The sequence below is a fragment of the Amycolatopsis sp. NPDC024027 genome (assembly GCF_040638975.1).
In the GTDB taxonomy this organism is placed as follows: Bacteria; Actinomycetota; Actinomycetes; order Mycobacteriales; family Pseudonocardiaceae; genus Amycolatopsis.
The window spans coordinates 112397-166414 of the sequence record NZ_JBEZYY010000003.1; the positions used below are offsets into that span (position 1 = coordinate 112397).

Sequence of the window (54018 nt, forward strand, 5' to 3'; positions counted from 1 at the left end):
CTTGGCCGGGTTGAGCACGATCCAGAGCGCGGTGACCCGGAACCCGGACGTCTCCGCACCGACGACCGCGACGGCACGGGAGGCGCTGCGCAGGGTGAGCCCGGCGCGGCCGTTGACGGACTCGACGGTCAGTTCGGTGCCCGCGTGCCCGCCCATCACCTCGATGACCAGCCGGGCGACCTCCGCCGCGCCGTGTACCGGCCCCACCGGCGCGGGCACCAGGCCGCCGCCGTCGCACGTCGCGACCGCGTCGTCGCCGAGGACGGCTTCGAGCGCGGCGCCGTCCCGCCGGCGGCACGCCGCGGCGAACCGGCGCACGGTCGCGTCATGCGGGTCGAACACGGATTCCCTCCCACCGGCGGGTCAGGCCGGGGCCGGCACCGCCTTGTTCTTCTCGGGGTTGACCAGCCACAGCAGCTGATCGATGCCCTCGGCGGTGGCGCTGACCGTGAGCAGGCCGTACACGACGCCGTCCTGCAGGAGCACGGCGGCGGTCTGCCCGTTGGCCTGGGTCCACGCCACGTCGATGTCGTCCCAGAACCAGCTGGAGATCGCCTGCAGGAACTTCGCCACCCGGACGCTGCCCACGAGCGGCCGGCGGGCGACGCCCTTGCGGCCGTTGCCGTCGGACAGGTTGGTGACGTCCGGGGTGAAGAGCCGCTCCAGTTCGGCCAGGTCGCCGGACCGGGCGGCGGCGAGGAACGTGGTCAGCAGTTCCCGCTGCTCGGCCGCGGGCACCGACGCGTGCCGCTCGCTCGTGAGGTGCTTGCGAGCCCGGCTGACCAGCTGGCGCACCGCGGCTTCGGTCGACGACAGGATGCCGGCGATCTGGGCGTAGGAGTAGTCGAAGGCTTCCCGCAACACGTAGGCCGCGCGTTCGTTCGGGGTGAGCTTCTCCATCAGCAGCAGGGCCGCGAACTCCAGTGCTTCACCGCGCTCGGCGCCCAGGTACGGGTCCGCGCCGGTGTCGACCGGTTCGGGCAGCCACGGCCCGATGTAGGTCTCCCGACGTTTCCGCGCCGACTGGAGGACGTTGATGGCCAGCCGGGTGGTGGTGGTCGCCAGGAAGGCCTCCGGGCTGGCCACCGTGGACCGGTCGTAGGTCTGCCAGCGCAGCCAGACCTCCTGCACCAGGTCCTCGGCCTCGGTGACGCTGCTGAGCATGCGGTAGGCGATCCCGAACAGGCGCGGCCGCACCTGCGTGAAGGCCGCCGCGGCGGCCTCGAGATCGGCCACGTCGCCGAGTTCGGCACTCATCCCGGAATCTGCCACCCCACGACTCTACGACGTCGGCACCCGGGGCCCCGGCCGCGCGGCCGGGACCCCCGAGGCTCATTCGACGAGCTTGCCCGCGGTGGACACCTCGCGCATGAGCGAAGCGATTTCGCCCGGGATCGGGGGGAGCTCTTCGCGCGCGACCCGCCCGGGCCCGGACCAGACGAGGTTCACCCGCAGCGACTCGTCGAGGTCCGGGTGGTCCGCGCGGTTGTGGCAGCCACGCGTCTCCCGGCGCTCGAGCGCCGATTCGAGCGTCGCCCGCGCGGCCAGCACCGCGGCCTTGAGGTCGAACGCGTGCGCCAGGTCCTGGAACCCGGCGGTGTCGGGGTGGACGCCCACGGCACGCATCCGGCTCTCCAGTTCGGCCAGCTCGGCCAGACCGGCGCGCAGGCCGGTCTCGTCGCGGACCACCCCGGCGTGTTCGGTCATCGTGTCCCGCACCGCCCGTTGCAGGGCGCGCACGTTCTCCGGGCCGTCGGCGGCCAGCAGCTCGTCGACCTCGCGCCGGGCTTCCTCCGTCGCCGGCTTCGACCGCTGTTGCGCGCCCAGCTCGAGCGAGTGGCGCGCGGCGGCCTCCCCGACGATGCGGCCGTAGACCAGCAGCTCGATCAGGGAGTTGCCGCCGAGCCGGTTCGCGCCGTGCAGGCCGCTCGCCGCCTCGCCGAGGGCGTACAGGCCCTCGACGCCGGTGCCGTGGTCCTCCGGCCGGACCCAGACCCCGCCCATCGAGTAGTGCGCCGTCGGCGCGATCTCGATCGGCTCCCGGGTGATGTCCAGCATCTGCAGTTCGAGCAGCGTCTGGTAGACCCGGGGGAGCCGGCGCATGATCGTCTCCCGCGGCAGGTGCGAGACGTCGAGCCACACCCCGCCACCCGGCGTTCCCCGTCCCTCCTTGATCTCGGTGTAGGCCGCCAGCGCCACTCTGTCGCGAGTGGACAGTTCCAGCCGGTCCGGGTCGTACCGGGCCATGAACCGCTCGCCGAGCGTGTTGCGCAGCACCCCGCCTTCGCCGCGGGCCGCCTCCGAAACGAGGGTGCCCGCGGCGTTCTCCGGCGAGATCAGGCCCGACGGGTGGAACTGCACCAGCTCGGCGTCCCGGATCCGGGCGCCGGCCAGGACGGCGAGCCGGAACGAGTCGCCGGTGTTCTCGTCCCGGCGGGACGAGGTGCGGCGCCAGATACGCGTGTGCCCGCCCGCGGCGAGGATCACTGCGTCGGCGTGGATCACATACCGCGTCCCGTCCGTGAGGTCGAACCCGTAAGCGCCGAAGACGACGTTGTCCCGGACCAGGATCCGCGTGACGTAAACGGTGTCCAGGACCGGGACGCCGAGCTGCGCCGCCCGGTTGACCAGCGTCCGCTGGATTTCCAGTCCGGTGTAGTCACCGGCGAACGCGGTGCGGCGGTAGGTGTGCGCGCCGAAGAAGCGCTGGGAGATCTTCCCGTCGGCTTCCCGGGCGAAGGGCATTCCGTAGCGCTCGAGGTCCTCGATGCCGCGGGCGGCGTTCTCGGTCACGATCCGGACGGTCTCGGGGTCGGCCAGCAGGTAGCTCTCCTTGAGCGTGTCCGCCGCGTGCTGCTGCCACGAGTCTTGCGGGTCCATCGTCGCCAGCGCCGCGTTGATGCCGCCGGCGGCGAGCGTGGTGTGCGCGTCCGACTTCGCCCGCTTGCCGACCGCCAGGACGTCGACCCCGCGCTCGGCCAGCTCGATCGCGGCGCGCAGACCGCCCCCGCCCGTCCCGATGACGAGGACGGACGTGGCGATCCGGTGCTCGGTCACGGTCACTTCGCCGGCGGCGGGTTGAGCGGCAGCCAGTCGGCGAACCGGGTGTCGGCCGGCTGCGCGCCGGGGCCGGGCAGGAGCGTGTCCTTGTCCAGCAGGGCGCCGAAGTAGCGCGCGTCCGGGTCGGTGACGACCTCGCGGGGGTCGCCGCGGAAGGCGAGCCCGGTGCGGATCAGCTCGTCGAGACCGAACTGCTCGGGACCGGCCACCTCGACGGTGCCGTTCAGCGGGCTGCCGGCGGCGACCCGGCCGACCGCGGTGGCCACGTCTTCGGCGGCCATCGGCTGGATGCGCGCGTCCGACAGGCGGACGGTGTTCCCCTCGGTCGCCGCCTGGGCGATGCTGCCCACGAACTCGAAGAACTGCGTGGCGTGCACGATCGAGTACGGCCGCCCGGACTCCTTGATGAGCTTCTCCTGCGCGATCTTCGCGCGGAAGTAACCGCTCTCGGCGAGCCGCTCGGTGCCGACGACCGACAACGCGACGTAGTGGCCCACCCCGGCCTTCTCCCCGGCGGCGAGGAGGTTCCCGGTGGAGGTGCGGAAGAAGTCCAGCACGGCGTCGTCGGCGAACGAGGGCGAGTTCGAGACGTCGACCAGGACCCGGGCGCCCTCCAGCACCTCGGCCAGCCCCTCGCCGGTCAGCGTGTTCACGCCCGATTCGGGGGACGCGGGGACCGCTTCGTGGCCGTGTGCGGTCAGCTTCCGGACGAGCTTCGAGCCGATCAGCCCGCTGCCGCCGATCACGACGATCTTCATGGTGTGTCTCCTCCCGCGTCCCGGCCGCTCCGGGACGTCGTTCGCCAGCAAGGACCGGGCCGGCTCCCCGTTTGTGACAGCCCCGGCTGTCACAAACCGCGACGGCGTCCGGTCTTGGCTGGCGACACCCACCTGACGAACCGGAGCACCGCATGGACACCCGTGGCGCCCACGCCATCGACACGATCGACGATCTCCGCCGCCACCTGCAGTGGGCGATCGAACTCGAGCACGCGACGATTCCCCCGTACCTGTGCGCGCTGTACTCATTGGACGCGGCGCGCAACCCCGAAGCCACCCAGGTCGTGGGCACGGTCCTCGCCGAGGAGATGATCCACCTGGCACTGGCCGCGAACCTGCTCAACGCCGTGGGCGGCGCGCCGAAACTCGACACGCCGGAGCTGCTGCCGCCGTACCCGCACCCGCTGCCCCACGGCGACCGGTCCGTGCACGTCCACCTGGCCCCGTTCGGCCCCGAGGCGCTGGAGCTGTTCCTGCGCATCGAGCAGCCGGAGTCGGCGGACGCGCCGCCGCAGGCCGACGAGTACCGCACGATCGGGCAGTTCTACGCGGCGATCGAGCAGGGGCTGCGCACGCTGTGCGACAAGCTGGGCGACGAGCAGGTGTTCACCGGCGACCCGGCCCGCCAGATCGGCGAGTTCCACCTGCGCGGCGGCGGTGGCGAGGTGCTCCCGGTCCACGACCTGAAGTCCGCGTCGGCCGCGCTGGCGGAAATCGTCGAGCAGGGCGAAGGGGCCGCACGCACCGACGTGTGGGACGGCGACCGTGACGTCTTCCACCCCGACCGGGAGGAGGTCGCGCACTACTTCCGGTTCCAGGAGCTGAAGGTGGGCCGCCGCTACCGGACCGGCGACACCCCGCAGTCCGGCCCGACCGGCGAGGAGATCGCGGTCGACTTCGACGGTGTGCTGCCGATGCGGCCCGACCCGCGGACCGCCGACTACCCGGAAGGCAGCCCGATCCGCGTCGCGCAGGAGGAGTTCAACCAGACTTACTGTCTGCTGCTCTTCCAGCTGGAGGAGGCGTTCAACGGCAGCCCGGGCGGGATGATGGACGCGGTCGGCACGATGTTCGCGCTGCGCAAGCAGGCGCTGGCGCTGATGAAGATGCCCACCGGCGACGGGAAGACGACCGCGGGCCCGACGTTCGAGTACGTGCCACCGGAGCAGCGGAACTGAAGCACGGGCCGCCGACCGTGGCGCGGGCCGCTCCGAGGATCCCGTCGGCCGGTTCACTTGACCGACGGTCACGGCAACTGCAGGTCGGCGGCGAACTTCAGGTGGGGTTATGGATTAACTCGGTCCGAGTCGGATGCTGATCTCGTCGACGAGATGGTCCTCTCGGATGTAGAGCGTCTTCGGCCGTGGCGTGCCCGCGCACTGGGTGCTGGTGTAGCCGTGACGGCAGCGGTAGGTGGGTCGTCCGTGGTTCCAGTGCGAGTCCAGCCGCCGGTCGCAGACACCGCAGTGGATCAGCCCGCTTGGCGGTCTCGGCTTCACCGACCACGTCGGCCCAGTAACCGGCGGTCAGCAGGTCGCCTGGCCGCGCCCCGGGTTCACGCTTGGCCGGTGCCGCCCGCCGGGCACAGCTGGACTGTTCCGATATTTCCCGAATCGCACCATTGCAGGGGTTTCCCTCCGATTGTCCCCGCAGGGATTTCCCTGATGTATCTCGGATGTTCACAGTCATAACGTTGTGCATGTCGGCAAGGCAATAAATTCCGAAGGGAAATCAATTGTTCACATTGCAGAGTGCGACTCCGGCGACGTTGACCTCGGTCGACGACAGCCTGACGTTCGACTCCTCGGACCTGCCCGAAGACTGGGTGAGCGCGGCGAGTGAGGCCCACCTGTTCGTGCAGACGGCCGCCAAGGGGCTCGCGCAGCAGAACGGCCTGAACATCGGCGACCCGGCGCTCTACAAATCCCAGGGCTGGTTCGACGCGCTGGTTTCGGCGATCGCGAAGTACGCCGACTTCGTGGAGATCGTCGGGGCCAAGGACGTCCAGGTCAACAACTCGACGCACAGCGGCTCGATCAACATCTCGGCCATCATGGGCTCGATCATGAGCTTCTACCTGGGCCCCACCGCCGCCGCGGAATGGTCGACGCTGAACGACCTGCTCGGCAACGCCTCGGATCCGAAGGTCTCCGACTTCATGAACTTCTGGTGGAGTCACGTCGCCAAGAGCACCACGGACACCGGCATGAGCATCGGCCCGAACGTGCGGACCGAGGACAACCAGATCCAGTTCGCGGTCTGCTTCTACTCGATGACGCACGTCATCGACGACTGGCGGAGCCTGTTCGTTTCGTCCACGTACGAGGAGTTCGACGTCAGCGCCGGCGGCCTCACGCTCACGATGGACTACGACAACTACGTCAAGTACGCCCGGCCCGCGGTCCAGGACTACCTGGGCCTCGACATCGCGAACAAGATCCACCACGCGCCGGTGCCGAAAGCCACCTTCCTCGGTGGTTCACGGGGCTCGCACATCCTGAGCGCGCCCCACCCGGTACTGGACGGGACGCTGGCCGTCACCCGGACCGCCCACGGCGTCAACGTCGTGGACCCCCACGGGGACTCGATGCTCGGCGGCAACGGCATCGGGGACGTCACCCTCGACGGCCCCACCCTCAAGGGACTGCGGTGCGGTGTCTTCACCAAGCCGCGGCCGGTCGTGGGCAACTCCTACGTCGTGACCGGCACCTACGACGACACGACGCTGCCGTTCAAGTACACGGTGAAGTGCACGCAGACCGGACAGCAGTCGTCCTTCGCCCCGTGACGGCCCCTGGTGCGCGGACGTTCACCCGGAACCGGACGGGCGTCCCGCGCCGGCCAGGCGCGCCGCGAGCTGGGTCCGGGAGTGCACGCCCGCCTTGCGGTATGCGCGGCTGAGGTGCGCCTCGACGGTCTTCGCGCTGAGGTGCAGCCGATCGGCGATCTGCCGGTTGGTCAGGCCGCTCGTGGCGAGGTCGGCGACTTCCCCTTCCGCCGGGGTGAACCCGTGGTCACCACCCCGGCGCGGGGTGCCCCGGCCGCCCGCGACCCGGCCGATCCGGTCAGACAGAGCTGCCGCGTGGCACGCCGAGGCCAGCTCGGCGGCCCGGGCCAGCATGGTCCGCCCGCCGGGCTGGTCAGGGCCGTGGACCAGCACGGTGCCCAGCTGGGCCAGGGCCTTCGCCAGTTCCAGCCGGGCCTGGCTCTGCTCCAGCAGTTCGACCGACTCGGCCAGCAGCCGGCGGGCGTCGGCGAGGTCCGTGGCAAGGGAGGCGGCTCCGCGCAGGGCGGTGCCGACGTGCCGGGCGACGCCGAACGACCGGGCGATGCGCAGCTGCTCGGCGACCAGCGCCCCGGCCCGTTCGTGGTCGCCGAGCCGGCGGTACGCCTCGCCCGCGCGCAGCCGCCACGGCACGTCCAGCAGCTCCGGTGCGCCCCATTGCCGGTAGCACCGCGCACAGGTCAGGGCGTCGGCCAGCATCGCCCGCGGGTTGTCCTGCTCGGCTCGCAGCCGGGCGCGGGCGTCCAGCAGCCACAGGTCCAGGACCGTGCGCGGCTCGGCCCCGTCCGGGAGCACGCTCTCCCGGATCACCCGGTCGGCGTCGTCCGGCCGGCCCGCCTCGATCAGCAGGTGCGTGTTGACCGCGTCGAGCACCGGTGCCGCGAAGTTGGGTGACCGCAGGCCCGCGCTTCCCCTGGCCACGTGGTCGGCGGCCGGCCCGAGGTCACCGCGCAGGAACGCGACGCGGGCGAGGAAGCCGCGGGTGAGGGCGAGCGGGAACAACAGGCCGCGCCGGAGCGCGGTGCCGAGAGCCCGGTCGAGGTGCCGTTCGGCCTCGTCGAGCAGGTCGGCGACGACGAGGGTCTGCACCGCCGCCCAGATCGCGGTCCGGTCCGGGCTGAGGCGGCCACCGGCGAGTGCCTGCCGGGCCAGCGCGGGTGCTTCGGCCGCAGGCGGGCCGGCCAGGATCGATTCCAGTGACAGGTGGGCTTTCTCGACGGCGGGCGACCGCCCCGGCCGGCGGCGGAACGACGCGAGGTGCTCGAGCATCCGGGATCGCGACCCGATGTCGGCCCGGGCCACGCCGACCAGCTCGGCTTCCAGTTCCGCGCCCACCTCGGCAGGCACCCCGGGTGGCAGGTCACCGACGGCCATGGCCAGTAGCTCGATCGCTTCGTCCGTCGCCCCGCACGCGTTGCGCAGCCGAGCCAGGCTGTAGGCGCACATCACCCGCTGGCCAGGGGTGTCCGCCAGGGATAACGCCGTCCGCAGGTGCTCCTCGGCTTCGGCGGGAGCCAGCCGGTGGACCTCGCAGTTGCCCAGCAGCCGGTTCACCTCCGACCGCAGCTCCGGCGGCGGGGGTTCGCGCAGGGCCCGTCGCAGGTAGACGGCCGCGTTGTCCGGCGAGCCCTGTGCTTTGGCTTCGTTCGCCGCCGCCACGAGGGCGGTCACCCGGGCCGGGTCGCTGTCGGGGATGGTTTTCAGCAGGTGCGAGGCGATGTGTTCGGCCGGGCGACCGGCCTCCGCCAGGACCGCGGCCGCCCGCTCGTGCTGTGCGCTGCGTTCGACGAGCGGCAGCTGCGACAGCATCACGTCCCGGACGACGGCGTGGACGAAGGCAGGCGGGTTGTCGTGCTCGAAGATGCCGTGGCCGACCAGGCGTTCGGCCGCCGCGGCCGTCGTGGGCACCGGCAGGCCGGCCTGCCTGGCCACCCACTGCAGGTCCGTGCCGTCACCGAGCACGGCCACCGCGGACACCACCGCCCGCACCTCCGCGGGCTGACGGCGCAGGCGCGCGACCAAGTGCCGGCGCAACGCGTCGGGACCGGCGGCTGTGACGGAGGCCGCCGCCGTCGCGTCCGGCCGAAGGTCGCTGGAACCCAGGAACCGCAGTAACTCGCGCACCAGCAACGGGTTGCCGGTGGTGATGGCGTGGCACGCGGCCCGCAGCTCGACCGCCACGTCCCGGCCGAGCGCCTGCCGGGCCAGCTGACCGACGGCGGCCTCACTGAGGCCCTTCGGTTCCAGCACGCGCACGTCGCCGGCGGCCAGAACGTCGTCGACCGGACCGGGCTCCCCTTCGCCGGTCCGGCGCGCGATGACGACCAGGACCGCGACGCTGTCCAAACGCCGCGTCAGGAACCCGAGGAACCGGGACGACGGCAGGTCCAGCCACTGGGCGTCGTCGACGAGGACGACAGCGGGTGCGGACGCGGTGATGTTGACCAGCAGCCAGTGCAACCCGCTCAGGAGCGGGTACAGCGAGTGGGGTGCGTCAGCCGTGTCGAGGGACGGGGTGAAGAGGCGCGCGGCCGGCTCGGCCGCGCCGGTGAACAGCTCCGTGTCGCCGGCCGCGGCCACCACCGGTCCGAACAGTTGCCGGACGGCACCGAAGGTGAAATCCCGCTCCAGCTCGGCGCCCCGTGCGGACAGCACAACGCAGCCCGCCGCCCGCGCTGCGTCCCGCAGGTGCCGAAGCAACGACGTCTTGCCGAGCCCGGCGGCCGCCTCCACGGCGACAACCCCACTGCGGCCGGCCACCAGAGCCCGCAACGACGAGTCCAGGACCCCGATTTCGACGTCGCGCTCCAGCACCGCACCCTCCACAGCCGCCCCCACAGCGCTGGCGTTCCCCGCACCGAGAACACAGGTACGCCGGCGGCGTTCCGGGATACCGGCATCACACGAACGACGTAGCGGGATGCGAAGTCCAACGGCGAGCCTGAACCGGCACAGCTGATCACGCCGCTGGCCGCGCGGATCGCCCCGTTGGGCTGGCACGTTCAGATCCACCTGGCTCCCGACGGCATCTTCGCCAACCTCGACCGGCTGCGCGACCTGCCGACCGACCTGGTCATCGACCAGGCGGGTCGCAGCCAAAGCGCCGCCGATCCCGCTCAACCCGGCTCACCTGTATCGGTGCGACCGCACGGCGCCGGTCGGCTGACCCTGCCCGGAACCACGGCGCCGAGGGAGCTCGCCGCCGGTGGGTTCGCTCCCGGATCGGCGGCTAGTCCGGCGGCGCGGCACCGGCGTGAGCCACCAGCCCGTCCAGCAGCAGGCTGATCAACCGGGTGGCCAGTTCGCGCTGGTGCTCGTGTCCGCTGATGAGGGTGATGCCGCCGAGCGCCATCAGCACGTCGGACGGCGAGACGTCTGCGCGGAAGTCTCCTGAGGAGGTGCCGGCGGCGAGTAGTCCGGTGACGGCGCCCGTGAGCGCTTCCCGGCTGTGCAAGCGAAGCCCGTCGCGGGTCGCCAGGATCGCCGGCAGTGCGTCGGCCATGCCCTGTTTGGTGAGCATGTAGTCGACGAACCGCTCCATCCAGGTGCGCAGGGCATCGACCGGCGCGAGGTCGCCGAGAAGCTTCGATGCGGAGTCGCACAGGAGATCGGTCCTGCTCCGGTAGGTGGCCTCGATCAGGTCCTCGCGGGTGGGGAACCGGCGGTAGAGCGTGGCTATACCGACTCCCGCCTCGGCGGCGATCGCCTTCATCGAGGTGTCGGCGCCTTCGCGTGCGAACACCTGCGCGGCAACCTCCAGGAGGCGGTTGTAGTTGGCCTGGGCGTCGGCGCGAAGCGAGCGTGACATGGGTCCTCCTCCTTGCAAGTGGATGCGCATCCGCTTATGCTCGGAGGTAAGCGGATGCGGCTCCACTTACATCCTAGATGAAGACTTCCGAGAGAAGGACAAGACAATGACAGAACGCATCACCACGCCGTTCGGCGCGCAGTCGACGGCCGATGAGGTGATCGCGGGCGTCGACCTCACCGGACGTCGTGCGATCGTCACCGGCGGAGCCGGCGGCCTGGGCCGCGAGACGGCGCGAGCGCTGGCGTCGGCCGGGGCGGACGTCACCATCGCGGCACGCGACCTCGACGCGGCCACGCGGGCCGTGCAGGAGATCAGCGCGACGACCGGCAGCCCGGGCGTCCACGCGGCCCGGCTGGACCTCGCCGACCTCTCGTCGGTCGCCGGGTTCGTCGAGAACTGGACCGCTCCGCTGCACATCCTCGTCGACAACGCCGGCGTCATGGCGAGTCCCGAGCAGCGCACGCCCGAGGGCCGCGAGCTCCAGTTCGCCACGAATCACCTCGGACACTTCGCGCTCACCGTGGGCCTGCACGACGCGCTCAAGGCCGCCGGAGACGCCCGTGTCGTGGTGCTGAGCTCCGTCGGGCACGTCAACGGTCCCGTCCGCTTCGACGACCTCGATTTCACGAAAGAGCCCTACGACCCATGGCTCGCCTACGCGCAGTCCAAGACGGCCAACATCCTTTTCGCGGTCGAAGCGGCCAAGCGGTGGGCCGGCGACGGCATCACGGTGAACGCGCTCAACCCCGGCCGGATCTGGGAGACCAACCTGGGCCGCCACGTCGACGCCCCGCCGCCGACCTTCGATCCCTCGGGCAAGACCGGCGTGTCGGAGAAGAACATCGCCCAGGGGGCCGCGACCTCGGTGCTGCTCGCCGCGTCCCCGCTCGTCAAGGGCGTCACCGGCACCTACTTCGAGGACTGCCGGCAGGCTGAGCCGTTCACGCCCGGAGTCCGCCGGGGCGTCGCGGATTACGCCCTCGACCCCGCCAACGCACGCCGGCTGTGGGACCTCTCGGTCAAGCTGACCGGGGTCGGCAAGTGAGCCCGGAACTCCTGGGGACACGAGCCTTCATCACGGGCGGCGGCACCGGCATCGGCCGGGCCAGCGCCGTCGCGCTCGCCGCGCAGGGGTGCTTCGTCACGGTCGCCGGGCGAACCCAGCGCACTCTGGACGAGACCGTCACGCTCGTACGTGAGGTCGGCGGCTCGGCTGCCGCGGTCCTGTGCGACGTCACCGACGAGGCATCGGTTGCCGCCGCCGTCGCCATGGCCGCGGGCGAGGACGGCCGGCTCGACTTCGGCGTCAACAGTGCCGGCGTCTCCGGCGGGGACGACCTGCAGCCTCTGGCGGACTATTCCCAGCAACAGTTCGACCGAATGATCGACGTCGACCTGCGCGGCACGTTCCTGTCCATGAAGCACGAACTGCGCCACATGGTCGCCTTCGGCCGCGGCTCGATCGTCACCATCGCCTCGGGCGCCGGCATCGTCGGCGTCCCGGGATTCGCCGGGTACGTCGCCGCCAAACACGGCCAGGTCGGGCTGACCAAGACCGCGGCACTCGACTACGGCGCCCAGGGCATCCGGGTCAACGCCATCGCGGCCGGGCTGGTCGACACGCCCCTGGTCGCCGAGGGACGTTCGCCGGAGGTCATGGCCGCCCGGATCGCCGCCCACCCCATCGGGCGGATCGGCCGCCCGGACGAGATCGCCGACGCCGTGGTCTGGCTCTGCTCGGACCGGTCGAGCTTCGTCACCGGCACGGCCATCCCGGTGGACGGCGGATATGCCGCCCGGTGAACGCCCCCTGGAGAGCGCGAAGATCGACCATGTCGCGCTCTCCGTCGGAGATCTCGAAGCCATGGTCGCCTTCTATGCGGCCCTGGGATTCGACGAGGTGTCACGGCGGGATTTCGCCCCGGCTCCGATCCGGCTCGCGACGGTCGTGAACCAGCGAGGCGCCCGCCTGGAACTGACGGCCAATGACCGGTCCGAGCCGACGCCCGCCGCCGATCCGATCGCCGCGTCGCGACGGCGCGGCCCCTTCCACTTCGCACTCAGTGTCGAACTGCTGGCAGATGCCGTGCAGGCGGCAGTCTCGGCGGGAGCCGGCCTCGTCACCCAGCCGGCCGTGGACTCGCGCGGCGAGGCGCAGTTCGCCTACATCGCAGACCCGGAGGGCAACCTCGTCGAACTGGTCGGCCCGCTGGCAACAGGTGGGGACCCCTCGGAATAAGGCCACCTTCGCTCCTGTCTGGGTGGCGACCGGGCCAACCGGAGAACGGGAGTCACCCATGGCGCGGATTGTCGCGGCCGCCGGCCGTGCCGGCCGGGTGGTCGTCGACGGCTTCCTGTCGGAACGGGGCGAGGCGGCTCTCGAGTTGCTCCCCGACACGGCGGCAGCCCATTACCGGGCCGCGGCGGCCGACCTCGGCGCATGGGGCGGCTACCTGCCCTGCACGGGTGGGCCACGCCGTTCGGCGCGTTTCGCGGACAGTGCCGCCGCACTGGATCGCCGCTCAGGAAAGGCCTGAATGGCCAACGAGCAGGGACACGGATGATCATGGAGGACACCATGTGGTTCTGACAGAGGTAGCCCCGATTACCGGGGAACAAGGGCGACCTCGTGGCTGTCTGGCGTTCGTCCAAGGAGGAAACGATGCAGGTCCACGAGCTCGGCCATGTTGTTCTTTTCGTCAAGAGCCTTCAGCGTTCCGCTCACTTCTACCGAGATGTGCTCGGCTTCCATGCCCTGGAGACGCCGGAGCGGATGCGGGGCAAGGTGATGGCGTTCTCGACCGGGCGGACACACCACGAACTGCTGCTCATCGAGGTCGGCGACCAGGCCCCGCATCCCGGCAACGGCCCACGCGCCGGGCTTTACCACATCGGGCTGAAGGTGGGCGACAGCGACGAGGAACTCGTAGCCGCCTGGCAGGAACTGGAGCGGGCCGGTGTGGCGGTGTCGGGCATGGCCGACCACACCGTCACCCACAGCTTGTACCTCGCCGATCCGGACGGGAACGAGATCGAGATCTACATCGATGTCGCCGGCTCCGACTGGTCGGACGTGGATCAGGTGCTCGCCGCGACCCGCCCGCTGCGGCTGTAGCCCGGCCGGGAATACGGCGGCCCCGCTCCCTGTCGGGGTGGCGTGAAGACATTTCCCCGAATCGGCAGCATCGTGTTGCCGCTGAAGAGTCTCAGGAGAAAACGCATGAATGGCACCGTGCAAACACTGGATTTGTCCGATCTGAAGATTCACATCTACACACCGCCGGAGGACGGGTTCCGCGTCAACTCCACGATCTTCGAGCTGGCCGACCGGCTCATCGTCGTGGACGGGCAGATCTTCGAGCGGTTCGCTCGCGAGGTCGGCGACGTGATCGAGGGCCTGGGCAAGCCGATCGACCGGTTCGTCCTGACCCACAACCACCCCGACCACTTCTCCGGGTTCGAGCACCTCACACAGCGCTTCCCGGGTGTCCAGCTCGCGGCGCTGCCCTCGGTCCGCGACTACCTGGTCCGGCTCGGGCAGCAGGTGCTGGACGTCCGAAGGGGAATCTTCGGCGCCGAGATCGCCGCCCACGTGGTGGTTCCCGACGCCGTGATCGTGCCGGGCGAGCTGGTGATCAGCGGAGTGCGCTTCCTGTTCCAGGAGTTCACCGACGCGGAGGCCGAACACGCGCTGACGATCACGTTGCCCGAGCACGGCGTCGCACTGGTCTCCGACCTCGTCGGCGGCGCGGGGGATCACCTGTTCACCGTGCAGCCGCACTTCGAGGGATGGATCGCGGTGCTGGAGAAGATCCGCCTCGACACCGCCAAGTTCGGGCTGAAGACCCTCATCGTCGGGCACGGTGCCCCGGTGGGTCCCGAAGCGCTGCCCGCGAACATCGAATACCTGAAGGCGGCCAGGACCGCCTACGACGCGTCCGCGAAGGCCGATGACTTCGTCGCCGCGATCGGTGCCAGCCTGCCCGAGCGCACGCCCGACGCCTGGGTGAACTGGTCGAGCCAGATGCTCTACGGCCACGTCGCCCCGTGAACGGCACAGCACGTGCCTGACCGGTGGCCGCCGCGCTACGGCCACCGGCCTGTCGGTTTCAGCTCTGGTGAAGAAGGTATTCGACAGGCTCACTCTCGACCTCGCGCTGCGGATGGCCGCCACTGTGCTGGCCGAAGGCGAACGCCGTGGCAGCGCTCCGCTCACCGTCGCCGTCCTGGACGCGGGCGGACACCAGGTCGTCCTCCACCGGCAGGACGGCGCCGGGATCGCCCGTCCCCAGATCGCGATCGGCAAGGCGTGGGGGGCGCTGGGCGTCGGCTTCAGCTCGCGCGGCATCGCCGACGCGGCCACTCGCTTTCCCGCGTTCTTCGACGCGCTGGCGGTGGCCTCCGACGGTCGGGTGACCCCGGCGGCGGGCGGAGTCCTGCTGCGCACTCCCGGCCAGGGCGTGGTGGGTGCGATCGGGGTCAGCGGCGACAATTCGGACGTGGACGAAGCCTGCGCCATCGTGGCCGCGCTCGAAGCCGAGCTGGAGCCAGAGCCGTCCACGCCCGTCGTGTGATCTGAGGAATAAACGCAGCTGCTCGCTTGTCGTGAGCGAGGAGTGAAAGGGGTGAGGGTGTGGCGAACCCAGCGGTGGCACCGGGCGAGTCCGCGTACACAGTGGAGGCAGTGGGCTACCGGCCCGCCCTCTTCTCCGCGGCGTACCGGATGACGCACAATCCATCCGATGCCGAAGATCTGGTCCAGGAGACCTACCTCAAGGCACACAAGAACTGCGAGAGCTTCCAGGGCAATCATCTGAGGGCCTGGCTGAACCGCATACTCTCGAACACGTTCATCAACGCCTACCACTCGCGCCGCCGCCGGCCCGAGGTTCTGGGGCTCGAGACGCACGACGCCTGGCTCGAGGCCGGTCAGGCCGGCGTGGCCTCGGGGATCGGACAGGATCCGGCCGACGTGGTGGTTGCCGCGTTGCCCGACGACGCGCTGAAGGCCGCCCTGGTGTCCTTGCCGCCTCCGTTCCGCAGCGTTGTTCTGCTGGCCGACGTCGAAGGGTATTCCTACAAGGAGATCGCCCGGATCCTGCAGGTGCCGATCGGCACGGTGATGAGCAGGCTCAGCCGCGCCCGCCGGGCACTGCGGGAGGCGCTCGAGGCGACCCGGGGCAGAGACACCGCCTGATGTTCGTGAGTACGTCCACGATCGAAACCGTGCCGCAGGACGAGGTGACGGTGTCGACCTACCGGGACGCCGCTCTCGGGCCGATCACCATCGGCGAGGTCGCGTTCCACGAGGAGCTGCGGCTCAAGACCGACGACGTCGGCACCGGGTTCTACGTCCACCTGCCGATCACCGGCCGGTTCGAGTCCCGGCACCGCGGCGTCGACATGATCGTCAACCGCCAGTCCTCGGCGGTGTACCTGCCCGGCGGCGGGGAGTTCACCGGGCGGTGGCCGGTCGGCTATCGCGCCCTGTGCGTGCGGATCGACCTGCCCGCCGTGGAGACCGCACTGGCCCGCCTGGTCGGCGACCGCACCTCGAGCCGGGTCACCTTCGACCCCGTCATGAACACCCGGGACGGCTACGGCCGCAGCTGGGCCGACCTGCTGTTCTCCGTGAACCGGCAGCTTTCGCTCCCGGGTGGGTTGCTGTCCCAGCCGCTGGTCGCGGCGCCGCTGGCGGAGAGCATGCTCAACGGCTTCGTCCTGGCGGCGTCGCACTCCCACGCTGACGCGCTCGCCGGTCCCGTCGTCGCCGCGCGGCCGGCGTCGGTGCGCGCTGCCATCGACGTCATCGAATCGGACCCGCAAGCGCCGCTCACACTGACCTCGCTGGCGACGCAGTGCGGGGTCGGTCCGCGCACCCTGCAGAAGGGGTTCCAGCAGCACCTCGGGATGTCGCCGATGGAGTACGTCCGCGACGTCCGGCTGCGCCGGGCGCACGAGGAGCTGCGTGCCGCCGACCCGTCGGCCGAGTCGGTCGCCGACGTGGCCCGTCGCTGGGGCTTCACCCACCTCGGCCGGTTCGCCGCCGCGCATGAGGCCAAATACGGCCAGAAACCGCTGCGTACGCTTCGCGGATAACCGAATTCGCATACTGGACAGTTCCCACTGATGGGCCGCTTTTCCTGTTAGCGTTCGAATCACAGAATTCGTACGGAACCATTCAGGAAAGCGACCCATGAGCAACGAACCCCTTGCCGATGTGCGTGACATGTACCTGGCGCACACCATGTTCCGCCGGGAGATCGGCCTCGCACCGGCACTGATCCGCGGCGTCGCCGACGGAGATCTCCAGCGCGCCGCGGTGGTCGCCGATCACGTCCGGCTCGTGGACACCGTGCTGCATCACCACCACGCGAGCGAGGACGAACACCTCTGGCACCGGCTGCTCGACCGGGCCGGCGCCGAGGCCGAGCCCGTCGTGCAGGTCATGGAGGAACAGCACGAGGGCATCGACGCACTGCTGGGCGAGGTACGCGCGGAGCTGGCGTCCTGGCGTGACAGCGCCGACCCCGCACAGGGCGCCGCGCTTGCCGAATCGGTGACCCGGCTGCACGAGCGGCTCGTCGAGCACCTCTCCGTCGAGGAAGAGAAAGCGCTTCCCCTCATCGAGAAGCACATCACCGCCGCCGAATGGGGGCAGATGGTCGCCGCCGGCGCGGCCGACGTCGCCCCGGAGCAGATGCCGCTGATGTTCGGGCTGATGGCCTACGAGGCCGACCCCGGCACGGTGCGGGACATCGTCGCGTCCATGCCGCCCGAGGTCGGCGCGGTCATCGGAGACCTGGCCTCCCAAGCCTTCGCGGCGCACGCCGAGCGGGTGCACGGCACCGCCACGCCCGAGCGCATCGGAGGAGCACGGTGACCGCGCACGAGCTGAAGTTCGGTGCCCTGCTGGAGCCGCCCGCGGAGCGACCGCAGGACGTAGTCGGGCTGGGCGCGCTGATGGAAGAACTCGGCTACGACGTCGTCACGCTGTCCGACCACCCGTACTGGCCGGAGCGGCTGGACACCATCGCGCTGCTGTCGGCGATCGTGGCCCGGACGACGCGGATCACGGTGCTGCCGAACCTGCTCAACCTCCCGCTGCGCCCGCCCGCCGTGCTGGCCCGCACCGCGGCCACCCTGGACATCCTCAGCGGCGGCCGCTTCGAACTCGGTCTCGGCACCGGCGCTCAGCAGATGTGGGACGACATCGTCGCGGAAGGCGGACCGCGGCGCACGGCCGGGCAGTCGATCGAGGCGCTCGAAGAAGCCGTCCACGTCATCCGTGCCCTGTGGACGGCCACGACCGACATCGAGTTCGCGGGCAAGCACTATCAGCTGGGCGGAGTCAAGCCCGGCCCGGTGCCGCTGCACGAGATGGGCATCTGGTTCGGCGCTTACCAGCCGCGAATGCTGCGTCTGACCGGGGCGATCGCCGACGGGTGGATCCCGAGTTCGCCGTTCTTCCCGCCGGAAGCATTGCCGGCCGCCAACCAGGTCATCGACGAAGCCGCGCTGGCCGCCGGCCGTTCACCGGCGAGCATTCGCCGCGGGTACAACATCGAGGGCCGGTTCGACGCCGGTTCCGGGTTCCTGCAGGGGACACCCGAGGTGTGGGCCGAACAGCTCGCCGAGGTGGCGCTGACCCACCGGATCGACACGTTCTTCCTTTACCGCGCCGACTCGGCGGACGTCCTCCGCCGGTTCGCCGCCGAGGTCATACCCGCGGTCCGCGAACGCGTGGCCAAAGCCTGACTGGATAGACCCGCAGGTCGCAGTATCCGGAACGGTTGCTCGCTGCCAGGTGGCGGGGGGCCAGGGCTCGGCGGCAGTCGGCCTCGGGCAGGTCTTCGACCAGATCGAGGGTGCTGTTCCCGGCGTTGTCGACCAGGATGGCGATCGGGCCGAGCTCGCTGGTGGCTCGTTCGAACAGCCAGCGGACTTGCGAACGTCGGCGACCACCGGGACAACCTTTGATGGGAGCGAAGCCGGTCAATCCCAGGCGGACTCGGAAACCCCGCGCCACTTCGCGTCGGAGCCGGCGAGAGCTGTGGCGGCCTGGTCCCAGTACCGGACGGCGTCTTTACCGAGCAGGAGGCGCACGGGCGCGTCGTCGCGGCCGGCCAGGTCGGCGATGATCGTCGCGATGCGCGCGCGGGGTCGGCCGCGTTCGCTTTCGCGGTTTCGGGGTCGGTATTGCGCAGCATGCCGGCGAACACGCCGACGGTCTGCCGGTACGGCTCGCTGATCGGTGGCACGGTCATCGACGAACCGGCCCAGTCGGTCCGCATCCCGCCCGGCTCGAGGACCGTCACCTTGACGCCGAACGGCGCCGACCTCTTGGGCCAGCCACGGTGGAGAAGCCGCGGACGGCCCACTTGGCGCTCTGGTATGCGGCCAGTCCGACGGAGCCGATTCGGCCACCCAACGAGGAGACCTGGAAGAGGTGCCCGGCACCCTGCTCGCGCAGGATCGGAACCACAGCCTTGGAAACCTGGACGACACCGTAGAAGTTCGTGTCGATCTACGCGCGGAAGTCGTCGAGAGTCACGTCTTCGACGGCGGCGAGGTCGCCGTAGCCGGCGTTGTTGACCACGACGTTGAACGCCCCCGAGCCTGACGGCCATGAGCGTGGTGGTCGTCGGCGTCGAGACCGGCGGGTTTTGCGGGAACGGGGAAGGCGGTGAGTCCTTCTTCGATCAGCCGGGCCGCGCGGCGCACCTCTTGGGCCACGGCGGCGACCGCGTCCGGTAGCGGGTGACCGGGGCGCAGGTGCACTCGTAGGGCGCGGAATTGGAGCCGCCACAGGCCGAGCAGCGCCACGGCGGTGATCTGGGGTTCGGGATCGTCCGACTGCAGCCCGGCCCGGTCGGCGAGCACGTCGGCGGCGATGTCGACGAACCGGTCGGCGGTGTCATTCTGGTACGCACGCAGCGACGGGGTGTTCCGGATCAGGTCGCCGAACTTGCGGTACTGGGTCAGCGCGTGGGCCTGGTCGCCGCCGGCGGAGAGGCCCGCGACGAGGTTGTTCAACTCCTGGTCGAGGACCGACAGCATCGCGGTGACCGGCGGCTCCGCCGGGTTCGACAAATGGGCGCGCAACGCGTCGGCCATAGGTTCCAGTCGATCGAGCAGCAGCGCCTCTTTGCTGGGGAAGTAGTTGAAGACGGTCTTCTCGGACACCCCGCACGCCTCGCCGACGTCGGCCACCCGGACAGCGTCGAAGCCGCGCTCGAGGAACATGCGCGCCGCGGTGTCGGACAACTGCTGACGCATCGCGCGCTTCTTGCGCTCGCGCAACCCCTCCATGGCCGGTTGACCCGTCTTCGTTGTCGCCACCCGGCCAGGCTACTACGGCGACAAGAAAAGTTCTGCTACGGTAATTTTATAGTCGCAGAACAGCGAACCGCTCCCTTCCAGAGGAGGCCGCCATGGCCGAGATCCACATCGTTCGTGACTACCCGCACTCGCCCGTCAAGGTCTGGCGGGCGATGACCGACCCGGACCTGATCCCGTACTGGACCTCGACCGGCCAGGGCGGTCGCGCCGTCGGATTCCGGCCCGTGGTCGGCAACCGGTTCCAGCTCGTCGCCAAGCCGGTGCCCGGCTGGCGGGGGATCGTCGACTGCGAGGTGCTGGAGGTCCGCGAGCAGGAGTTGCTGCGGTACACGTGGATCGGCTCGGAGGGGGAGAAGCCCAGCTACATCCGCTATCACCTGGAGCCGACAGCCGAGGGGACTCGCTTCACCTACGACCACACCGGGTTCACCGGGATCAGCGGGTTCGTGATGGCCAAGCTGCTCGGCTCGGTCCGGACCAAGATGCTCACGGTCGGGGTGCCCGCCCTGCTGGCCGAGATGGACGAGACCGGTGCGTTGCGGCCGGGCGCGCCGCTGCGGCTCCCGGAACTCCGGTGAACCTCCCCGCTCAGGCACTCGCGATCGTCGCGGCGCTCGTGCACTTGTGGATGTTCACGATGGAAAGCGTCCGTTTCCGTCGCCCCGATGTTCATGCCAGGTTCGAGGTGCGCGTGGCGGACGTCGGCGTCGTCCGCCCGTGGGCGTTTCACCAGGGCGTCTACAACGCGCTTCTGGCTGTGCAGATGCTTGCTGGTCTGGCCGCGGTGCACGAGGGCGCGGGCGCCGCCGGCCGGGCCCTGGTCCTGGCGAGCGGTGCGTCCATGCTCGTGGCGAGCTTGGCCTTGATCGTCTTCGATCCCCGTCGAAGCCGGATCAAGGGCCTGATCGGGCAGGGCGCGCCGGCCCTGGCAACCCTTGTCGCCACTCTGCTGTGAGGGCGAGAACACCGAGACCGCGGACGAATTCCGATCAGGCGGCGAGTCGAAAGGCGCCAACGCCTGGCCGTCCACATTGGTCGAAAGCCTCGATCAGCCGCTCGCGTAGCGCTGCATCTTCCGCTGCCGGACGCCGTCGTCGGGGCGTTGACAGTCCGATCAGCCGGACGATATCGTCCGGTTAATGAGTATGGCCTACCTCGCACAACCCGGGCAACAGCAACAACTCGACTGGCTCAACGGGGGCACGCTGGCGATCCTGCTGGACGCGGCAGCCACCGACGGCCAGCTGATGATGGGCCGGTTCGACGTCAGCGAGGGCGAGGCTCCGCCCTATCACCAGCACCAGCATGAGGACGAGATCTTCCTGCTGATCAAGGGCACCGCGCTGGTGTGGTGCGACGACCAGGAGTACGAGCTGGCCGAGGGCGGTGTGGTGTTCCTGCCCAAGCGAGTCCCGCACGGGTACCGCATCACCTCGAAGAAGGCCGACCTGCTGATGATCAACACGCCGGCCGGCATCGAGGGCATGTTCCGCGAGACCGGCCGGGACAAGTCCACCCCCAGCCCGCCCGGCTTCGAGGTGACGCCCGACCCCGCGATCGCCGAGAAGTACGGCAACATCGTGCTGGGCCCGCCGCGCTGACCTCCGCCATTCCTCGCCAGCCCGAAGGGCACCATGCCCGAGTGTCTAGCCTCGGCGAACTCCTGCGCCACGACTCGCTCGATGTCGGCGGCCTCGTCGAGCAGCGCGTGATCTTCCACATCTCCGGGAACTGACCCGTCGGTCGCCGCGCTCTGTCTTCCGCGGCGGCGCCTACGTGCCGCGCCATGTCGGTGTGGTTCAAGACCCCACGGTAAGGACACACATGAGCGACGACCAGCTCCGCACGCTTGACGAGATGCTGCGCGATGGACCCCTCGATCTCGGCGGTGAGCTGCATGAACAACGGCGGCTGTTGGTGGAGATGCTCACCTCGATCCCGCTGCCGGACGACGTCGCGACGACGTCCGGCGAGCTCGGGGGCGTCCCGGTCATCACCGTGGACATCCACGGGGCCGGCGGGGGCGGAGTGGTGCTCTACCTGCACGGCGGGGCCTATTCCATGGGGACGGCGCAGGCGTCGCTGGGGCTGGCTTCCGACGTAGCGCGCCGGGCTCGCGCTCGCGCGGTCACCGTCGACTACCGGCTTGCACCCGAGCATCCCTACCCGGCCGCGCTCGACGACGCCGTCGCGGCCTACCAGGCATTGCTGGAGACGGTCGATACCGCGCAGGTGGCGCTCGTGGGCGAATCCGCCGGGGGCGGGTTGGTACTGGCCACGCTCGTGGCCCTGCGAGAGCGTGGCATCCCGCTGCCATCGGCGGCGGCGGTCTTCTCGCCGTGGGCCGACCTGACCCTTGGCGGCACGACGGTCACGACCAAGGCCGACGTGGACGTCGCCGTTACCGCCGCGGGCTTGCGGACCCGCGGAAGCGAGTACATCGGCACAAACGATCCGACGACGCCGACGATCAGCCCGGTCTTCGCCGATCTGACCGGGCTGCCGCCGCTGCTGATCCAGGCCGGATCCCACGAGATCCTGCTCGACGACGCCCTGCGCATCGCCGCCAACGCCGCCGTCGCCGATGTCGCCGTCGACCTGCAGATCACTCCCGGCGCTCCGCACGTGTTCCAGGGATTCGCCGCCATCCTGGATGCGGGCGACACCGCCCTGACCGCGGCGGGCGAGTTCCTGCGCGCGCACCTCGGCCATGGACGAGCTTCCTGATCGCAGCTGGTGAACAAGCCGCAAGCCCTCTCCTGGTACCACCCATGTCCCACATCCGCTCATAGCCGCCGAGCGGTCCTTCCGGACCGCGGCGGCGGCCTCAACCCCGCCGACTACTTGCCTATCCGGAAAGAAGTGAGTACTTTCCAGGTGGGCAAGTAGTCGACGGAGGTAGTCATGGACGAGCAGCAAGCAGCAGAAGCCCTGGCCACGGTCCGGGCGCACCAGGACCGGACCCGGCGGGCGGCACGCCTGCCGTGGTGGGTCTACGTCGCGGTCTTCGTGCTGGCCGCCGGGGGAATGGCGCTCAACGACTTCATCGGTCTCAGCGGCTCGAAACTCGTCGCCGTTCTGGTTGTGGTGGTGCTGGCCGTGGTGTTCGCGACCAGCCGTGTCAACGGGCCCGCGCCACTGGGTAGGGTGCGCGGCGTGCAGCGCCGTCAGTCGTTCGTGCCGTGGGTCTTCGGCGTCGTGGCCTTCGTCGCGGGTCTGGGCGCGTGGCTGATCTCCCGCTACGGCAGCGATGTCACCCACGACCTCGCCAACGCCGTCGGCCTGCCCGGGTATCCCAACACTGTCGGCGGGGTGCTCTACGGCGCCGCGTTCACCGGGCTGTTCGCCCTGTCGCAGCTGCTGCTCGCGGTGGCCCAGCGGCGGCAGGGCGCATGACGGCTCCACCACCGTCCGGGCTGGACCGCCTGCTGTCGGATCCGACGCGGCTGGCGATCATGTCGGTGCTGTGTGCGGCGCAGTGGTGCGATTTCGCGTTTCTGCGGGACGCGGTGTCCTTGTCGGATTCCGCGCTGTCCAAACAGCTGGCCACGCTGAAGAAGGACGGCTACGTCGAGCAGCGGCGGACGTACGCCGGGCGGGTGCCGAAGACTTCGGTCCAGGCCACCGGCGAGGGCCGGCAGCGGTTCCTCGGGCACGTCGAGGCGCTGCGGATGATCGTGGAGCGTAGCCGCAGTCCGCAGTCCGGGTAGTGGTTGCCGGCGCCGCTGACCGCGTATGTCGATTTGTCGGCCCTTCAGGGAAATGTGCATAGTTTGTGGGCCGACCACGTCGGAACCTTCGGCGGTGCCCCCCGGCCGCGACGGTCGGTACGCCAACCCCGTCGACGGTTCAGGTGTCTGGATCTGGCCGGCCGGTGCGGTTGAGGAGGCCGGCGAGGTAGATGTCGGCGTGACGGCGAGCGGTGGACTTCCAGTCCGGGACGTGGGGGAGGCCTTGTGCCAGCAACGCGCCGAACGTGACGATGTCCGCTCTGGTGACCTCGGTCCGGATCGTGCCGTTGCGCTGTCCCCGTTCGAGGATCGAGTCCAGTGTCCGGTGGGCCTCGTTCCGCAGCGCGACCGTGGCCTGGTCGCTGGTGGTGGGGCCGCCGTGCATCGGGAGCACGAGGTCCGATCCGTGCTCGATGGTCTGCTCGAGGAAAAAGCGGATCCTCTCGATCGGCGGTTTGTCGAGAGCCGCGGCTCGGCGGGCGGTCTCCAGCACGAGCTGGAAGGACCGGTGGGTCAGCGCGCCGAGCAGCGCATCGCGTGAAGGGTAGTGGCGGTAGACGGTCCCGACGCCGACCCCGGCGTCCGCCGCGATGGTGGCCATCGGGACCGCGGTCCCTTCCCGGCGGACCGCGGCGGCGGCGGCCGTCAGGACCCGGTCGCGGTTGTCGATCGCGTCTCGCCGCAGTTCCCGCCGCCTGCCGGGTCCGCCTCTTTTCTCGCTCACGGCTCCGATCATCGCAGTTCAGTGCTTCGCCGACGTCGTTGACCCGATTAGGCGGACGATATCGTCCGTTTCCACGCCGCGCATGGCCGAGTCGCGTGTCTCGTCCTGTCCTGGTTGTCCTGGCGACGGTGGAACACGTCGTCGGCTCCTGGTTGACGATCCGCCGAGCGTGAATCACGAAGCTCGGTGTGGTGCGCTTCTACCGGTGGTGACTTCGCTGCGGCTCTGCGCTCGGTGGTGTTGTTCGCGGCCGACGCACCGCGCCCTCATCGACAATCCCGACACTCTCGACATCGCCCGCGGCTCGGCCGGCCACGTCGCCTTTCGGCCATGGTCTGCACCACTGTCTCGGCGCACCACTGGCCCGGATGGAAATGCGCGTCGCCTTCCCGGCCCTGCTGAACCGCTTCCCCGAGTTCCGCGCCTTCAGCGTCGTGTTCGGGCTGAAGTCGCTGCACGTCACCTGGTGACGGGAAACTCCTGTGTCGTGGGACGTCCATCGGCTGCGAGGGCCGAAGGCGCACCTTTCTGCTCGAACTAGCGACAGCCGGTGAGCTGATCGCTTGGCTCGTCGACGACGTTGTCCTTGGTCTGGATGTGGCCCGCCGGCATGGGCTGTGCGGCCAGGGCGGCTGCGGCTTCGGTCCAGGCCGGGTCGCCGGGGTTCAGGGCGCTGCGCAGGTAGGCCCAGACGAGGGCGCGGACGGCGGCGACGCGTTCGGGGTTCTCGTCGGTGGTTTCGCCGGCGTCGTACCCGGAGATCCCGCCGAGCATGTGTCCGGCGCCCGGCAGGGTGAGCAGCGTCTTGTTGCGTCCCGGGCTGCGGTGGTAGGCGTCCGCACGCCAGTCCTGCCGGTCGCTGAACATCGGGTTGTGGTCCTCGTCGCCGACGACGACGAGGGCCTGGGTGGTCATCGTGGTGAAGCTGGTGGTCGTGAGGTCGGGGAACCGTTCGGCGGCCGTCCTCGCGAGACCGTCGCCGGCGCCGGGGCCGGCCATGATGACGCCGGCGGCGATACGGTCGTCGCGCAAATCGAGGACGGTCCCGTCGAGGGGATCGGTGACCGCCATGCCGCACAGCATGCCGACGGTGTGACCGCCCAGCGAATGGCCCACCGCCGCGATCCGGGTCCGGTCCACCCGTCCGGCCAGTCCGGGCACGATCGTCTCGATGTCGTCGAGGTGGTCGAGGACGAAGCCCAGGTCTTCCACCCGGGAACGCCAGAACAGCGGGCCGCCTGCGGTGACGTCGTCGCGCAGGCCCAGGCCGGGGAAGTCCAGGTGGGTGGGTTGCAGGACGACGAACCCGTGCGCAGCCCAGAAGTTCGCGAGGGGTCCGTACCCGTGGAACGAGGCGAGGAAGTTGGAGGCGCCGTGGCCGTGGGACAGCAGGATGACGGGCAGGGCCTCCCCGCTGACCGGTGCGGAGACCTTGATCTCCAACGGCGCGGGCCGGTCGGGGACGGTCAATGTCACGGGGCTGAAGGTGACGACCGGCTGGGCGGCGTTGACGGGCAGGCCGGCGGCTTCGGTGAAGGGGGTGTGCACGGCAGTTCTCCTGGATGTGGCGTGTTGCGGAGGCGCTCGCCCGGCTCCCGCAGCCGCTGAGCCGGCTGCGGGTCGGTCATCGGGAGAGGGAGATGTTGAACTTGGGGCTCCCCAGGACCCTGACGGTCGCGAAGAACAGCGGGGCGACGTGCTCGGTGGCCAGCGCGGTGTCGACGCCGCCCAGGTCGAAGATGTCGCCGGCGGACCAGCCAAGATCGTTGAGCAGGCCCGTGACCTCGGTCTTGGCCGCGCGGTCGTCGCCACTGACGAAGACAGTCGCGTGCGGTAGCGAGGCGAGCGGGTCGACCATGATGGTGACGTTCATGGTGTTGAGCGCCTTCACGACCCGTGCTCGCGGGAATCGCGCCTGGACCTGCCGGGCGACGCTGTCGCCGGGGTAGGCCATCGTCATCTGCGGTGTGAAGGCGGCCGAGGGGTCGAGCACGATCTTGTCGCCCAGGACCTCTTCGCCGATCTGTTCCAGAGTGCCGAGCACGGCGGTGCCGGGAATGGCGGTGATGACCACGTCGGCGGAGGCGACGGCCTCGCGCTGACCGGCTATTCCTGGCTCGCCGGCGCGGGTGCGCGACCCGTAGGTCACGTGGTGACCGGCAGCCGCCAGCCGTGACCCGAGAGCGGAGCCGACTTTGCCGGTGCCGAGGATCGCGATTTTCATGATTTTCTTTCTTTCCGGGGTGCGGGATGACGGGGCGCGTGGCCTACCAGGAGACGACGCCTGCGTCCTCGAAGAACCCGCCCGTGGGGCCGCCGTCGGGCAGGGTGGCCAGGCGGATCGCGGTCGCCGCGCCCTGCTGCGGGGTGCGGATGCCGCGGAATCCGTTGAGGTCGGTGGCGACGAAGCCCGGGCACGCGCAGTTGATGAGGATGTTCGTGCCCGCCAGTTCCTTCACGTACTGCAGGGTGACCGCGTTCAGGAACGTCTTCGACGGTGCGTAGGCGACCGCGACCGGGCCGGTGGTGGTCTCGCGGCCGGGGCCGGACTGGCGGGTCAGGGACCCGACGCTGCTGGACATGTTCACGATCCGCGGCGACGGCGAGCGGCGCAGCAGCGGCAGCATCGCGTTGGTGACCCGGACGACGCCGATGACGTTGGTCTCCACGACCGTGCGGATCACGGCCGGATCGACGTTGCTCGGCTGCTGTGGGTGGCCGCCGGTGATGCCCGCGTTGTTGACCAGCGCGTCCAGACGGCCGCCGTGGTGGGTGATCAGCTCCGCGGCTGCGGAGACACTGTCGTCGTCGGTGACGTCCAGTGGGACGCCGAAGGCGTCGACCCCGCCGGCACGCAGCCGAGCCACCGCGTCGTCCCGCCGCTTCTCGTCGCGGGCACCGACACCCACGCGGTGGCCCAGCGCTCCCAGACCGGCCGCGATCTCGTACCCGATGCCCTTGTTCGCCCCGGTGACCAGGGCGATCTTCGCTTCACTCATGCGATCGATCATGCGACCGGCGAGTCGGCAGGTCCAAGACCGTCCGGGTCAGCGGCGATACCGCAGCGGTATGAATCGTCGGTGAGTACCCTTGGCCACGTGGAAACCCGAGAGCTGCGGTACTTCGTCGCCGTCGCCGAGGAGTTGCATTTCGGCCGGGCAGCACAGCGCCTGGGCATGGCGCAGCCACCGCTGTCACGCGCGATCAGCCAACTCGAACGCCGCCTGGGCGCAGCGCTGTTGCAGCGGACCAGCCGCTCGGTGACGCTGACCGAGGCCGGCGAGGTCATGCTCCGCGAAGCACGGGTGGCCTTGGACGCAGTCGAGGCCACCGAGCATCGCACTCGGCGCGCGGCCCACGCCGCCGCCGACCATCCCAGCATCGTCTTGGCCACCAAAGCCGGTGCCTCCAGTGAGCTGCTGGCGAAACTGCTCGACGCCTATGCCGCCGAACCCGGGTCGATCCGCATCGACGTGACTCTCTGCGGCCCGGGAGAGCAGACACGGCTGCTGCGCACCGGCCGCGCGGATGTGGCGATACTGCACCAGCCGCACGACGACACGGCACACTTCGACATCGAGGAGCTCCGCACCGAAGGACAGGTCGCGATCCTCCCGGCCGGGCATGTCCTGTCCACCCGCGAGGACCTGACACTCAATGACCTGGCCGACATACCGGACCTGCCCCTACCTCGCTGGCCACGGCCCGACGGCAGCTACCCTGCCGGTCCCGGCCCCGAGGTCCGGAACCACACCCAGCTCCTGCAGCTGATCTCTCTCGGCCGGAGCTTGATGGTGGCGCCCGAATCCTGCCGCTCCCAGCTGAGCGACGACGTGGTCGCCGTACCGGTGGCGGACGCACCAACGATCACCACGGTGATCGCCTGGCCACCGCACAGCCGTTCCCGGCCGGTCGCGGACCTCGTGCGAACAGCTCTGCGACTCTGACCCGGCCCGTGCCGCAGGCGGGCGCTCCGGGTGGCACCGGACGCGGCGGGTGCTGGAAGCGGCGCGGTGAAGCCGCCGGGCGAAGTCCGCCGTTTCCGCTTCAGGTTGCGGAACAGTGACCGGATCGCTGTGTGGACGTTGTGCGGTGAGCGACCGGGATGATCACCGATCGCGGCCTCGGTATCGGCGCGGGTGACCTACCGCTGTCGAGTTACGGTCGATCCGTTCGTCATCTTCTTCGACGCACCCGAGCCGCTGAGCTGGAGGACACGTGCAGTACATGCTGCTGATCTACAACTGCGACCGCCCGGAACCCGGCGACCCGGCCTTCCCCGACGCGCTGGCCAGGGTCAACGCCTTCGCCGAGGAATGCCGGCGACGGGGCGCGTTCGTCTCCGGCCACCCGCTGATGGGCGAGCACACCGCCACCACCGTCAGCGTCCGCGACGGCAAGACGCTGATCACCGACGGCCCGTTCCCCGAGACGCACGAGCACCTCGGCGGCACCTACGTCCTGGACTGCCGCGACCTCGACGAAGCCCTCGAGCTGGCCGCGCTCTGCCCGATGGCCGCGGACGGCACGATCGAGGTCCGGCCGATCGCCGCGGTCCCGGACCTCGACCACCGCACGCCGACGGGCGCATGACGGCCGCACCCGTCCTGCGGGAGACCTACCGCGAGCACCGCGCGAAGATGCTCGCCGCCCTGGTCCGCGCGCTGGGCGACTTCGAACTCGCCGAGGATGCGCTGCAGGACGCGTGCGCGCTCGCCCTGCGCAAATGGGAGGACCGGACACCCGACGACCCGGTGGCCTGGCTGCTGACCGCGGCCCGCAACACCGCGATCGACCGGCTCCGGCGTGCCCGCCGCGGCCGGGACAAGCTCGCCCTGCTCGGCGAACAGCCGGAGGCGGTGACCATGAACTTCGACGAAGATCGCCTGCTGAGCGTCGGCGACGAGCGGCTCAGCCTCATCTTCGCCTGCTGCCATCCGGCGCTGGCCGAGGAGGCGCGGGTCGCCCTCACGCTGCAGGCCGTGGCCGGGCTGACCGCCGGGCAGATCGCCCGGACCTTCCTCGTCGCCGAGCCGGCGCTGGCCCAGCGGCTCGTGCGGGCCAAGCGCAAGATCCGCGACGCCGGGATCAGCCTCGAAGTCCCCGCCGACCGGCTCCTGCCCGAGCGGCTCTCCGGCGTCCTCGCGGTGATCTACCTGATCTTCACCCGTGGCTACACCGCCGGCGGCGACCAGCCGGAGTACCGCGAGCTGCAGCAGGAGGCGATCCGCCTCGCGAAGCTCGTCGCCACCCTCATGCCCGACGAACCGGAAGCCCTCGCCCTGGTCGCGCTGCTGCTGGTCCATCACTCGCGCTCGGCCGCCCGCTACACCCCGACCGGGGACCTGGTCCTGCTCGGTGACCAGGACCGGTCCCGCTGGGACCACGCCGAGATCGCCGAAGCCGTCCACCTGCTGGACCGGGCCCTGCGCTTCGCCGCGCCCGGACCGTACGTGCTGCAGGCGACCATCGCGGTCCTGCACGCCCAGGCGCCAAAGGCCGGCGACACGAACTGGGCCGCGATCGCCGCGGTGTACGAGCAGCTGCTCGGGTTGACGCCGTCGCCGGTGGTCGCCCTCAACCACGCCGTGGCGGTCGCCATGGCCACCACCCCGGCCGAGGGGCTGGCCTTGCTCGACCGGATCGAGGGTCTCGAGGGCTATCACCTGCTGCACGCCGCTCGCGCCGATCTCCTGCGTCGCCTCGGCCGCGCGGACGAGGCGGTTGCGGCGTACCGGCGCGCTCACGACCTCGCCACCACCCCAGCCGACCGGCGTTACCTCGCCGGCCGCCTCCACGCGCTCGAAAAACGGGAAAGAGTGGAGTGATGAGCTGTCGAGAAGCCGGGCGGCCGTTCGTCCTCCGGGGAGTCAAGCGAAGACTCGCCGAAAGGACACCACACCCATGAGCAGCACCTCCCAAGCCGCGACCTCGGTTCAGGCCGACATCGTCGTCGATGTTCCCGTCGAGCAGGCCTTCCGCGTGTTCACCGAGCGGTTCGACGAGGTCAAGCCGCGCGAGCACAACCTGCTCGCGGTCCCGATCGAGCGGACCGTGCTGGAGCCCAAGGCCGGCGGCACCGTGTACGACGTCGGCTCCGACGGCAGCCGGTGCACCTGGGCGCGGGTCCTCGCGTACGAGCCGTCGAATCGGCTGGTCCTCAGCTGGGACATCAGCCCGCGCTGGCAGCTGGAGCCCGACCCCGGCCACACCAGCGAGGTGGAGATCCGGTTCACCGCCGAAGGCGCCGACCGCACCCGGGTCGCCCTCGAACACCGGCACCTCGACCGGCACGGCGGAGGCTGGGAGAGCTTCACGAACCTCGGTTCCGGCTCGGGCTGGCCGCTGTACCTCGAGCGGTTCCGCGCCGCGGCGCAACGGGATGCCGCCGGGGCCTGAAGCGGATACCGTCCACATCGGACCTGATCCTGGCGACAGGCGGAGAGGCCACATGAGCACAGGCACCCCGGACTCACACCGCGATCGAGCGGAAGCATTGCGCGCGGCGGTGGGCGGCGACACCGGAGTCACCGAGGCGGTGCTGCGGACCGCGGTGGCGGCCCGGGCGGCGGGCGGGCCGCCGGTTGCCGAACCGTACGACGACCTGGCCCGGCAGATCGGTGAAGCCTCCTATCGGGTGACCGATGCCGAGGTCGACGCCGTCCGGCAGGCGGCGGGCAGCGACAAAGCAGCGTTCGAGGTCGTCATGTCCGCCTGTATCGGGGCGGGCCTGGCTCGCTGGGACACCGCGGTCCGGGTCATCGAGGAGGCGACCGATGCGCCTGCCTGAGGTCGAACGCGGCGAGGGTCTCCGCAGCAAGTTGCTGATCCGGGTCATCTCCGTGGCGCTGGGCGCGCGTCTCCCGGACGCGGCCCGGGTTGCCTTCTACCACAAGGGCTTCGTCGGCACGGCCCTCGGCGCGTGGACGCAGACCGCGATGCGCGGACCGAGCGAGTGGTCCGTGGCGGAGCGGGAACTGATGGCCGCGATGGTCGCCCAGTGGAACTCGTGTCCCTTTTGCGTCGGGGCGCACCGGGCCATCGCCGTGCACGGGATGGACAAGGCGGTGGCGGACGCGGCCCTCGCCGACTACCACACGGCACCCGTCTCGGATCCCCTGCGCGCCACGCTCGCGGTCCTGGAAACGATGACCTTGCGCCCTGACGAATTGGAGGGCGGGCAAGTCCGAGCGGCACTGGCCGCAGGGGTCACCCGGCGACAACTCGAAGACGCGGCCGCGGTCGCGGCCGTGTTCGACATCGTCACCCGCTACGCCAACGCGCTGGGCTTCGCCATCCCGACCGACGCCGAGTTCGACAAGGCCGCGGGCATGATGCTCAAGCGCGGCTACGCCTGACCTGAGGTTGGCCGGAGTATCACCGTGCGACCCGCTGCAGCGGGCTTTCGTCCGAGAACACGCCGGCGGTCGACCGCCCGTTGCCGGCTCTTGTTCCGCTGTGTGGACGTGCTGGCCGTCCCGGAACGGGATCCTGAGAATGCCGGTATGACGGCGTTGAACGACGAGACCGCCTACGACCGGGTGCGCGTTGCGCAGTGGCGGGCGGGGGAGGCGCGCTTGCCTGGGCTGAGCCGGCGCGACCTGTTGCGGTTGACGGCGGCCGGTGGTCTCGCGCTGGCCGCGGCCGGGACGGCACCGGGGACGGCGTCGGCCGCGGGCCCGATCGTCAAGCCGCTGCCGCCGGAGCTGTTCGACGTTTACGGCAGCAACGCCGAGACGCGCTGGGAAGCGATGAGCGGCCAGGGGTACCTGACCCCGGTCGACCGGTTCTTCGTCCGCGACCACACGTCGACGCCGGTCGTGGACGCCGCCACCTGGCGGCTGCGGCTGTTCGGCTCCGGGCTGCGCGGTGGGCCGGTCGAGTTCACCTATCGGGATTTGCGCGCACTGCCGTCCGAGACGATCACCGCGTTCATCGAATGTGCGGGCAACGGGCGGAGTTTCTTCACCAGCCAGCAGGGGCAGACGGTCAGTGGAACGGCGTGGAAGCTCGGGGCGGTCGGGGTCGCGCGCTGGCGCGGCGTGCGGCTGGCGACGGTGCTCGCTCGGGCCGGGCTGTCCCGCGACGCCGTGGACGTGCTGCCGGAGGGTCTCGATGCGGACTACGTGGCGGCCGGGGTGAACTTGGGCAAGGTGCGGCGGCCGCTGCCGGTGGGCAAGGCGCTGCAGGACGTTCTGCTGGCCTACGAGATGAACGGGCAGCCGCTGCCGGCCGACCACGGGTTCCCGGTGCGGCTGGTGGTGCCGTCCTGGGCCGGGATCTCGTCGATCAAGTGGCTGGGCCGGATCGAAGTGTCGGCGACGCCGCTGGTGTCGCCGTGGAACACGCAGTTCTACCGGCTGCTGGGGCCGGGCTACCCGGCCGAGGGCACCCTCGTCACCGAGCAGGTGGTGAAGAGCGCGTTCGAGCTCCCTTGGGGGGCGACGCTGGTGGCCGGGCAGCGGCAGGTGCTGCGCGGCCGCTCCTGGTCGGGGCACGGCCGGATCCGGCGGGTCGAGGTGAGCACGGACGGCGCGACCTGGCAGCCGGCGAGACCGATCGGCCGCGCCTTCGACCGAGGCTGGCTGCGCTGGGAGTTCCCGTGGCGCCCGCGCGAGGCGGGCGCGTACACGCTGCGGGCGCGCGCCACCGACATCACGGGCGCGAGCCAGCCGGACGTCGCGCCGTACAACACCCAGGGCTACCTGTTCGGCGCGGTCGTCCGGCACCCGGTCACGGTCGCCGGATGAAGGGGATCGTTCGCGCGCTCGCCCGGGCGTTGACCGGCATCGGCTGGGTCCTGGTGCTGCCGGCGCCGCCGTTCGAGCCGGGGCTGGCCGTGCCGGTACCGCGGCCCGGGGCCGACGTCCCGCTGGTGCCCCTTTCCCGGGAGGAGCGGGAAGCCTTCCGGAGGATCGTTTCGGGCTGAGCGGTCAGCGCCGGGGGAGCGGGGAGTCCCAGGTGTCGAGGTAGGTGATGTCCTCGATGTCCGGGCGTGCGGCGGGCCGGAAGTCGCGCTGTGTCGTGTAGGCGACGGCGAGCAGGCTGATCTGCATCACGTCGTCCGGGATGCCGAGCAGCTTGGCCACCTCGGGTTCGTGGTTCTGGAGGTGGTAGCCGCAGATGGAGCTGCCGAGGCCGCGGGCGCGCAGGGCGAGCTGGAAGCTCCAGATGGCGGGGTAGGCGGAGCCGAAGTAGGCGGATTGCGTGAAGGCGTCGGCCGGTGGGCGGCCGATCATGCAGGGGATGGCCAGGACGGGTACGCGTTCGAGGTTGCGGACGAGGTGCTGGGCGGAGGCGAGCGCGCGTTCCTCGACGAGGTGGCCGTACTTCTTCCAGGCCGCTTCGGCGGTTTCGCGGTTGCAGGCGGCGATCTTGGCTTTGGTGTCGGCGTCGCGGACGAGCAGCCAGCGGAACTGTGCGGCCAGGCTGCCCGCCGCGGGTGCCTGCTGGGCGATGCGGAGGCAGTCGTCGAGCACGTGCTGGGGCACTTCGCGGCCGAGGTCGAGTTTGCGGCGGACGGATCGGGTGGTGGTGAGTACGGTTTCGGCGTCCATACTTACAGTGTATGCGTACACTGTAAGCATGTCTTTGACTCGCGAAAAAGTCCTCGACACGGCGTTGCGGCTGGCCGACGAGCAGGGCTTGGCAGGGTTGTCGATGCGCAAGGTCGCGGCGGCGGCCGGCGTCGAGGCGATGTCGCTCTACAACCACGTCGAGAACAAGGGCGATCTGCTGGACGGGCTCACCGCCCGGGTTTTCGAAGAGGTGCCCCTGCCGGATCCCGCGTTGCCGTGGGACGGGCGGCTCCGGCAGCTGGCCGAAGGGCTGCACGCGAGCTTCACGCGGCACCCGGTCGTCGTGCGGGCGCTGGCGGCGCAGGACGCGAACCCGCGCTCGGCCCGAGCGTTGCGGGTGATCGACGCGCTCCTCGGCGCTCTGCTCGACGCGGGCCTGGACGAACAGGCCGCGGCACGCGCTTACCGGTCGTTGCTGGGGATGCTGTTCGGCTCGGTGCTCACGGGCACCGCCGCGACCGGCACCCCGGCGGTCCGGGCCGAGCCCGTGGTGGCGTACTTCCGCCGGATGGCCACGGCGGAGGAGCTGCCGAGCTTGTACCGCGTTCTGCCCGCGTTGGAGACGGGGGACTGCGTCCAGGACTTCGAATACCAGCTCGACCTGCTGATCGGCGGGCTGCGCCCGGTCTGAGACCTGGACTCGGACGGCCGCGAGCCTGCGGAAGCGGCTGCCGTGGAAGACCAGCGGCGGGTCTCGGCCGTTCGCAGGCGGTGGATTTCCAGCCAGGCACTCGCCCCGCTGATGAAGACGCTGCGGTCGGCCCGGGCTCCCACCCGACGTCCCGGAAGCGGTCGTCGTGGCGGGCCGAGAGCCGGAGGCAGGCGTCGTCCTGACCTTCGGCGAGGACGCTGAGGCCCAGCCGGGGCCCGGAGGTCGATCATCAGCGTCCTTTCCGAAGCGGCGGATGCAGGGCCTGTACGGGTGGGGCGGGCTCGGGGAAGCGTTCGACGTCGACGGCCGCGTGCTGGCCGGCGCAGCCCTGTGACAGCCGCGACGACGGGATGTCGGCGGTCAGGACGTTCGGGTTGCCGTGCGCGCACAGCGGGCCGGTGGGGTGGTCGTCGACCGGGTCGAACCACGCGCCGGTCGGCAGCTGGACCACGCCGGGGCGGAGGGCGTCGTCGAGGACCGCGCCCGCGAGGCAGGCGCCGCGGGTGTTGAACACCCGGACGACGTCGCCGGTCGTGATGCCGCGGGCTGCCGCGTCGGCCGGATTGAGGCGGATCCTCTCGCGCCCGGCCACTTTGCCTGCTTGGCTGACGTCGCCGGCGTCGAGCTGGCTGTGCAGGCGGGTGTGCGGCTGGTTCGCGATCAGCCACAACGGCCCGGCTTCGGTCGGGGGCAGCCAGACCGGGTGGCCAGGACAGTCCGGGTAGCCGAAGCCCGCGACGGTCGCCGAGGTGATTTCGATGCGGCCGCTGGGTGTTTTCAGCGGGTGGGTGTCCGGGTCGGCGCGGAAGTCCGCGAACAGCGTGTGGTGTTCGCGGCCGGGCGGGAGCCGCAGCTCGCCGTCGGCCCAGAACTCCGCGAACGAGGGAGTCGCACGCCAGCCGCCGTAGAGGTGTTCCAGCCACTGCCGGGCCGTGCGGCCTTCGGTGAACGCGTCGGAAACACCCAGCCGGGCCGCCAAAGCCGCGAAGATCGCGTAGTCGTCGCGTGCTTCGCCCGCGGGCTCGCCGATCCGGTGCATCGCGATCAGGTGGGTGTCCCGGCGGCCGGAGCCGAGGTCCTCGCGTTCCAGCGCCGTCGTGGCGGGGAGGACGATGTCGGCGTGCCGCGCCGTGGCGGTCCAGTGCGGTTCGTGGACGACGACGGTGTCCGGGCGGGTGAACGCCCGGCGCAGGCGGTTGAGGTCCTGGTGGTGGTGGAACGGGTTGCCGCCGGCCCAGTAGACGAGCCGGGTGCCGGGGTAGCGGCGGACTTCGCCGTCGTAGTCGTAGGTCTCGCCCGGGTGCAGCAGCAGGTCGGCGATCCGGGCGACCGGGATGAACTCCTCGACCGGGTTGACGCCTTGGGGCAGGGACGGGATCCGGATCTCGGGACCGGTGTCGCCGACGTCGCCCATCGAGCCGTAGCCGTGCCCGAACCCGCCGCCCGGCAGGCCGATCTGGCCCAGCATCGCCGCCAGCGCGATGCCCGCCCACACCGGCTGTTCCCCGTGTTCGGTGCGCTGCAACGACCACGTGACGGTGATCAGCGTCCGGTGCGCGGCCATCTCGCGGGCGAGCGTGACGATGTCGGTGGCCGGGATGCCGGTGATCCCGGCCGCCCACTCCGCGTCCGTCCCGGTGTCGATGAGGTACCGCTCGAATTCGGGATAGCCGACGCAGTAGCGGTCGAGGAACTCCCTGTCGTGCCGGCCTTCCACGACGAGGGTGTGGGCGAGCGCGAGCATGAGCGCGGTGTCGGTGGCGGGCCGGATCGGATACCAGCGTGCGTCCACTGTGGACGGAATGTCGTCGCGCAGCGGGCTGATGAGCGCGATGCGGGCTCGCAGCCGCGTGAGGTGCCCGGACGTCCCGTGGACCGTCACCCCGCCGGGCGTGACGAAGACGTTCTTCTCCGGCACACCGCCGAAGGCGACGATCAGTTCGGTGTGCGCGGCGATCGTCGGCCAGGTCGACGCCTGGCGCAGCACGGCGTGCGTGTCGCCGACGACGTGCGGCAGCAGCACCGACGACGTCCCGTTGCTGTAGGTGTTCCGCGAGGCCGTGAAGCCGCCGATCGTGTTGAGGAACCGGTGCAGCTGGCTTTGGGCGTGGTGGAACCGCCCGGCGCTCGCCCAGCCGTAGGAGCCACCGAAGATGGCCTGGTTGCCGTGTTCGGTCCGGACCCGGTCCAGCTCGGCGGCCAGCCGGTCGAGGACGTCGTCCCAGGGCACCTCGACGAACTCGTCGCGGCCGCGACGGTCGTCCGGACCGGGCCCCCGCTCGAGCCAGCTGCGGCGGACCGCCGGCCGGGCCACCCGGCTCGGGTGGCCCAGCGCGGCCGCCAGGTTGCCGAGCAGGGGTGACGGCGCCGGGTCGGCCGGGTGCGGCTCGACCCGCAACCGGCCTTCGGCGTCGACCTCGGCGGAGAAGGCGCCCCAGTGGGACGTGCTCGGTTTCATGCGCCGACGGTAACCGCGCCGGCGCGCTCCCGGACCGGCCGGACGAGGGTTCCGTAGTCGCGGGCGTCGGCCAGCGGCGAGCACCCGCGGATCAGCAGGGTGCCGACGCCGAGCCGGACGTAGCCGAGCAGCGAGTCCGCGACCTGCTCGGAGCTGCCGACCAGCGCGGTCGAGTTCCCGGCGGCGCCGGTCGTCTTCGCCACCGCCGTCCACAAGCGCTCGTCGACCACGTCCCCGGTCGCCGCGGCTCCCAGGCCTCGGCTTCGGTCGCCGCCGGGATCGGCCGCAAGCTGACGCCGAACGCGAGGTCCCGGCCGGCGGCGGCGCGAACTTGGTCGATGCGCTCGGCGATGCCGGCCAGGGGATCGCCCCAGAAGGCGTAGACGTCGGCGTGCTTCGCGCCGACCCGGATCGCGTCGGTGAAGTCGCCGTCGCGGGCCTGGTCGGCGTCGCCGCCGCCGGTGATGACGTGCAGCGCGACGGCCTCGTCACGCGTCTCGCCCAGGGAAGTCAGCGCTACCTGGCCGAGCTGCTCGGCAACCGGCAGCGACACGGCGAATTCTGATCACCCGGCTGTGACGGCGTGCACCGCATCGGCGACCGAGAGGAGGGTGGCGATCGGGTCGTCGCCGAGGGGGTAGACGCCGACCTGGTCGGCGCCGGCGTCCTGGTGGGCCAGCAGCGTGGTGGCGACGGTGGCCGGGTCGCCGTGGGCGACGAGCGCGTCGATGAGTCGGTCGCTCCCCGCGTGGGCGACGTCGTCGTCGGTGTACCCGAGCCGCCGGAGGTTGTTCGCGTAGTTGGTGACGGCCAGCGCCGTTCCGGGTGGCGCGGACCGGGCGATCGCGCGCGCCCGGTCGGCGTCGGGCTCGGTGAGGGCGAAATGGCCGGGAAGCAGCAGCTTGCCCGCACCGAGGATCGAGCGCGCCCGCAAGGTGTGTTCGACGGGAACCATGCACGGGATGGTTCCCGCCGTGCGGTCGCGGGCCAGGCGCAGCATCCTCGGCCCGAGCGCGGCCACCACCGTCCGGTCGGCCGGAACGCCCCCGGCGGCGAGCCGGTCCAAATAGGACACCAGTGTGTCGTACGGCGAGGCGTACTCGGTGTGGACTTCGCGGTGCCCGATGCCGACGCCGAGCAGGAACCGGCCGGGGTGCTTGGTTTCGATCCGGTGGTAGGAGGCGGCGACGGTGTCCGCGTCGGCGGTCCAGACGTTCACCACGCTCGTGCCGACCACCAACCGGGTGGTCGCGTCGAGCAGCTGCTCGACGAGGGTGAGGTCGGCCGGCGGTGAGGCGTCCAGCCAGAGCGTGCCGTAGCCGGCTCGCTCGACTTCGGCCGCGCTCTCCGGGGTGACTTCGTGCTCGCGCAGGTGGGCGCCGAGCAGGCCGAGATCGATTCTCATGCCCCCGACTTCAGCACGACGGCGCGCCGCGAACCAGGATCAGGGTGCACGCGCAGCGATAACCTGACGGCATCGTCGCAGGGAGGACCGATGGAACTACGGGCATTGCGGTACTTCGTCACGGTCGCCGACGAGCTCCACTTCGGCCGGGCCGCCGACCGGCTGCACATCGCCCAGCCCGCGGTCAGCAGGCAGATCGCCCAGCTGGAACGCGAGCTGGGGGTCCGGCTGTTCGACCGCTCACCGCGGCGGGTCCAGTTGACCGCGGCCGGGTACCGGGTGCTCGAGGCGGCGCGCGAGGCGCTGGCGGCCGTCGACCGGGTCCGGGTCGCGGCGAGCCCGCGGGCGGGTGTGATGCGCATCGGCACCGGAACGGGCCAGTTCACCGCCCGCCTGGAACGCGGGATCGACGCGTTGCGCGAGCAGGCGCCCGCCTTCGACGTGGTGCTCGTCGACCTGCCGCTGCCCGCGCGCCTGAACGCCCTGCGACAGGGTGAGCTCGACCTGGCGCTCGCGCGGGGCGTGCGGGTGGCGCCCGGGCTGCGGGTGCTGCCGACGTGGACCGAGTCGCTGTTCGCGGTCGTGTCCGCGAAGCACGCCGCCGCCGGTCGCGCGGCCGTCGGCGTGGCCGAACTGGCCGACGGTCCCTTCCGGACTTCCCAGGACCACGACCCGTCCGTGGTCACCGCGCTGCGGGAGGCCGGCGGCCCGGTTCAGCCGGGGCACCGGGCGGCCACGGCCGGAGACACGATCGTCGAGGTCGGCTCCGACCCGCGCAGCTGGACGGTGCTGCCCGCCGACCAGGTCGCGGAGCTCCGCTCGACCCGGGTGCGCGCGATCCCGCTCGACCCCCGCACGACGATCACCGGCAGCGTCGTCGTCCCGGCCGATCTCCCGTCCCGTTGCGCCACGGCCCACCGGGCGGCTTTCGGTGACTGACGCCCGGGCCTGCCTGATCGGCCCCGCCGGGCGCCTGCGACGCGAGCTGCACGGACCGGTGGATCGCCGAGGACGGTCTGGTGCCCGGCGGGATCGCCTTGCGGCACGGAACCGGTGAGGTCGTCCGGCGGGCCGGCCACATCGGCTACGGCATCCGGCCGGCCGCACGGGGACGCGACTTGGGCAGCTGGGCGCTGGGGGAGTGGCCACCGCATCGCCATCGCCTGAGGATTCAGCCGCCGAAGGCGGCGCTGAGCTCAGCGGTTCCAGTGTTCGGCGAGCAGTTCGTAGGACCGCACGCGGTCGACGTGCGCGTGGGTGAGGGTCGTGATGACGAGTTCGTCCGCGCCGGTCGCCTCGTGCAGCTGCCGCAGCCGGGCGGCGACCGTGGCGGGCGAGCCGACGAACTGGGTGTCGATGCGGTCGGCAACCAGGGTGCGGTCCTCGTCGCTCCATTTCGGCGACGACGATGTCCGCCGACACCGCGATGTAGGGCCGAGACAGTTCGTCCGACGGACGGAACGCCTGCCGGTACGCCTCGACGGCTTCGAGCACACTGGACGGGCTGACGTGGTAGTTGGCGGCGAACCGCAGCGAGTTGCGGCCGGCCACGGACGCGCTCTGCCCGCCGCTGCTGCCGAGGATCCAGACCTGCGGCCGCGCGCCTTCGCCGGGCACGGCGTGGGCTTCCAGTCCCTCGGCGGAGCGGTAGGTTCCGCGGAGGAGGGCGAGGATGTCGTCGACCTGCTCGGCGTAGTCGGGGGATTCGGCGCCGGGTTGCTGCAGCAGCCCGAAGGTCAGGCCGATGCGGGGCGATCCCGCAAGGCTGCTGAAATCGGGTTTCGGCGGGATGAGCAGGCCGTTGGCGGCCCAGCCCGGAGCGGGCCGGGGGCTCCGCCACCCGGAACCCCGAAAGCCTCTCAAAGCAGGACTACCGGTGCTGATCCCTCGAAGCGGTACCCCACGCCGCGGACCGTGGTGATCGGATCCAGGTGCGGCTCGAGCTTGGCCCGGAGCTTGCGGACGTGGACGTCGACCGTCCGGTCGCCGCCGTGCTGCCGCGGCCAGAGCGCGGATTTCAACGCGGCGCGGGTGAAGACCCGGTCCGGGTGCGCACGCAGGAAACGCAGCAGATCGAATTCCAGCCGGGTCAGCGTGAGCGGGCTGCCCAGCAGGACCGCGCGCCGGGACTCGGTTTCGATGCGCAGGAGCGGATCCGAGACCAGGGTGAGGTGGGCGGCGCGCCGAGGGCGGGCGGTGGTGACGTCGACGCTCGCCAGTCCGTCGAGCGCGGTGGTCAGCCGAGTGGCGATGAGAGCCGCGTCGGCGGCTCGGCCGGTGAGGTCGATCCGGATGTCCATGTGGAACACCTCGGAATTCGCGCGTTGTCCGGGCTGGGTCGTCATGAGTGCGATTGTGGGCCGTGACTGCCGCGGCGTGAAGGATGCCCGGCGGGTGGAACGACTTGACGGCACCCGGCTCGCCGCCGGCACGATGACGGTGTTGCACGAAGGAGCCGCGTGATGAGTGGATATCCTGCCCCACCTCACGAATCCCGGTGACCGGTCGCCGGGTCCGGACCGACGAGCGCGGGTCACTTCTCGAGCAGCGGCGTCTGCGCCGGCTGCCGATGTTCGGCATCGGGAACGGTGACCAGTGGGACGCGCTCGCCCAGAAGATCCTGTGGTGGCACGAAGCCTTCGGGCACGACCCGCAGTCGTTCAGCCTGCCCACCATGATCCCGCACGAGCAGCGGCTGGACATGCTGGAACGGTTCGCCTCGGAGGTCGTGCCCGTGGTGGGCAAGGCCGCGCCCACGACACTGTGGACGGACGGCGACCCGTACGGCGGGCGCCCGGCCGTGCACGGACGCACCGCGGTGGACGCGGCGAGCGGCCGCTGAGGGGTCAGCAGCTGTCCAGGCCGAGGTGGTCACGCAAGGTCGTGCCGGTGTACTCGGTGCGGAACGACCCGCGTTCCTGCAGCAGGGGCACGACGGTGTCGGCGAACTCGTCGAGCCCGCCGGGGGTGACGTGCGGGACGAGGATGAAGCCGTCGCTCGCGTCGGCCTGGACCAGGTCGTCGATCGCCGCCGCCACCGTGGCCGGCGAGCCGATGAACGTCTGCCTGCCGGTGACCTCGATGATCAGGTCGCGGGTGGACAGGTTCTTCGCCTCGGCGAGCTGCCGCCATTCGCGGGCGGTGGCCACGGGGTCGCGGTACATGCGGACGCTGGCGCGGCCGGGCGCGATCGTGGACCCGTCGACCACCGGGTCGGTCGCGGGCAGCGGGCCGTCGGGGTCGTGGCCGGACAGGTCGGTGTTCCAGACCTGCTCGAGGAACTTGATCGCGGTCTGCGCGCTGACCTGCTGCCGGCGCACGACGTGGGCGCGCTCGTGGGCGTCGGCGTCGGTGTCGCCGAGCACGAACGTCGCCGCGGGCAGGATCACCAGCTGCTCCGGGATCCGGCCGTACTTCGCCAGGCGGCCTTTGACGTCGGAGTAGAACGCCTGGCCGGCCTCGAGGGTGCCGTAACGGCTGAAGATCGCGTCGGCGGTGGCCGCGGCGAACTCGCGGCCCTCGTCGGAGTCGCCGGCCTGGATGATCACCGGGCGACCCTGGGGGCTGCGCGGCACCTGGAACCGGCCTTCGATGTCGAAGTGCGCGTCGTGGTGGGCGAAGGCGCCCGCCTCGGGGTCACGCAGGAACACGCCGCTGCCGGCGTCGGCGGCGATCTCGTCGCCGCGCCAGGAGTCGAACAGCTCCCACGCGGTGCGCAGGAACGTCTCGGCGCGTGAGTAGCGCTGGTCCTGGGGGAGGAATCCGCCGCGGCGGAAGTTCTCGCCGGTGAAGGCGTCCCACGACGTGACGACGTTCCACGCGGCGCGCCCGGCGGAGAGGTGGTCGAGCGAGGCGAACTGGCGGGCGACCTCGAACGGCTCGTTGAAGGTCGAGTTGATCGTGCCGGCCAGCCCGAGCCGTTCGGTGACCGCGGCGAGGGCGGACAGCACGGTGAAGGTGTCCGGGCGGCCGACGACGTCGAGGTCGTAGATCTGCCCGTTCTGCTCGCGCAGCCGCAGGCCTTCGGCGAGGAAGAAGAAGTCGAACTTCGCGCGTTCGGCGGTCTGGGCGAGCTTGACGAACGAGCTGAATTCGATGTGGCTGCCGGCTTCGGGGTCGCTCCACACGGTCGTGTTGTTGACGCCGGGGAAGTGCGCCGCGAGGTGGATCTGCTTCCGGGGCATTTCGGGTCTCCTCAGACGGCGGCGTAGCGGTTGGCGGGCCGGGGGAGGCCGAGCAGCCCGCGCAAGGTGCTCGCCTCGTATTCGGTGCGGAAGGCTCCGCGGGACCTCAGCGCGGGGACCAGGCGGCGGGTGATGGCGGTCAGGTCGTGCGGCAGCGCGCCCGGCCGCAGCCGGAAGCCCGAGAGCCCGGCGCGCTGCCAGTCGAGCAGCAGGTCGGCCAGCCCGGCCGGGGTACCGGTGAAGACGTGGGCGTCGGACGTGTACTCCGCGCCGAACCGGTCATCGAGCCGCGCCTTGCGGTCGGCGGCGGCCTGCCCGGTTTCGTCGAGGAACACGACGACGTCGCCGAAGACGTGCAGCGTCTCGCCGGCGCGTCCGGCCCGGTCCTGCTCGTCGCGTACCGCGGCGACGATCGACGCGGCCTGCTCGCGGTCGAACGGCGTCACGTAGACGACGTCGGCGGAGCGGGCGGCGAGCCGGTAGGGGATGGCGGCGTGGGCCAGCGAGGTGACCGGCGGCTGGCCCTGCGGTGGGCGTGGCGTGATCGACGGGCCCTTGACGGAGAACCACCGCCCGCTGAAGTCGATGTAGTGCAGCTTCTCGCGGTCGACGAACCGGCCGGTCGCGACGTCGCGGATCTCGGCGCCGTCCTCCCAGCTGTCCCACAGCCGGCGCAGCACCTCGACGTAGTCCGCGGCCTCGTCGAACAGGTCGGCCAGGGGGCTGGCCTTGTCCGGCTCGGCGGCGTCCTCGAGCCGGAACTCCCCGAATTCGCGGCGGCCGAAGTGCCGGTTGTCGTCGGGCCGCCCGGCGACCTGCACGCGCACACCGGCCCGGCCGGTGCTGACGTAGTCGAGCGTGGCGATCGCCTTCGACAGGTGGAACGGCTCGGTGTGGGTGACCACCGCGGTCGGCACCAGCCCGATGTGCGAGGTCAGCGGCGCGACGCGGGCGGCGATCAGCACGGCGTCGAGGCGGCCCTGGACGAGGTCGGTCCGCTCGCCCGGCCGGTCGAGGTAGGACACCGTCTGCAGGGCCAGGGAGTCTTCGATGGTGACGAAGTCCAGCTTGCCGGCCTCGGCCTCTCGAACCAGGTCGGCCCAGTAGCCGGCGGTGAGCAGCTCGCGGGGTCGTGCCCCGGGTTCGCGCCACGCGGCGGGGTGCCAGCCCGCCCCGTCCAGCGCGACAGCGATCCGTGGTCCCGTTCCTGCGGTCATCCCGGCGTTCCCTTCTTCTCGGCCCATGCGCAGTGTGCGCCGGATTCCGCGCTTCAGGCGTCACCGGCCAATTGCTGGGACGATCGGAGATCGCCGGGAATAAACCGCGGCTGGCGGACGTCGCCGTCGGGAACGATGAAGGATGCGGCGGCCCACGCCGTGAAGCCCGGCGGAAGCTGCGCCAAGGCAGCCCAGGTGCTGGGTGCGGGCTGATGGTGAACCCGTCCACCGCGCGGTGCGGACGTAGCGCGCCCACTCGCCGGCGACCTGCCCCGGCGTGCCGACGAAGCCGTGCTGACGCGGTTGGACCTCGACGACCAGTTGGTGAATGGACAGCTTCTTCGCCTCGGCCAGCTCCCGCCATCGGCTCGGCCGTGGTCACGTTCGAGGTCGCGGCCAGTCCGAGCCGGTCGGTCAGCGTCGCGACGAAGGCGGCCCGGCTGACAGCGTCGAGCCGGAGACCGCCGCGGAGGGCAGCGGCGAGTCGTCGAAGGTGGCGAACGTGGCGAAGGCGAACAGTGCGGGGTGCGAGAAGTCATGCCTTCACAGCTATCGGTTGCCCAGCCCGGACGCACGCAGGTTCAGGATCTGGACCACGCCGCCGGGCGCTTCGTCCAGGATCTGGAATCCGTGGTCGGCTCGTTGACCGGGCTCGGCCCGCTTCCTAAGGTTCGTCAGTGTCAGCGGAAAGCGCCCACGCTTTCTTCCCTTCCCTTTCCTTTCCGGAGCAGGTATTCCCATGCCCGAATCCGTCTGGGTCGCCCAGTCTGATCCGCGGGTCCGGCCATTGCTCGCCGACCTGGCCCGCGAGTATTCGTCGCGCTACCACCGCGTGCTCGACGACGTCCACTTCGAACTCCGTGAGTACCCACCAGAGCGGTTCGCTCCGCCGCACGGCGGATTGGTGCTGCTCCTGACCGAAGGCATCGCGGTCGCGGGCGGAGCCTTCCAGCGCTGTGACGAAGAAACCGCTGAACTCAAGCGCATCTGGACCCATCGCGCGCACCGCGGCCTCGGCCTCGCCCGCCGCGTCGTCGCCGAGCTGGAAGCCGAAGCCGGCCGCCGTGGGTACACCCGGATCTTCCTCACCACCGGCCCGAACCAGCCCGAGGCACGGGGGCTCTACCTGGCCACCGGCTACACGCCGCACTTCGACGTCGATGCCGTCCCGCGGACGCGGTTGTCGTTTTCGAAGGCGCTTCCCGCCGCGGTGGGGGCCAGATGACCAGCGACCTCGGGACGCGCCCCGCGCCCGCCGCAGTGCCGGAGGAGGCGCTGAAGATCGTTCCCGCGCGACACCCGCTGACCTGGATCGCGGCCGCTGCCGTAGCGGTTCTCGTCGCGATGGCCGGTCATGCGCTGGTGACCAACAAGGCGTTCGACTGGCCGACGTTCACGCGGTTCGTCTTCCAGAGATCGATCTTGGAAGCGGTCGCGCTGACGCTGGAGCTGACTTTGTTCGGCGTCGTGGCCGGGTTCCTCCTCGGTACCGTGCTGGCGTTGATGCGCATTTCCCGAAACCCGCTGCTGCGGGCGGTCAGCTGGACCTACACGTGGATCTTCCGGTCGATCCCGCTCATCCTGCAGCTGCTGTTCTGGTACAACCTCGCGATCCTGTACAACGAGATTTCCTTCGGTGTCCCGTTCGGGCCGTCGTTCGTCTCGGTGGGGACGATGAGCCTGATCCCGCCGTTCTTCGCCGCTGGTCTCGGGCTTGCTTTGCACCAGGGCGCCTATGCCGCGGAGATCGTGCGCGCCGGGTTCCTGTCGGTGGACGCGGGGCAGCGTGAGGCGGCCGCGGCGCTGGGGATCCCGGCCGGGCGGCAGTTCCGGCGGATCGTGCTGCCGCAGGCGATGCGCACGATCGTCCCGACCGCGGCCAACGAGATCGTCGGCTTGCTGAAGGCGACGTCGCAGGTGTACGTGATGGCCCTGCCGGAGCTGTTCTACCAGGTCCAGGTGATCTACACGCGCAGCGGCCGGGTGATCCCGTTGCTGCTGGTGGCCACGGCGTGGTACCTCGCGCTGACCACCGTCCTGTCGATCGCGCAGTACTACGTCGAGCGCCACTTCGGCCGGGGCGCCCAGCGCACGCTGCCCCCGACGCCGCTGCAGCGCCTGCGAACGGCTTGGAGGCGGGCGTGACCGCGGATTTCATGGTGGACGTCCGGGGCGTCCACAAGAGCTTCGGAACGCTGACCGTGCTGGACGGCGTGGATCTTCAGGTGCGTCAAGGGGAAGTGACCGTCCTGCTGGGACCGTCCGGCTCCGGGAAGTCGACGCTGCTGCGGCTGATCAACCACCTCGAGCGCGCCGACCGCGGCTTCATCAGCGTCGGCGGTGAGCTGATGGGCTACCGGCGCTCCGGGAACCGGCTGCACGAGCTCAAGGAACGTGAGATTCTCAAGCAGCGCACCCGGATCGGTTTCGTGTTCCAGAATTTCAACCTGTTCGGTCACCTGACCGTGCTGGAGAACGTCGTCGAGGCGCCGATTTCCGCGCAACGCCGTCCCCGCGCCGAAGCCGGGGCGAAGGCCCGCGAGTTGCTGGGCCGGGTCGGCCTCGAAGACAAGGCGGCGGAATATCCGCGGCGGCTGTCCGGCGGCCAGCAGCAGCGGGTGGCGATCGCCCGGGCGCTGGCCCTCGAACCGGACGTCCTCCTCTTCGACGAACCCACCTCGGCGCTCGATCCCGAGCTGGTGGGTGAGGTCCTCGCGGTCATCCGTGACCTGGCGAGGACCGGCACGACGATGGTCGTCGTCACTCACGAACTGGGCTTCGCGCGCGAAGTCGCCGACACCGTCGTGTTCCTCGACGAAGGCCGCGTGGTCGAACAGGGCTCGCCTGCCGACGTTCTCGACAACCCTCGTCACGCCCGGACCCGGGCCTTCGTCGAAAAAGTCCTTTGAGGAGAGTCATGCGACTGAGAACCCTACTGCTCGCTTCGTTGTTCGTGCTCGCCGCCTGCGGCAGCCCCGAAGCGGCGACCGCGCCGGCAGCCGGCCAGTCCGGCGGCGTCAACATCACCGCGAACCAGAACCGCGTCCGGGCGCAGAAGGTCGCCGCGATCGCCGCGCTCATCCCGGCCGACATCCGGAACCGCGGCACGCTGGTCGTCGGGACCACCGGCAACGGCACCCCGCCGCTGTCCTTCCGCGCCGACGACGACAAGACGGTCATCGGCGTCGAGCCCGACCTCGCGCAGCTGGTCGCCGACGTCCTCGGGCTCCAGCTCGACCTGCAGGCGTCGTCGTGGGAGAACCTGTTCCTGTCGGTGGAGAACCGGCAGTTCGACGCCGGGTTTTCGAACATCACGGTGACCGAGGAGCGCAAGGACAAGTACGACTTCGCGACCTACCGCAAGGACACCATCGCGTTCGAGGTCAAGAGCGAGAGGGCCATCGCGGTGCAGGGGCCGAAGGACATCGCCGGGCTCACCGTGGGCGTGGGCGCCGGGACGAACCAGGAGCAGATCCTGCTGCGCTGGGACCAGCAGAACAAGGCCGGGGGCCTGGCGCCGGTGAAGTTCCAGTACTACCAGGCGACCTCCGACTACTACCTGGCGCTGCAGTCCGGCCGCATCGACGCCTACGTCGGCCCGAACCCGACCTCGGCCTACCACGTCGCCGTCGACGGGAAGACCAAGATCGTCGGCACGGTCTCCGGCGGCGGCGCGATCCCGGCGGACATCGCGGCGATGACGAAGAAGGACGACGGCCTGGTCAAGGCCCTGCAGCAGGCGCTGGACACCGTGATCAAGAACGGACAGTACGCGGAGGTCCTCAAGCGCTGGAACCTCACCTCGGAGGCGCTGCCGGCCTCGGAGATCAATCCGCGGGGGCTGCCGCGGAAGTGAACCGGCTCAGCGGCTGCGTAGTCGAACAGGGCCGCACGGTCGGGAAGCTTCGTCTTGGTCATCAGGCTGGAGACGTGCTTCTCGACCGTTTCCGGCGAGATCAGCAGGCGCCGGAGGACGCCCGAGCGGAAACCAGGAACCGGATGGCTTCGGCGACTTCTTCGGGCTGGGCGCCGCGGCCGGCCGGGAGGGTGGCGAGGTGGCCGCCGAACCTGTCGCGGATGTGCTCGTTCCCGAGGCTGCCGACGTTGACGATCGCGCCGCGGCCGCGTTCGGCCATGGCGGGAGCGAACGCTCCGGTCAGGAGGTAGGGCGCTTTCACGTTGAGGGCGAAGGCGGTGCCCGCCCGATCCCGCTCGTCGAACCCGTGACGAGGGCCACGAGGTCGGTGCCCCCGGTTCGTTGCTGCTCACTGGCTTCGCTTTCCTGTTCAGCGGACGATGAGGACCAGCCGGCCGCGGACGTGGCCGGTTTCGCTGGCGCGGTGGGCGTCGGCGATGTCGGCGAGCGGGAAGGTCCGTTCGACCGGCAGCCAGAACTGACCGGCTTCGATCAGCTCGCCGATGGTGGCGAGGGCGTGGAAGGCATTGCCGTCGGCGAAGCCGTTGCTGAAGTGGACGCCGTGCTGTCCGGCGCCGGCGAAGTCGGCGAGGGTGATCACGTTCTTCGCCTCGCCGCCGGCGAGTTCGATGAGCTCGGGCAGGATTCCGTTGCCGGCCACGTCGAGCGCGACGTCGACGCCGTCCGGGGCCAGGGCGCGGACGCGGTCGGTCATCCCGTCGCCATAGGTGACCGGTTCCGCGCCCAGCATGCTCAGGAAGCCGCTGTTGCGGGCATTGGCGGAGCCGATCACCCGCGCGCCGCGGGCGAGGGCGAGCTGGACGGTCGCGGTGCCGATCCCGCCGGAGGCGCCGTTGACGAACAGGGTGGTTCCGGTGGTCACGTGCAGTTGGTCGAGGCCGCGGGTGGCGGTTTCGAGGGCGACCGGGATGCCGGCGGCGTCGACGAACCCGAGTGACACAGGGATGGGTGCCCGGTAGGTCAGCAGTGCGTACTCGGCGGCGGCCGCTTGGTCGTCGGAGATGCCGAAGATCCGATCGCCGACGGCGACGTCGGTGACGCCGTCGCCGATTTCGTCGACGACACCCGCGACGTCGGCGCCGGTGGTCTGGGGGAGAGTGGCGCCGAAGCCGAGTTCGCCGCGGCGGATCTTCGCGTCGCTGGCGCTGATCCCGGCCGCCCGGACCTCGATCCGGACCTGGCCGGGGCCCGGATGCGGGTCGGGCAGGTCCACGATCCGCAGGACCTCGGGGCCGCCGTACTGCTGGAACTGCGCTGCTTTCATGGTGATCGTCTCCTCTCAGGCGTTGCGGCTGTTGGGGGTTTGTAGGTGAAGCCGCCCGGGCTGACCTGGTCGCTCAGTGGGTGAGGGCGGGTTCGGCGTCGGGGTCGACGGCCAGGGGGCCGCTGCGGAAGAGGCCGGCGGAGAGCAGGGCCCCGGCGAGGAACAGTGCGGCGGCGATCCAGAACACGAAGTGGTAGCCGGCGAACGTCGCTTGCGCGATCGTGGCGGGGTCGCTCGCGGTCGCGGCGTGGGCGGTGAGGTAGCCGGTGGTCGCGGTCGCGCCGAGGGAGCTGAACACGGCCAGCCCGATCGAGCCGCCGACCTGCTGGGTGATGTTGGCCATCGCGGACGCCACCCCGGTTTCGTGCGGCCGGACGCCGCTGGTGGCCGCGTTCTGTCCCGGGCCGAAGACCATGCCGAGGCCGAGGCCGATGACGAGCAGGCCCGGAAGCACGCCTCCGGCGTAGGTCGAGCCGGCGTCGAGGCCGGTGAGCAGGACCATGCCCACCGCGGCGAGGAGGCTGCCGAGCGGCACGATCGGGCGGGGTCCGACGCGGGGGAGCAGCACCGCGCCGGAGACCACCGCGCCCGCCATCACCAGGACGACCATGGGCAGGAACGCCAGGCCGCTCTGCACCGGGGTGAACTTCAGGGTGTCCGCGAGGTAGTAGGTGACGAAGAGGAACACGGCGAAGCCGCCGGTGCCGGAGATCCCGATCGTCAGGTAGGCCGCGCCGCGGTCGCGATCCACAACCACTGTCAGTGGCAGCAGCGGGTCCCGGACCCGCCGCTCGACCAGGACGAACGTGAGCACGAGCAGCACACCGAGCGCGGTCGGGCCGAGGGTCCACGGGTCGGTCCAGCCGCGGGTGGCGGCGTTGCCGAGGCCGTAGACGACGCCGAAGAGGCCGAGCAGGGCCAGGACGGTGCCGGCGAGGTCGAGCCGGGTCCGCTCGGGGCGGGCGCGGTCGACGAGGAAGACGAGGGCACCGGCGATGGCGATCGCGGCGATGACGACGTTGACGTAGAGGCACCAGCGCCAGGACAGGTTCTGGGTGAGCACGCCGCCCAGGAGCAGGCCGAGGGCGCCGCCGGCGCCGGAGATGGCGCCGAAGACGCCGAACGCGCGGCCGCGTTCGTCGGCGTTGTCGGCGAAGGTCACCGAGACCATGGCCAGTGCGGCGGGGGCGAGGATGACGGCGAAGGCGCCTTGGGCGACGCGGGCGATCAGCAGGAGGGTGAACCCGTCCGCGGCGCCGCCGAGCGCGGAGGCGGCCGCGAAGCCGAGCATGCCGATGACGAACAGGCGTTTGCGGCCGTAGCGGTCGCCGAGGCGGCCGCCGAGGAGCAGGAGGCTGCCGAAGGCGAGGGCGTAGCCGGTGACGACCCATTGGCGGTTGTCGTCGGAGAACGCAAGATCGTGCTGGGCGGTCGGCAGGGCGATGTTGACGATCGTGGAGTCCAGGATGACCGTCAGCTGCGCCAGGCTCAGGACGACGAGCGCGAGCCACCGGTTCGGGACGGCTTCGGATTTCACGGGGACCTTCGATCGCTCACGGGCTTGACTTACCGATGTTATATTAACTTATCAACGGTAAGTCAAATGTCGGCGGGTAAAGTGACCTTCATGACCGACGACGTCCTCTGGCTGCGGGACGAGCCGCCGCGACCGCCGAGGCGGAACACACCGCTCACCCTGGAGCGGATCATCACCGCGGCGATCGCCGAACTCGACGCGGCGGGGGCGGAACGGCTGACGATGCGCAAGCTCGCCGAACGGCTCGAGGTGACCTCCACCGCGCTCTACTGGCATGTCGCGACCAAGGAAGACCTGCTCGACCTCGCGCTCGACCACGTCGTCGGCGAAGTACCGGTACCGTCGCCCGGCTCGGAGCCCCGGGCCGGACTCCGGACGCTGCTCGTCGGCTGGCGCGCCGCGATGCTCGCCCATCCGTGGTCGCCCGCTCTGCTCGGCCGTCCGCTGCTCGGACCCAACGTGCTGGCGCGCACCGAGTTCATCCAGGCGAAGCTCGTCCAGGCCGGGCTGGCCGGGCTGGAACTCGCGGCCGCGACCCGCACGCTCGCCGGCTTCGTCCTCGGCGCGTCGCTGGCGGACGCCACCTGGCGCCGGCTGGACGACCCGGCGGCGATCGCCAAGGTCCGCGCGCACATCCTCGACTCCGCCGAGCGCTACCCGACACTCAGCACGTCCGGGTTCGTCGATGCCGGCTGGCCGGACGACGAGCTGTTCGCCTTCGGTCTCGACCGGGTGCTCGACCGGCTTCTCGCCAGGACCTGATCGCGGATCTCGGCGGGAAAAGGGGCGGGCCGCCGGAGCCGGTCGGGGTCGACGGTGGTGCCCTTGATCCGGTGGGTCGGCGCGGCGGCACCGCACCTGCGGCGGAGCTCCGCCGGGCGGATCGTGGCGATCACCGCGTCTCAGCCGCGCTCGTCCGGACGCGATTCGATGCCCGGCAGCAGGTGCCGGATCAGGGCGTCGGCGAAGTCTTCGGTCAACGGCTGGTCGGGGATCAGCAGGCGGTGGTAGCCCGCTCCCCACAGCTGGTCGACCACGGTCTCCGGATCGACGTCGGCGCGGATCTGGCCGCGTTCCCGGGCCCGGGTGACGGCGTCGACCGCGAGCGCGCGGCGGGGGCCGGAGTACACCTCCCGGAAGGCCGCGGCCAGTTCGGGATCGGTCTGGGCTTGGCCGATCAGCTCGGCCACGGCCCGTCCGGCGGGCCCGCGCAGCACCTCGACGAACGAGCGCACCTGGGTCCTCAGGTCGGCTTCGATGTCGCCGGTGTCGTCGAACTCGAGCCGGTGTTCGACGGCGTGGCGGTATCCGTCGAGCGCCAGCGCGCCCTTCGACGGCCACCACTTGTAGAGCGTCACCTTGCTCGCCCCGGACACCGCCGCGACGCGTTCCATCGTGAACGCCGCCATGCCGTCCTCGAGCAGGATCCGGCCGGCGGCGTCCAGTACCTCCGCCCGGACCTGAGCGGCGGGGCGTCGTCCCCGGCCTCGCCGCACCGGGGCGGGGGGTTCTTCGCGGGTCACCTTCGTCTCCTCGGGAGGGGCGGCATATGAACGCATCGTACGCAGTAGCCGGTGACCGGGCGAATCGTCGAGCGTGAGCCAGGTCACCGGCCGTTATGTGGACGCAGAGTTCATTTCCTGATTATATGAACGTGTCGTACACAAAGTTGCCTACCGAGGAGGCCACCATGACCACCACCCGCACCGCGATCGTCACCGGCGCTTCCGGCGGCATCGGTCGCGCTGTCGCGCAGCGCCTGGCCACCGACGGCTACGCGGTCGTCGTGCACTACGCGGGCAACGAGCAGCGCGCCGAGGAGACCGTCGAAGCGATCACCGCCGCGGGTGGTTCCGCGGTCGCCATCGGTGGTGACGTCGCCGACGAGCAGGCCGTGGCGGCGCTGTTCGACCAGACCGAGCAGCACTTCGGCGGCGTGGACGCGGTGGTGCACACCGCCGGGATCATGCAGCTCGCCCCGCTGGCCGAAGCCGAGTTCGACGTGATCGACCGGATGCTGCGTACCAACATCCGCGGCACCCTGGCCGTCACGCAGCAGGCCGCTCGCCGGATCCGCCGAGGTGGCGCGATCGTCACCTTCTCCACCAGCGTCATCCGCCTGGCCCTGCCCACCTACACCGCCTACGCCGCGAGCAAGGGGGCGGTCGAGGCGATGACGCTGATCCTGGCCAAGGAACTGCGCGGCCGCGACGTCACCGTCAACGCCGTGGCGCCGGGCCCGACCGCGACCCCGCTGTTCCTCGACGGCAAGGACGAGGCCACGATCTCCCGCCTGTCCTCGATGTCGCCGCTCGAGCGCCTGGGCACTCCCGAGGACATCGCCGGCGCGGTCTCGTTCCTCACCGGCCCCGACGGGCGCTGGGTCAACGGCCAGGTGCTGGCCCCCAACGGTGGCGTCGCCTGAGCCACCCGCATCCACATCCCGACTTCGAAGGAGCACGACCATGACCAAGACCATCCTCATCACCGGCGCCGGCTCCGGGTTCGGCGCGCTCTCCGCCCGCGCGCTGGCCGAGGCCGGCCACACCGTCTACGCCGCGATGCGCGGCACCACCGGCCGCAACGCCGGCCGGGTCGCCGAAGCCGCCCAGTGGGCCGCTGACACCGGCGGCGACCTGCGCACCGTCGAACTCGACGTGCTGTCCCAGAAATCCGCCGACGCGGCCATCGAGACCGTCTACTCCCGACACGGTCGCCTGGACGTGCTCATGCACAACGCGGGGCACATGGTCACCGGGCCCACCGAGGCGTTCACCACCGAAGAGATCGCAGCGGTCTACGACACCAACGTGCTGGGCACCCAGCGCGTCAACCGAGCCGCGCTGCCTCGCATGCGCGCGCACGGCGACGCCCTCGTGCTGTGGATCGGTTCGACCAGCACCCGGGGTGGCACCCCGCCCTACCTGGCCCCGTACTTCGCCGCGAAGGCCGCCATGGACTCGCTGGCCGTCAGCTACGCCGCGGAGCTCGCCCGCTTCGACATCGAGACCACGATCGTCGTTCCCGGTTCGTTCACCAGCGGCACCAACCACTTCGCGACCGGCGGCCACCCCGCGGACGCGGCCACCGTCGCGGCCTACGAGCGGCGCTACCCCGGCCTGGTCAAGCAGGTCGGCGCACGCCTCGCGGCGCTCGCCCCCGCCGACGCGCACGCCTCGATGGTCGCCGACGCCGTCGTCGAGGTGGTCGGCACCCCGCACGGGTCGCGCCCGTTCCGGGTCCACATCGACCCCGCGAACGACGGCGCCGAAGAGGTCAGTGCGGTCGCCGACCGCATCCGCGCGGAGTTCCTCGCACGCGTCGGCCTGGACGACGTCCTGCACCCCCACGCGAGCTGACCCGGTCATCCCGTCCCCGCGATCGGCATCGACCGCTCCCACTGAGCGTGGCATCGATGCGTCGCGGGGCGACCGGACCACGTCAAGGGATCCGGGCGGCTCTCGCCGTCGCTTGCCGACGTTCGGAGTCGGCATCCCGCTGCTTCCCCTGGCCGCAGGGCTGAGCGGCCAGGGGGAGCGGACGACGCCGCGGCA

At 70.9% G+C, this 54018-nt stretch carries 62 protein-coding genes and 3 pseudogenes (1 of these 65 running past the window's edge); 39 read left to right on the forward strand and 26 right to left on the reverse strand.

All coding sequences use genetic code 11. The features are described 5' to 3' along the window. The 4 genes in view from AB0F52_RS09695 to AB0F52_RS09710 are tightly spaced (at most 60 nt apart) and all read right to left on the reverse strand, a layout consistent with a single transcriptional unit that may run on beyond the window. Positions 1 to 342, reverse strand: partial view of a hypothetical protein gene (locus AB0F52_RS09695; protein ID WP_360167011.1) — the 5' portion only. The gene continues 24 nt to the left of window position 1, outside the view; only the first 342 of its 366 coding nucleotides appear in the window; the start codon lies at positions 340 to 342; its stop codon lies off the left edge, out of view. 21 nt (positions 343 to 363) lie between these two features. Next, complete coding sequence (locus AB0F52_RS09700) at positions 364 to 1272, reverse strand: RNA polymerase sigma-70 factor (RefSeq protein ID WP_360167013.1); 909 nt, start codon at positions 1270 to 1272, stop codon at positions 364 to 366. 60 nt (positions 1273 to 1332) lie between these two features. Continuing rightward, entirely contained in the window at positions 1333 to 3057 is a 1725-nt protein-coding gene (locus AB0F52_RS09705) for an FAD-dependent oxidoreductase (protein WP_360167016.1), read from the reverse strand. A 2-nt stretch (positions 3058 to 3059) separates the two neighbouring features. Beyond that, positions 3060 to 3818: an SDR family oxidoreductase gene (locus AB0F52_RS09710; RefSeq protein WP_360167019.1), complete on the reverse strand. Its 759-nt coding sequence runs from the start codon at positions 3816 to 3818 to the stop codon at positions 3060 to 3062. Positions 3819 to 3970: 152 nt separating this feature from the next. Between AB0F52_RS09710 and AB0F52_RS09715 the strand changes: the two genes are divergently transcribed. After that, the gene (locus AB0F52_RS09715; RefSeq protein WP_360167022.1) at positions 3971 to 5017 is read left to right on the forward strand and encodes a ferritin-like protein; all 1047 of its coding nucleotides are present in this window, start codon (positions 3971 to 3973) and stop codon (positions 5015 to 5017) included. A gap of 114 nt (positions 5018 to 5131) precedes the next feature. Here the strand turns inward: AB0F52_RS09715 and AB0F52_RS09720 are convergent, their stop codons facing one another. Beyond that, positions 5132 to 5338, reverse strand: a complete 207-nt coding sequence (locus tag AB0F52_RS09720) for a zinc ribbon domain-containing protein (RefSeq protein WP_360167025.1) — start codon at positions 5336 to 5338, stop codon at positions 5132 to 5134. Positions 5339 to 5574: 236 nt separating this feature from the next. Here AB0F52_RS09720 and AB0F52_RS09725 point away from each other — a divergent pair, with 236 nt between their 5' ends. After that, entirely contained in the window at positions 5575 to 6627 is a 1053-nt protein-coding gene (locus tag AB0F52_RS09725; RefSeq protein WP_360167028.1) for a hypothetical protein, read from the forward strand. Positions 6628 to 6648: 21 nt separating this feature from the next. On the opposite strand, the gene AB0F52_RS09730 is transcribed toward AB0F52_RS09725, so the two are convergent. Next, the gene (locus tag AB0F52_RS09730) at positions 6649 to 9438 is read right to left on the reverse strand and encodes a LuxR C-terminal-related transcriptional regulator (protein ID WP_360167031.1); all 2790 of its coding nucleotides are present in this window, start codon (positions 9436 to 9438) and stop codon (positions 6649 to 6651) included. Positions 9439 to 9853: 415 nt separating this feature from the next. Next, positions 9854 to 10432: a helix-turn-helix domain-containing protein gene (locus AB0F52_RS09735; RefSeq protein ID WP_360167034.1), complete on the reverse strand. Its 579-nt coding sequence runs from the start codon at positions 10430 to 10432 to the stop codon at positions 9854 to 9856. 106 nt (positions 10433 to 10538) lie between these two features. Here AB0F52_RS09735 and AB0F52_RS09740 point away from each other — a divergent pair, with 106 nt between their 5' ends. The 11 genes from AB0F52_RS09740 to AB0F52_RS09790 all read left to right on the forward strand — a co-directional run bounded on the left by AB0F52_RS09740 (position 10539) and on the right by AB0F52_RS09790 (position 18193). Next, positions 10539 to 11480, forward strand: coding sequence for an SDR family NAD(P)-dependent oxidoreductase (locus AB0F52_RS09740; RefSeq protein ID WP_360167037.1), 942 nt, complete (start codon positions 10539 to 10541; stop codon positions 11478 to 11480). After that, positions 11477 to 12238, forward strand: a complete 762-nt coding sequence (locus AB0F52_RS09745) for an SDR family oxidoreductase (protein ID WP_360167040.1) — start codon at positions 11477 to 11479, stop codon at positions 12236 to 12238. The genes AB0F52_RS09740 and AB0F52_RS09745 overlap by 4 nt, the downstream gene beginning before the upstream one ends. Next, positions 12225 to 12674, forward strand: coding sequence for a VOC family protein (locus AB0F52_RS09750; RefSeq protein ID WP_360167043.1), 450 nt, complete (start codon positions 12225 to 12227; stop codon positions 12672 to 12674). The genes AB0F52_RS09745 and AB0F52_RS09750 overlap by 14 nt, the downstream gene beginning before the upstream one ends. A gap of 58 nt (positions 12675 to 12732) precedes the next feature. Next, a complete protein-coding gene (locus AB0F52_RS09755) occupies positions 12733 to 12972 on the forward strand; it encodes a hypothetical protein (RefSeq protein WP_360167046.1) in 240 nt (79 codons plus the stop codon). Between the two features lie 125 nt (positions 12973 to 13097). After that, positions 13098 to 13550, forward strand: coding sequence for a VOC family protein (locus tag AB0F52_RS09760; RefSeq protein ID WP_360167049.1), 453 nt, complete (start codon positions 13098 to 13100; stop codon positions 13548 to 13550). Positions 13551 to 13655: 105 nt separating this feature from the next. Further along, positions 13656 to 14486, forward strand: a complete 831-nt coding sequence (locus tag AB0F52_RS09765) for an MBL fold metallo-hydrolase (RefSeq protein WP_360167052.1) — start codon at positions 13656 to 13658, stop codon at positions 14484 to 14486. A 67-nt stretch (positions 14487 to 14553) separates the two neighbouring features. After that, positions 14554 to 15009, forward strand: coding sequence for a heme-binding protein (locus AB0F52_RS09770; protein ID WP_360167055.1), 456 nt, complete (start codon positions 14554 to 14556; stop codon positions 15007 to 15009). 110 nt (positions 15010 to 15119) lie between these two features. Further along, positions 15120 to 15632, forward strand: a complete 513-nt coding sequence (locus tag AB0F52_RS09775; protein WP_360167058.1) for a sigma-70 family RNA polymerase sigma factor — start codon at positions 15120 to 15122, stop codon at positions 15630 to 15632. A gap of 5 nt (positions 15633 to 15637) precedes the next feature. Further along, positions 15638 to 16534, forward strand: coding sequence for an AraC family transcriptional regulator (locus tag AB0F52_RS09780; protein ID WP_360167061.1), 897 nt, complete (start codon positions 15638 to 15640; stop codon positions 16532 to 16534). A 97-nt stretch (positions 16535 to 16631) separates the two neighbouring features. Further along, entirely contained in the window at positions 16632 to 17318 is a 687-nt protein-coding gene (locus AB0F52_RS09785) for a hemerythrin domain-containing protein (protein ID WP_360167064.1), read from the forward strand. Beyond that, positions 17315 to 18193 carry an LLM class flavin-dependent oxidoreductase gene (locus AB0F52_RS09790; protein WP_360167067.1) on the forward strand — a complete coding sequence of 293 codons (879 nt, stop codon included), beginning with the start codon at positions 17315 to 17317 and terminating at the stop codon, positions 18191 to 18193. The genes AB0F52_RS09785 and AB0F52_RS09790 overlap by 4 nt, the downstream gene beginning before the upstream one ends. Before the next feature lie 556 nt (positions 18194 to 18749). Here the strand turns inward: AB0F52_RS09790 and AB0F52_RS09795 are convergent. Further along, positions 18750 to 18962 carry an SDR family NAD(P)-dependent oxidoreductase gene (locus AB0F52_RS09795; RefSeq protein WP_360168278.1) on the reverse strand — a complete coding sequence of 71 codons (213 nt, stop codon included), beginning with the start codon at positions 18960 to 18962 and terminating at the stop codon, positions 18750 to 18752. A 23-nt stretch (positions 18963 to 18985) separates the two neighbouring features. After that, positions 18986 to 19777: a TetR family transcriptional regulator gene (locus AB0F52_RS09800; RefSeq protein WP_360167070.1), complete on the reverse strand. Its 792-nt coding sequence runs from the start codon at positions 19775 to 19777 to the stop codon at positions 18986 to 18988. A 92-nt stretch (positions 19778 to 19869) separates the two neighbouring features. Here AB0F52_RS09800 and AB0F52_RS09805 point away from each other — a divergent pair, with 92 nt between their 5' ends. The 6 genes from AB0F52_RS09805 (at position 19870) to AB0F52_RS09830 (ending at position 23487) form a co-directional block, all read left to right on the forward strand. Further along, entirely contained in the window at positions 19870 to 20355 is a 486-nt protein-coding gene (locus tag AB0F52_RS09805) for an SRPBCC domain-containing protein (RefSeq protein WP_360167073.1), read from the forward strand. After that, positions 20352 to 20732, forward strand: a complete 381-nt coding sequence (locus tag AB0F52_RS09810; RefSeq protein WP_360167076.1) for a DUF1304 domain-containing protein — start codon at positions 20352 to 20354, stop codon at positions 20730 to 20732. Before AB0F52_RS09805 ends, AB0F52_RS09810 begins: the two co-directional genes overlap by 4 nt. Positions 20733 to 20916: 184 nt before the next feature. Beyond that, positions 20917 to 21378, forward strand: coding sequence for a cupin domain-containing protein (locus AB0F52_RS09815; protein ID WP_360167079.1), 462 nt, complete (start codon positions 20917 to 20919; stop codon positions 21376 to 21378). Positions 21379 to 21601: 223 nt separating this feature from the next. Continuing rightward, positions 21602 to 22504 (forward strand): alpha/beta hydrolase, encoded by a 903-nt coding sequence (locus tag AB0F52_RS09820; protein ID WP_360167082.1) that lies wholly within the window; start codon positions 21602 to 21604, stop codon positions 22502 to 22504. Positions 22505 to 22681: 177 nt separating this feature from the next. Continuing rightward, entirely contained in the window at positions 22682 to 23173 is a 492-nt protein-coding gene (locus tag AB0F52_RS09825; protein ID WP_360167085.1) for a hypothetical protein, read from the forward strand. Further along, positions 23170 to 23487, forward strand: coding sequence for a transcriptional regulator (locus AB0F52_RS09830; RefSeq protein ID WP_360167088.1), 318 nt, complete (start codon positions 23170 to 23172; stop codon positions 23485 to 23487). The genes AB0F52_RS09825 and AB0F52_RS09830 overlap by 4 nt, the downstream gene beginning before the upstream one ends. 139 nt (positions 23488 to 23626) lie before the next feature. Here AB0F52_RS09830 and AB0F52_RS09835 read toward each other — a convergent pair whose 3' ends face one another. Next, entirely contained in the window at positions 23627 to 24232 is a 606-nt protein-coding gene (locus AB0F52_RS09835) for a TetR/AcrR family transcriptional regulator (protein ID WP_360167091.1), read from the reverse strand. 265 nt (positions 24233 to 24497) lie between these two features. Here AB0F52_RS09835 and AB0F52_RS09840 point away from each other — a divergent pair. Beyond that, a pseudogene (locus AB0F52_RS09840) lies at positions 24498 to 24702 on the forward strand (cytochrome P450); the annotation flags it as partial. A gap of 67 nt (positions 24703 to 24769) precedes the next feature. On the opposite strand, the gene AB0F52_RS09845 reads toward AB0F52_RS09840, so the two are convergent. The 3 genes from AB0F52_RS09845 to AB0F52_RS09855 all read right to left on the reverse strand — a co-directional run bounded on the left by AB0F52_RS09845 (position 24770) and on the right by AB0F52_RS09855 (position 27231). Then, positions 24770 to 25780, reverse strand: coding sequence for a chlorophyllase (locus tag AB0F52_RS09845; protein ID WP_360167094.1), 1011 nt, complete (start codon positions 25778 to 25780; stop codon positions 24770 to 24772). Between the two features lie 76 nt (positions 25781 to 25856). Then, a complete protein-coding gene (locus AB0F52_RS09850) occupies positions 25857 to 26456 on the reverse strand; it encodes an NAD(P)-binding domain-containing protein (protein WP_360167097.1) in 600 nt (199 codons plus the stop codon). Between the two features lie 43 nt (positions 26457 to 26499). Continuing rightward, positions 26500 to 27231, reverse strand: a complete 732-nt coding sequence (locus AB0F52_RS09855) for an SDR family oxidoreductase (RefSeq protein ID WP_360167100.1) — start codon at positions 27229 to 27231, stop codon at positions 26500 to 26502. Positions 27232 to 27330: 99 nt separating this feature from the next. On the opposite strand from AB0F52_RS09855, the gene AB0F52_RS09860 reads away from it, so the two are divergent. The 8 genes from AB0F52_RS09860 to AB0F52_RS09895 all read left to right on the forward strand — a co-directional run bounded on the left by AB0F52_RS09860 (position 27331) and on the right by AB0F52_RS09895 (position 33161). Beyond that, positions 27331 to 28179, forward strand: coding sequence for a LysR family transcriptional regulator (locus AB0F52_RS09860; protein WP_360167103.1), 849 nt, complete (start codon positions 27331 to 27333; stop codon positions 28177 to 28179). Between the two features lie 271 nt (positions 28180 to 28450). Then, positions 28451 to 28825: a YciI family protein gene (locus AB0F52_RS09865; protein ID WP_360167106.1), complete on the forward strand. Its 375-nt coding sequence runs from the start codon at positions 28451 to 28453 to the stop codon at positions 28823 to 28825. Further along, on the forward strand, positions 28822 to 30060 hold the full coding sequence (locus AB0F52_RS09870) for a DUF6596 domain-containing protein (RefSeq protein ID WP_360167109.1): 1239 nt from the start codon (positions 28822 to 28824) through the stop codon (positions 30058 to 30060). Before AB0F52_RS09865 ends, AB0F52_RS09870 begins: the two co-directional genes overlap by 4 nt. 76 nt (positions 30061 to 30136) lie before the next feature. Further along, entirely contained in the window at positions 30137 to 30631 is a 495-nt protein-coding gene (locus tag AB0F52_RS09875; protein WP_360167112.1) for an SRPBCC family protein, read from the forward strand. Positions 30632 to 30683: 52 nt separating this feature from the next. Then, the gene (locus AB0F52_RS09880) at positions 30684 to 31022 is read left to right on the forward strand and encodes a hypothetical protein (RefSeq protein ID WP_360167115.1); all 339 of its coding nucleotides are present in this window, start codon (positions 30684 to 30686) and stop codon (positions 31020 to 31022) included. Then, positions 31009 to 31590, forward strand: coding sequence for a hypothetical protein (locus AB0F52_RS09885; protein ID WP_360167118.1), 582 nt, complete (start codon positions 31009 to 31011; stop codon positions 31588 to 31590). Before AB0F52_RS09880 ends, AB0F52_RS09885 begins: the two co-directional genes overlap by 14 nt. 147 nt (positions 31591 to 31737) lie before the next feature. Continuing rightward, positions 31738 to 32982 (forward strand): sulfite oxidase, encoded by a 1245-nt coding sequence (locus AB0F52_RS09890; protein ID WP_360167121.1) that lies wholly within the window; start codon positions 31738 to 31740, stop codon positions 32980 to 32982. Beyond that, positions 32979 to 33161: a hypothetical protein gene (locus AB0F52_RS09895; RefSeq protein ID WP_360167124.1), complete on the forward strand. Its 183-nt coding sequence runs from the start codon at positions 32979 to 32981 to the stop codon at positions 33159 to 33161. The genes AB0F52_RS09890 and AB0F52_RS09895 overlap by 4 nt, the downstream gene beginning before the upstream one ends. 4 nt (positions 33162 to 33165) lie before the next feature. Here AB0F52_RS09895 and AB0F52_RS09900 read toward each other — a convergent pair whose 3' ends face one another. Next, on the reverse strand, positions 33166 to 33789 hold the full coding sequence (locus AB0F52_RS09900; RefSeq protein WP_360167127.1) for a nitroreductase family protein: 624 nt from the start codon (positions 33787 to 33789) through the stop codon (positions 33166 to 33168). A 28-nt stretch (positions 33790 to 33817) separates the two neighbouring features. Between AB0F52_RS09900 and AB0F52_RS09905 the strand changes: the two genes are divergently transcribed. Further along, the gene (locus tag AB0F52_RS09905; protein ID WP_360167130.1) at positions 33818 to 34441 is read left to right on the forward strand and encodes a TetR/AcrR family transcriptional regulator C-terminal domain-containing protein; all 624 of its coding nucleotides are present in this window, start codon (positions 33818 to 33820) and stop codon (positions 34439 to 34441) included. Positions 34442 to 34691: 250 nt separating this feature from the next. Here the strand turns inward: AB0F52_RS09905 and AB0F52_RS09910 are convergent, their stop codons facing one another. The 3 genes and pseudogenes from AB0F52_RS09910 to AB0F52_RS09920 all read right to left on the reverse strand — a co-directional run. After that, positions 34692 to 36920: a molybdopterin-dependent oxidoreductase gene (locus AB0F52_RS09910; protein ID WP_360167133.1), complete on the reverse strand. Its 2229-nt coding sequence runs from the start codon at positions 36918 to 36920 to the stop codon at positions 34692 to 34694. Then, on the reverse strand, positions 36917 to 37150 hold the full coding sequence (locus AB0F52_RS09915) for a hypothetical protein (RefSeq protein WP_360168317.1): 234 nt from the start codon (positions 37148 to 37150) through the stop codon (positions 36917 to 36919). Before AB0F52_RS09915 ends, AB0F52_RS09910 begins: the two co-directional genes overlap by 4 nt. Positions 37151 to 37209: 59 nt before the next feature. Continuing rightward, a pseudogene (locus AB0F52_RS09920) lies at positions 37210 to 37281 on the reverse strand (hypothetical protein); the annotation flags it as partial. Between AB0F52_RS09920 and AB0F52_RS09925 the strand changes: the two are divergent. After that, a complete protein-coding gene (locus AB0F52_RS09925; protein ID WP_360168320.1) occupies positions 37252 to 37485 on the forward strand; it encodes a hypothetical protein in 234 nt (77 codons plus the stop codon). The pseudogene AB0F52_RS09920 and the gene AB0F52_RS09925 overlap by 30 nt on opposite strands. Here the strand turns inward: AB0F52_RS09925 and AB0F52_RS09930 are convergent, their stop codons facing one another. Further along, positions 37486 to 38325 (reverse strand): TIGR03620 family F420-dependent LLM class oxidoreductase, encoded by an 840-nt coding sequence (locus AB0F52_RS09930; RefSeq protein ID WP_360167136.1) that lies wholly within the window; start codon positions 38323 to 38325, stop codon positions 37486 to 37488. 90 nt (positions 38326 to 38415) lie between these two features. On the opposite strand from AB0F52_RS09930, the gene AB0F52_RS09935 reads away from it, so the two are divergent. Beyond that, positions 38416 to 39264 carry a LysR family transcriptional regulator gene (locus AB0F52_RS09935; protein ID WP_360167139.1) on the forward strand — a complete coding sequence of 283 codons (849 nt, stop codon included), beginning with the start codon at positions 38416 to 38418 and terminating at the stop codon, positions 39262 to 39264. 257 nt (positions 39265 to 39521) lie between these two features. Here the strand turns inward: AB0F52_RS09935 and AB0F52_RS09940 are convergent, their stop codons facing one another. Both AB0F52_RS09940 and AB0F52_RS09945 read right to left on the reverse strand, forming a co-directional pair. Next, entirely contained in the window at positions 39522 to 39821 is a 300-nt protein-coding gene (locus AB0F52_RS09940; protein ID WP_360167142.1) for a hypothetical protein, read from the reverse strand. A 363-nt stretch (positions 39822 to 40184) separates the two neighbouring features. Beyond that, a complete protein-coding gene (locus AB0F52_RS09945; protein WP_360167145.1) occupies positions 40185 to 40670 on the reverse strand; it encodes a winged helix-turn-helix domain-containing protein in 486 nt (161 codons plus the stop codon). Between the two features lie 152 nt (positions 40671 to 40822). Between AB0F52_RS09945 and AB0F52_RS09950 the strand changes: the two genes are divergently transcribed. Beyond that, complete coding sequence (locus AB0F52_RS09950; RefSeq protein WP_360167148.1) at positions 40823 to 41167, forward strand: hypothetical protein; 345 nt, start codon at positions 40823 to 40825, stop codon at positions 41165 to 41167. Between the two features lie 4 nt (positions 41168 to 41171). Here the strand turns inward: AB0F52_RS09950 and AB0F52_RS09955 are convergent, their stop codons facing one another. Both AB0F52_RS09955 and AB0F52_RS09960 read right to left on the reverse strand, forming a co-directional pair. Then, the gene (locus tag AB0F52_RS09955; protein WP_360167151.1) at positions 41172 to 42509 is read right to left on the reverse strand and encodes an NtaA/DmoA family FMN-dependent monooxygenase; all 1338 of its coding nucleotides are present in this window, start codon (positions 42507 to 42509) and stop codon (positions 41172 to 41174) included. A gap of 11 nt (positions 42510 to 42520) precedes the next feature. Continuing rightward, positions 42521 to 43726 carry an LLM class flavin-dependent oxidoreductase gene (locus tag AB0F52_RS09960; protein ID WP_360167154.1) on the reverse strand — a complete coding sequence of 402 codons (1206 nt, stop codon included), beginning with the start codon at positions 43724 to 43726 and terminating at the stop codon, positions 42521 to 42523. A gap of 739 nt (positions 43727 to 44465) precedes the next feature. On the opposite strand from AB0F52_RS09960, the gene AB0F52_RS09965 reads away from it, so the two are divergent. Genes AB0F52_RS09965 through AB0F52_RS09980 form a run of 4 tightly spaced genes read left to right on the forward strand, consistent with a single transcriptional unit; the run spans position 44466 to position 47582 of the window. After that, on the forward strand, positions 44466 to 44951 hold the full coding sequence (locus AB0F52_RS09965) for a GNAT family N-acetyltransferase (protein WP_360167157.1): 486 nt from the start codon (positions 44466 to 44468) through the stop codon (positions 44949 to 44951). Next, on the forward strand, positions 44948 to 45871 hold the full coding sequence (locus tag AB0F52_RS09970; RefSeq protein WP_360167160.1) for an amino acid ABC transporter permease: 924 nt from the start codon (positions 44948 to 44950) through the stop codon (positions 45869 to 45871). The genes AB0F52_RS09965 and AB0F52_RS09970 overlap by 4 nt, the downstream gene beginning before the upstream one ends. Further along, complete coding sequence (locus AB0F52_RS09975) at positions 45868 to 46635, forward strand: amino acid ABC transporter ATP-binding protein (RefSeq protein WP_360167163.1); 768 nt, start codon at positions 45868 to 45870, stop codon at positions 46633 to 46635. The genes AB0F52_RS09970 and AB0F52_RS09975 overlap by 4 nt, the downstream gene beginning before the upstream one ends. 8 nt (positions 46636 to 46643) lie before the next feature. Continuing rightward, complete coding sequence (locus tag AB0F52_RS09980; RefSeq protein ID WP_360167166.1) at positions 46644 to 47582, forward strand: ABC transporter substrate-binding protein; 939 nt, start codon at positions 46644 to 46646, stop codon at positions 47580 to 47582. Positions 47583 to 47682: 100 nt separating this feature from the next. On the opposite strand, the pseudogene AB0F52_RS09985 reads toward AB0F52_RS09980, so the two are convergent. The 3 genes and pseudogenes from AB0F52_RS09985 to AB0F52_RS09995 all read right to left on the reverse strand — a co-directional run. Further along, a pseudogene (locus AB0F52_RS09985) lies at positions 47683 to 47970 on the reverse strand (hypothetical protein); the annotation flags it as partial. 42 nt (positions 47971 to 48012) lie between these two features. Continuing rightward, on the reverse strand, positions 48013 to 48927 hold the full coding sequence (locus tag AB0F52_RS09990; RefSeq protein WP_360167168.1) for an NADP-dependent oxidoreductase: 915 nt from the start codon (positions 48925 to 48927) through the stop codon (positions 48013 to 48015). 73 nt (positions 48928 to 49000) lie between these two features. Further along, positions 49001 to 50464 carry an MFS transporter gene (locus AB0F52_RS09995; RefSeq protein ID WP_360167171.1) on the reverse strand — a complete coding sequence of 488 codons (1464 nt, stop codon included), beginning with the start codon at positions 50462 to 50464 and terminating at the stop codon, positions 49001 to 49003. Positions 50465 to 50554: 90 nt separating this feature from the next. On the opposite strand from AB0F52_RS09995, the gene AB0F52_RS10000 reads away from it, so the two are divergent. Next, a complete protein-coding gene (locus tag AB0F52_RS10000) occupies positions 50555 to 51226 on the forward strand; it encodes a TetR family transcriptional regulator (RefSeq protein ID WP_360167174.1) in 672 nt (223 codons plus the stop codon). Between the two features lie 140 nt (positions 51227 to 51366). Here the strand turns inward: AB0F52_RS10000 and AB0F52_RS10005 are convergent, their stop codons facing one another. Continuing rightward, entirely contained in the window at positions 51367 to 51987 is a 621-nt protein-coding gene (locus AB0F52_RS10005) for a TetR/AcrR family transcriptional regulator (protein WP_360167177.1), read from the reverse strand. Positions 51988 to 52154: 167 nt separating this feature from the next. Here AB0F52_RS10005 and AB0F52_RS10010 point away from each other — a divergent pair, with 167 nt between their 5' ends. Next, on the forward strand, positions 52155 to 52889 hold the full coding sequence (locus AB0F52_RS10010; RefSeq protein ID WP_360167180.1) for an SDR family oxidoreductase: 735 nt from the start codon (positions 52155 to 52157) through the stop codon (positions 52887 to 52889). 40 nt (positions 52890 to 52929) lie between these two features. Then, a complete protein-coding gene (locus tag AB0F52_RS10015; RefSeq protein ID WP_360167183.1) occupies positions 52930 to 53823 on the forward strand; it encodes an SDR family oxidoreductase in 894 nt (297 codons plus the stop codon). Positions 53824 to 54018: the final 195 nt, after the last annotated feature.

Excerpts from the sequence above, each read along its gene's own strand:
- AB0F52_RS09970 (WP_360167160.1), top strand. The coding sequence starts at position 44,948 with ATGACCAGCGACCTCGGGACGCGCCCCGCGCCCGCCGCAGTGCCGGAG.
- AB0F52_RS09885 (WP_360167118.1), top strand. The coding sequence starts at position 31,009 with ATGCGCCTGCCTGAGGTCGAACGCGGCGAGGGTCTCCGCAGCAAGTTG.
- AB0F52_RS09855 (WP_360167100.1), bottom strand. The coding sequence starts at position 27,231 with ATGAGTGAAGCGAAGATCGCCCTGGTCACCGGGGCGAACAAGGGCATC.
- AB0F52_RS10010 (WP_360167180.1), top strand. The coding sequence starts at position 52,155 with ATGACCACCACCCGCACCGCGATCGTCACCGGCGCTTCCGGCGGCATC.
- AB0F52_RS09930 (WP_360167136.1), bottom strand. The coding sequence starts at position 38,325 with ATGAGAATCGATCTCGGCCTGCTCGGCGCCCACCTGCGCGAGCACGAA.
- AB0F52_RS09805 (WP_360167073.1), top strand. The coding sequence starts at position 19,870 with ATGGCCGAGATCCACATCGTTCGTGACTACCCGCACTCGCCCGTCAAG.
- AB0F52_RS09900 (WP_360167127.1), bottom strand. The coding sequence starts at position 33,789 with ATGGACGCCGAAACCGTACTCACCACCACCCGATCCGTCCGCCGCAAA.
- AB0F52_RS09760 (WP_360167049.1), top strand. The coding sequence starts at position 13,098 with ATGCAGGTCCACGAGCTCGGCCATGTTGTTCTTTTCGTCAAGAGCCTT.
- AB0F52_RS09820 (WP_360167082.1), top strand. The coding sequence starts at position 21,602 with ATGAGCGACGACCAGCTCCGCACGCTTGACGAGATGCTGCGCGATGGA.
- AB0F52_RS09895 (WP_360167124.1), top strand. The coding sequence starts at position 32,979 with ATGAAGGGGATCGTTCGCGCGCTCGCCCGGGCGTTGACCGGCATCGGC.
- AB0F52_RS09945 (WP_360167145.1), bottom strand. The coding sequence starts at position 40,670 with ATGACGACCCAGCCCGGACAACGCGCGAATTCCGAGGTGTTCCACATG.
- AB0F52_RS09965 (WP_360167157.1), top strand. The coding sequence starts at position 44,466 with ATGCCCGAATCCGTCTGGGTCGCCCAGTCTGATCCGCGGGTCCGGCCA.
- AB0F52_RS09755 (WP_360167046.1), top strand. The coding sequence starts at position 12,733 with ATGGCGCGGATTGTCGCGGCCGCCGGCCGTGCCGGCCGGGTGGTCGTC.
- AB0F52_RS09890 (WP_360167121.1), top strand. The coding sequence starts at position 31,738 with ATGACGGCGTTGAACGACGAGACCGCCTACGACCGGGTGCGCGTTGCG.
- AB0F52_RS09905 (WP_360167130.1), top strand. The coding sequence starts at position 33,818 with ATGTCTTTGACTCGCGAAAAAGTCCTCGACACGGCGTTGCGGCTGGCC.
- AB0F52_RS09710 (WP_360167019.1), bottom strand. The coding sequence starts at position 3,818 with ATGAAGATCGTCGTGATCGGCGGCAGCGGGCTGATCGGCTCGAAGCTC.
- AB0F52_RS09875 (WP_360167112.1), top strand. The coding sequence starts at position 30,137 with ATGAGCAGCACCTCCCAAGCCGCGACCTCGGTTCAGGCCGACATCGTC.
- AB0F52_RS09980 (WP_360167166.1), top strand. The coding sequence starts at position 46,644 with ATGCGACTGAGAACCCTACTGCTCGCTTCGTTGTTCGTGCTCGCCGCC.
- AB0F52_RS09910 (WP_360167133.1), bottom strand. The coding sequence starts at position 36,920 with ATGAAACCGAGCACGTCCCACTGGGGCGCCTTCTCCGCCGAGGTCGAC.
- AB0F52_RS09880 (WP_360167115.1), top strand. The coding sequence starts at position 30,684 with ATGAGCACAGGCACCCCGGACTCACACCGCGATCGAGCGGAAGCATTG.
- AB0F52_RS09960 (WP_360167154.1), bottom strand. The coding sequence starts at position 43,726 with ATGACCGCAGGAACGGGACCACGGATCGCTGTCGCGCTGGACGGGGCG.
- AB0F52_RS09740 (WP_360167037.1), top strand. The coding sequence starts at position 10,539 with ATGACAGAACGCATCACCACGCCGTTCGGCGCGCAGTCGACGGCCGAT.
- AB0F52_RS10015 (WP_360167183.1), top strand. The coding sequence starts at position 52,930 with ATGACCAAGACCATCCTCATCACCGGCGCCGGCTCCGGGTTCGGCGCG.
- AB0F52_RS09825 (WP_360167085.1), top strand. The coding sequence starts at position 22,682 with ATGGACGAGCAGCAAGCAGCAGAAGCCCTGGCCACGGTCCGGGCGCAC.
- AB0F52_RS09870 (WP_360167109.1), top strand. The coding sequence starts at position 28,822 with ATGACGGCCGCACCCGTCCTGCGGGAGACCTACCGCGAGCACCGCGCG.
- AB0F52_RS09785 (WP_360167064.1), top strand. The coding sequence starts at position 16,632 with ATGAGCAACGAACCCCTTGCCGATGTGCGTGACATGTACCTGGCGCAC.
- AB0F52_RS09750 (WP_360167043.1), top strand. The coding sequence starts at position 12,225 with ATGCCGCCCGGTGAACGCCCCCTGGAGAGCGCGAAGATCGACCATGTC.
- AB0F52_RS09850 (WP_360167097.1), bottom strand. The coding sequence starts at position 26,456 with ATGAAAATCGCGATCCTCGGCACCGGCAAAGTCGGCTCCGCTCTCGGG.
- AB0F52_RS09990 (WP_360167168.1), bottom strand. The coding sequence starts at position 48,927 with ATGAAAGCAGCGCAGTTCCAGCAGTACGGCGGCCCCGAGGTCCTGCGG.
- AB0F52_RS10000 (WP_360167174.1), top strand. The coding sequence starts at position 50,555 with ATGACCGACGACGTCCTCTGGCTGCGGGACGAGCCGCCGCGACCGCCG.
- AB0F52_RS09765 (WP_360167052.1), top strand. The coding sequence starts at position 13,656 with ATGAATGGCACCGTGCAAACACTGGATTTGTCCGATCTGAAGATTCAC.
- AB0F52_RS09830 (WP_360167088.1), top strand. The coding sequence starts at position 23,170 with ATGACGGCTCCACCACCGTCCGGGCTGGACCGCCTGCTGTCGGATCCG.
- AB0F52_RS09935 (WP_360167139.1), top strand. The coding sequence starts at position 38,416 with ATGGAACTACGGGCATTGCGGTACTTCGTCACGGTCGCCGACGAGCTC.
- AB0F52_RS09735 (WP_360167034.1), bottom strand. The coding sequence starts at position 10,432 with ATGTCACGCTCGCTTCGCGCCGACGCCCAGGCCAACTACAACCGCCTC.
- AB0F52_RS09815 (WP_360167079.1), top strand. The coding sequence starts at position 20,917 with ATGAGTATGGCCTACCTCGCACAACCCGGGCAACAGCAACAACTCGAC.
- AB0F52_RS09955 (WP_360167151.1), bottom strand. The coding sequence starts at position 42,509 with ATGCCCCGGAAGCAGATCCACCTCGCGGCGCACTTCCCCGGCGTCAAC.
- AB0F52_RS09715 (WP_360167022.1), top strand. The coding sequence starts at position 3,971 with ATGGACACCCGTGGCGCCCACGCCATCGACACGATCGACGATCTCCGC.